This is a genomic window from Streptomyces sp. NPDC088354, assembly GCF_044753585.1.
Classification (GTDB): Bacteria; Actinomycetota; Actinomycetes; order Streptomycetales; family Streptomycetaceae; genus Actinacidiphila.
Map to the genome: position 1 here is coordinate 57,059 of NZ_JBIVNJ010000023.1, position 56,142 is coordinate 113,200.

Sequence of the window (56,142 nt, forward strand, 5' to 3'; positions counted from 1 at the left end):
TCGCACTCGTCGAGGTTGCCGACGGCCACGGTGGCGTGGGCGAGCGCCCGCGCGTAGTAGGGCCGTGCCTCGGCGGGTTCCCTCCAGAACATCGGGCGCCAGTCGAGGTCGAAGACGGTGCTGCCGTTCCCGGCGCGGGCCTCCAGCGCGGCGAACGTGGCGGCGCGGCTGGGCTCCTCGCACAGTCCCGTCCCGGTCATCCAGAAGATGCGGGTGGCGCGGATCGCGTCGAGGTCCAGTTCCTCGGGGCGGATCTCCAGGTCGGGGGCCTTGGGCAGCCGGTAGAAGTAGAGCGGGAAGTCGTCGGGCGGGAAGATCTCGCAGAACGTGACGGGGGTCGGCAGACCGGCGACCGGGGTCACGAAGCGGTCGTCGACACCGAACTCCTTCAGCGCCTTGTGGCAGTACGCGCCGAAGGGGTCGTCCCCGGTGCGGGTGATGACGGCGGTGGAGCGGCCGAGCCGGGCGGCGGCGACCGCCACGTTGGTCGCCGAGCCGCCGAGGAACTTGCCGAACGTCTCGACCTCGGGCAGCGGCACCCCCGTCTGCAGCGGGTAGATGTCCACCCCGATCCGGCCCATCGTGATCAGGTCGTACGGCTCGGTCATGGGCAGGGCTCCTCGTCGTCTCGCGAGCGGACCGCTCCGCGGCCCCCTCAGGTCTAACCGCGAGACCGGGGAGATGTCAACACTATGTCCTTACATACGAACGTTCAGACCGCGGCCTCGCACACGAGGCCGGTCAAGGTCGTTACGGTGTCGTTACGTCGAGATGAATGGATGTCTTAACAAAGCCTTGACAGCGCCTCCGGCGAGGGGTTTGCTCCCGTCAGCAACGCCACGGGAAACACAGGTCGGTCCCCTTCTCCCTCCCACCGCAGTGAGGTGCAGGAACATGGAACGCTCTCGTACCACCCGCAGGATCTCCGCCATCGCGGCCGTCTCCGCCGCGGCGGTCCTCCTCGCAGCCGGCTGTTCCAGCAGCTCGGGCGGCAAGAAGGCCGAGGAGTCCGCCGACAACGCCGCCGCCGGCAAGGCGGACACCCCCCGCATGAAGATCGCGATGGTCACCCACGCCGCGCCGGGCGACACCTTCTGGGACCTGATCCGCAAGGGCGCCCAGGCCGCGGCCGCCAAGGACAACGTCGAACTCGTCTACTCCGCCGATCCCAATGCCGCCACGCAGGCCAACCTCATCCAGAACGCCATCGACCAGAAGGTCGACGGCATCGCCGTCACCCTCGCCAAGCCGGACGCCATGAAGTCCGCGGTCGCCAAGGCGGAGCAGGCCGGCATACCCGTCGTCGGCTTCAACGCGGGCCTGGACGACTGGAAGGACCAGGGGCTGCTGGAGTTCTTCGGGCAGGACGAGAGCGTCGCCGGCGAGGCCCTCGGCAACAAGCTCAACGACCTCGGTGCCAAGCACAACGTCTGCGTCATCCACGAACAGGGCCACGTCGCCCTGGAGGCGCGCTGCGCCGGCGTGAAGAAGACCTTCAAGGGCACGACGGAGAACCTGTACGTCAACGGCACGGACATGCCGTCGGTCAAGGCCACCATCACCGCGAAGCTCAAGCAGGGCTCCGACATCGACTACGTGGTGGCCCTGGGCGCGCCGTTCGCGCTCACCGCCGTCCAGTCGGTCGCGGACGCCGGCAGCAAGGCCAAGGTCGCCACCTTCGACCTCAACAAGGACCTGGTCAAGGCCGTCCAGGACGGCGACGTGCAGTTCGCCGTCGACCAGCAGCCGTACCTGCAGGGCTACCTGTCGGTGGACTCGCTGTGGCTGTACAAGACCAACGGCAACTTCAGCGGCGGCGGCGTCTCCCCGGTCCTGACCGGCCCCGCGTTCGTCGACAAGGACAACGTCGAGTCGGTGGCGGGCTTCGCCGCGAAGGGCACCCGGTGATGCCGGTGTCCCCCGCGGCCGCCTCCGCCACATCCCCTTCCTCTGCGGACGGCCGGACCAGCGAGCGCTCCCTGCCGCGCAGGGCCCTGGCCCGGCCGGAGATCGGCGCGCTGATCGCCGCCGTCGGCGTCTACCTGTTCTTCTTCGCGGTCGCGCCGTCGTTCCGCGAGGCGAGCTCCCTGGCGACGGTGCTCTACCAGGCGTCGGTGATGGGCATCATGGCGCTCCCGGTGGCCCTGCTGATGATCGGCGGGGAGTTCGACCTGTCGGCCGGTGTCGCGGTCACCACCTCCGCGCTGACGGCGAGCATGTTCAGTTTCCAGCTGAGCATGAACGTGTGGACCGGGGTCGTCGTGGCGCTGGTGGTCTCACTGGCCGTCGGCGCGCTCAACGGCTACCTGCTGATCAAGACCGGCCTGCCCAGCTTCCTGATCACCCTTGCCACCTTCCTGATGCTCCAGGGCCTCAATTTGGCCGTCACGAAGATCTTCACGGGGAACGTCGCCACCGACTCCATCAGCGACATGGACGGGTTCGACCAGGCCAGGAAGCTCTTCGCCTCCGAGATCGGCATCGGCGGCGTGCAGGTGAAGGTCACCGTGCTGTGGTGGCTGGGCTTCGCGGCGCTGGCCACCTGGGTGCTGCTGCGGACGAAGTTCGGCAACTGGACGTTCGCGGTCGGCGGCAACGCGGACAGCGCGCGTGCGGTCGGCGTGCCGGTGAACCTCACCAAGATCGCCCTGTTCATGGCAGTCGGCTTCGGCGCCTGGTTCACCGGCATGCACCTGCTCTTCTCGTTCAACGCGGTGCAGTCGGGCGAGGGCGTCGGCAACGAGTTCCTGTACATCATCGCGGCGGTCATCGGAGGGTGTCTGCTGACCGGCGGCTACGGCTCCGCGATCGGCTCGGTGATCGGCGCCTTCATCTTCGGGATGGTCTCGCAGGGCATCGTGTACGCCAACTGGAACCCCGACTGGTTCAAGTTCTTCCTCGGCGTGATGCTCCTGATCGCGACCCTCGTCAATCTGTGGGTCCGCCGCACGGCGACCAGGAGGTGAGGACCCCATGACCACCGAAGCGACCACGAAGGAACACGCCACCGGCACGCCGGTCGTCGAGCTGACCGGCGTGGGCAAGAGCTACGGCAACGTCCGCGCCCTGCACGGGGTCGACCTGGCCGTCCGGCCAGGGCAGGTGACCTGTGTGCTCGGCGACAACGGGGCCGGCAAGTCCACTCTGATCAAGATCGTCTCCGGACTGCACCAGCACACCGAGGGCGAGTTCCGCATCGACGGCACGCCCGTACGGCTGAACACCCCCCGCGAGGCGCTGGACCGCGGGATCGCCACCGTCTACCAGGACCTGGCCACCGTCCCGCTGATGCCCGTGTGGCGGAACTTCTTCCTCGGCTCGGAACTGACCCGCGGCCCTTGGCCGGTGCGCCGCCTGGACATCTCCGCGATGAAGCGGACCGCGGACGAGGAACTGCGGGCGATGGGCATCGTCCTGGACGACCTCGACCAGTCCATCGGCACACTGTCGGGCGGGCAGCGGCAGTCCGTCGCCATCGCGCGCGCCGTCCACTTCGGCGCGCGGGTGCTGATCCTGGACGAGCCGACCGCGGCGCTCGGCGTGAAGCAGTCGGGCGTCGTCCTCAAGTACATCGCCGCCGCCCGCGACCGGGGCCTCGGTGTCATCTTCATCACGCACAACCCGCACCACGCCTACATGGTCGGGGACCACTTCACGGTGCTCCGGCTGGGCACCCTGGAGCTCAGCGCGAGCCGTTCCGAGGTCACCTTGGACGAGTTGACCCACCACATGGCCGGAGGCGCCGAGCTGGCCGCACTCAAGCACGAGCTGTCCCAGGTGCGCGGCGTCGACGTGGAGGAACTGCCGGGAGTGGAGTACCTGAAGACCGTGAAGGATCCGGAGGACGCCTGAGCCGGGTCCGGGAGAGCCCCACGAAGACCCTGGAAGGGCGGCCCACCGTGCGGGGGGCCGCCCTTCCGCCGCCGAGGGGTGGCCCGGCAGCACGCCCCCTGCCTGACATGACGTCCATATGTCAGGACTAACTCTTGACGGTAGCCCCGTCGGCCAGCGAAGCTGCCAGCGGGACCGCGGGCTTCGCGGGCATCCGCACCGTCGCCGCACCGAGCACCACTTCCGAACCACCCGACCGGTCACCGCCGACCGGTGAGAGGAGCCCTCCTCATGACCGCCGCCTCCCCCGCCCTGGACCGGATCCGCGTCGGGTCCGCGCCCGATTCGTGGGGCGTCTGGTTCCCCGACGACCCGCAGCAGGTGCCGTGGCAGCGCTTCCTCGACGAGGTCGCCCGGTCGGGGTACGAGTGGATCGAGCTCGGCCCGTACGGCTACCTGCCGACCGACCCCGCCCGGCTCACCGAGGAGACCTCCGCCCGCGGCCTGAAGGTCTCCGCCGGCACCGTCTTCACCTCCCTGCACCGCGGCCCGTCGGTCTGGGACGCCACCTGGGAGCACGTCGGCCAGGTCGCCGCCCTCACGCAGGCCATGGGCGCCCGGCACCTCGTGGTGATCCCGTCCTTCTGGCGGGACGACAAGACCGCCGAGATCATCGAGCCGCACGAGCTCACCGCAGAGCAGTGGGGGCACCTCGCCTCCGGCATGGAGCGGCTCGGGCGCCAGGTCCGGGACACCTACGGCCTCGACATCGTCGTGCACCCGCACGCCGACACCCACATCGACACCGAGGAGCACGTCGCCCGCTTCCTCGACTCGACCGACTCCGGCCTGGTCAACCTCTGCCTGGACACCGGCCACTACGCCTACTGCGGCGGAGACAGCGTCAAGCTGATCGAGACCTACGGCGAGCGCATCGGGTACCTGCACCTGAAGCAGGTGGACCCGGAGATCCTGGCCGACGTCATCAAGAACGAGGTGCCCTTCGGGCCTGCCGTCCAGCGCGGCGTCATGTGCGAGCCGCCGGCGGGCGTCCCCGCCCTGGAACCGGTGCTGGCCGCCGCGCAGGGTCTGGGCGTCGACCTGTTCGCCATCGTCGAGCAGGACATGTACCCCTGCGAGCCCGACCGGCCGCTGCCCATCGCCCAGCGCACCCGCGCGTTCCTCCGCTCCTGCGGCGCCTGACGCCCCGCGCACGAAAGGGATGACACGCATCATGACGCAGCACGCACCCCTCGGGATCGCGGTCGTCGGGACCGGCAAGATGGGCGCCGACCACGTACGCCGCATCAACGACGTGATCAGCGGGGCCCGGGTGACGGCCGTCGTGGACGTCGACGCCGAGCGGGTCAAGGCCATCGCCGCCGGCATCGAGGGCTGCACGGCCTACACCGACCCGGCCGCCGCCATGGCCGCCGACGACGTCGACGCCGTCCTCATCGCCTCCCCCGGCTTCGCCCACGAGGCGGCGCTGCTGGCCGCCTTCACGCACGACCTGCCCGTGCTGTGCGAGAAGCCGCTCACCCCGGACGCCGCCTCGGCACTGCGCGTCCTGGAGGCCGAGCAGAAGCTGGGGCACCGACGGGTGCAGGTCGGTTTCATGCGGCGCTACGACGCCGAGTACCTGAAGCTCAAGGCCCTTCTCGACAGCGGTGAACTGGGCCGCCCGCTGATGGTGCACAACCGGCACCGCAACGCGAGCGTCCCGCCCGGCTACGTGAACGCCAACCTCATCAACGACTCGGTCGTGCACGAGATGGACGTGACCCGCTGGCTGCTCGGCCAGGAGATCACCGCCGTCACCGTGCTGCGCCCCCGCCCGTCCTCGAACGCGCCCGAGGGCCTGGACGACCCGCAGTTCGTGGTCTTCGAGACCGACGGCGGCGCGATCGTCGACGTCGAGATCAACGTCAACTGCGGCTTCGGCTACCAGGTGCAGGCCGAGGCCGTGTGCGAGCGCGGCAGCGCGCGCATCGGCGAGGCCCACGACCTGCTCGTCAACACCGCGGGCCGCTGGGGCGGCAGCATCGCCCAGGACTTCGTGGAGCGTTTCGTCGACGCCTACGACCGCGAGGTGCAGGCCTGGGTGGACGCCACCCGGCGCGGCGAGGTCACCGGGCCGAGCGCCTGGGACGGCTACGCGGCCGCGGCGGTCTGCGAGGCCGGCGTGCGGTCGCAGAACGAGGGCGGCCGGGTCGAGGTCGAGTTGATCGAGCGCCCCGCTTTCTACCGCTGAGGGGCGGCGGCGCGTCCCGGCCGATCCGGATCGGGCGCGGGCGCGGCGGTTCTCCCTGGCCGCCGCACCCGCGCCGCACCTCCCGTCTGTCCCCCGGAAGAAAGGCTCCCCGCTCATGCGCGTCGTCCTCGTCGGTGTCGGGCGTCTCGGGTCCTTCCACGCCGCGACCCTGCACGGGCACCCCGACGTCACCGAACTCGTCGTCGCCGACGCCGACACGGCGCGCGCCGCGGCGACGGCCGACCGGCTCGGCCCCGGCGCCCGTGCCGCGTGCTCCGTGGACGAGGCGTTCGCCGCGGGCGCCGACGCCGTCGTCATCGCCTCCGCCACCGCCGCCCACGCGGAGCTCATCTCGCGCGCGGTGCGCGCCGGGCTCCCCACGTACTGCGAGAAGCCCATCGCCCTGGACCTGGCCTCGACGGTCGCCGCGCTGCGCGAGGTGGAGGAGGCGGGCACCGTCCTGCAGATGGGCTTCCAGCGCCGCTTCGACCCCGGCTACCGCGCCGCCCGCGAGGCCGTGCGGGCGGGCCGGCTCGGCCGGCTGCACACGGTGCGCGCCATGACCTCCGACATGGCGCCGCCTCCGCCGGAGTTCGTACCACTGTCCGGCGGCCTCTACCGTGACTGCCTCATCCACGACTTCGACGCCACCAGGTGGGTGACGGGACGTGAGGTCGACGAGGTGTACGCCGTGGGCGCCAACGGCGGGGCCGCCTTCTTCCGCGAGGCGGGCGACGTCGACACCGCCGCGGCACTGCTGACGCTCGACGACGGCACCTTGGTGACGGCGACGTCCACGCGCTACAACGGCGCCGGTTACGACATCCGCATGGAGCTCGCCGGGTCGCTGGACCAGATCGCGGTCGGTGTGGGCGCCCGTACGCCGGTCACCTCGGTCGAGCCGGGCGCCGCACCGGGCGTGCCGGAGCCGTGGACCGGATTCGTCGACCGCTTCGGGGACGCCTACCGGGCCGAGATCGACGCCTTTGTACGGGTCGTCGCCGGGAAGGCCGTGAATCCGTGCGACGGGCGGGAGGCGCTGGCGGCACTCCTGGTGGCGGAGGCCTGCGAGGTCTCGCGTGCCGAGCGGCGCCCCGTCGCGATCGCGGAGATCGCCGAACTGGCCGCCGCCGGCGGGCCGGCCGCCTGAGGCACCCCGGTCCCGTGTCACCCGCCCGGGCGGGCCGGGTGGCGTCATCGGCCGCGACGGTGCTTGCTGGTCGTAGGTCGTTGCCGGGGTGCGTGCGTGCATGAAGGGCTCAGATGTCAGATACGGTCCGGGCCCTTCGCACACCACGTGCCGCTGGAGCGGTGGGCATCGCGTTCGCGATCCTGCTCGGCGCGGCCATCGTCCTGGTCCGGGTCGGGATCCCGGAGGGGCAGCACTACGCGGCGGGCGGCGGGCCGCTGGACGGCACCTCACGCCGGACGGTGCGTACCGCGCTCGCTCTCATCCCCTTCGCCGGGATCTTCTTCCTGTGGTTCATCGGGGCGGTGCGCGCGCACGTGGGGGACGCCGAGGACAGGTTCCTCGCCACCGTGTTCCAGGGCAGCGGGCTGATCTTCGTGGCGACCCTCTTCGGCGCCGCGGCCTGCGCCGGCAGCCTGCTGGCGACGGCCGACGCCGGGACGATGGGCGGCCCGCGACAACCCCAGTTGTGGTACTTCGGCGGGCACTTCACGTACAGCCTGCTGACGACGTTCGCGATGCGGATGGCCGCCGTGTTCGTGCTGTCCGCCTCCACCGTCGCGCTGCGCCTGGGCACCTTCCCGCGCTGGCTGGCGCTGCTGGGCTACCTGGTCGGCCTGACGCTGCTCTTCGTGGTGCCCAGCGTGGCGTGGGCGGAACTGATCTTCCCCATCTGGGCGTTCGTGGTGAGCCTGCACATCCTGGTGGCCGGCTTCCGGCGGGAGGCGCGGGCGCGGCTCGACGGCCAGGGCGAGCGGGACGGCCGGGACGACATCAGAACGGCCCGCTGAGGACACGGGCGGGGCGCGGGCCGGGGCGGGGCAGGGCAGGGCGCGGCGCAGGCAGGGCGAGGCGCGGGCCGGACGGGTGCGTGGGCCGGGCTAACGGCTTGAGGCCCGCACACGGATGCGGGCAGCATGCGGTGCGTGGCTCCTGTGACGATTCCCGCGTCCCTGCCCTTCGTGCGCAGCGTGAACGGTCTGCCCGGCGGCGCGCAGTGGCTGGCGCGGCTGCCCGCCCTCATCGAAGACGTCCGCGAGCGCTGGGCGCTGCGGCTCGGGCAGCCCTTCGGCGGCGGAAGCTGCTCGTGGGCGGCCGAGGCCTGGCTGCCCGACGGGAAGCCGGCCGTCCTCAAGGTGGGCTGGCCCCATCCGGAGGCGGAGGGCGAGGCGGCCGCCCTGCGGCTGTGGGACGGGCGGGGTGCGGTACGGGTGCACCGGTACGACGCGGGGCGGCACGCCCTGCTGCTGGAGCGCTGCGTACCCGGCGGCGGGCTCGGGGAGGCGGACGCCCTCACGCCCGAGGAGCGCCTGCTGACCGGCGCCGGGGTCCTGGCCGAACTGTGGCGGGCGGCCGCGACGGTGGACAGCGGGTTCGACCGACTGGCGGACGTCACGGCGGGCTGGGCCGTCCTCGTCGAGGAGCGGATGACGCGGCATCGGCCGCCCTTCGACCCTGGCCTGGTCGCCCTCGGCGTCCGGCTGCTGCGCGAACTGCCCCGTACCGCGGCCCGGGAGGTGGTCGTCCACGGTGACTTCAACCCCGGCAATGTGCTGGCCGCGACACGCCGGCCCTGGCTCGCGATCGACCCGAAGCCGATGACCGGCGACCCCGCCTACGACCCGTGGCCGTTGCTGGAGCAGATCGACCACCCCTTCGCGCATCCCGCTCCGGGGCGGGTGCTGGCCAGGCGGTTCGCCCTGGTCGGCGACGCGCTCGGGGAGGACACGGCCCGGCTGGCGGCGTGGGCGGTGGCCCGGCGGGTGGAGACCGCGCTGTGGCTGACCGAGCACGGCCGCCCCGGGGACGGTGTCGGCGTGATGCGGGAGGCGAGGACGCTGGCGGACCTCGCGGGGCTGTGAGTCCGCCCGGTCATGCGGTGGTGCGCCGCAGCAGGAGGGTGACGAAGCCGAACGTGCCCCGGTAGCCGTGCAGCCACTCCGTGCGGTGCCGGGCGGCCGCGTCGAGCGCCTGGCCGCTGTCGGGGTCGGCGGGGTGGTCGAGCGCCCAGGCGGCCAGGGAGCCGGTCCAGGACCACTCGTACGCCTCCCACTCCTGCCGTGTGCTGATGTGGCCGTACACGGGGGTCCAGCCGTCGGCGACGACACGGTCGACGGTGGTGGGCAGGTCGTCGAAGTCGCCCAGCATCTCCACGAGGGCGGGCGTGGGTTCCTCCTCCCAGAAACCGTCGCCGACGAGGACGTGGCCACCGGGAGCCAGGTGCTCGCGGACGGCGGACAAGGTCGCGGCCAGGCCGCCGAAGGCGTGGGTGGCACCCACGCTGAGAACCAGGTCGAAGGGCGAGGCGGAGGTGTGGAGGCGGGCGTCCTGCTCGTGCAGGACCATACGGCCGGCGACGTCGAGGGCGGCCGCCGTCCGGGCCGCCGTGTCCAGGGCCGCCGCATCGATGTCAACACCCTCCGCCGTCACCTTCGGGTGGTCGGCCAGGGCGCGCAGCAGCCAGGCCCCTTCGCCGCAGCCGAGGTCCAGTACGCGTTCGTCGCCCCGGCGCAGCGCGCGGTCGAGCAGGCCGCGCACGGAGGCGTCGTCGAGCGGCGCGGCTACGGGATGGTCGCTGTGGGCGATGCGGGAAATCCGTCGGCGGTCCATCGGCGCAGCCTTCCAGGCCCACCGTGTCACCGCATCCGGTTAATTCCCGCCGCGCGGGCAACGCGACGGAGCGGAATCGTGGTGTGCCATTTCAGAAGGGGTCGGAGGACCCAGGAGGGAACGAACAGCCCGTAAGGATCAAAGGGGCAGAGGGACAAAGGGGGGACGACGGACATGGCGAACACGATCGATGCCGGGACGGACGCGTACCGCTCCGCGGGGCGGGAGTCCCGGAGCCACCGCGGACGCTCAGCCGAAGCGCACCGGCAGGCGGCGGACACCGCGGATGAGCATGCCCGGCAGCCACTGGAGGGCATCCGGTTCGATGTCCAGTGCGAGGCCGGGGCAGCGTTCGAGCAGGGAGCCGATGGCGATGCGGCCTTCGAGGCGGGCCAGGGGCGCGCCCAGGCAGTGGTGGAGGCCGTGGCCGAAGGCGACGTGGCCACGCGCGTCACGGCGGATGTCGAAGCGGTCGGGCTCGCTGAAGCGGTCCGGATCGCGATCGGCCGAGGCGAGGGCGACGAGCACGGGCTCCCGGGCCGGGAGGACGGTGCCGGCGATCTCCACGGGCTCGGTGGTGAAGCGGTAGGTGGCGGTCTCGACGGGGCCGTCCCAGCGGAGCATCTCCTCGACCGCGCCCTCCAGGAGCCCCTGGTCGGCACGGAGAAGGGCGAGTTGGTCCGGGTGGGTGAGCAGGGCGCGGACGCCGTTGGAGATGAGGTTGACCGTCGTCTCGTGGCCCGCCACGAGCAGCAGGAAGGCCATGCCGCTGAGCTCCGACCGGGACAACCGGTCCCCGTCCTCGGCGACGGTGCGGATCAGGGCGCTCATCAGGTCGTCGCCGGGCGCGCAGCGCTTGTCCTCGATCAGCTCGTCCAGATAGGACGCAAGTTGCTCGAACGCTGCTCGCTCGGCCTCGGGACCGGTCGGCGCGACCACTTCGTTCGACCAGGCGCGGAACGCCGCGCGGTCCAGGTCCGGGATGCCCAGCAGCTCGCAGATGACGGTGATCGGCAGCGGATAGGCCAGGGCCTCGACGAGATCCGCCCGGGTGCCGGGCCCGCTGAGCACGGCGTCCAGCAGGCCGTCGGTGATCTCCTGCACCCGGGGGGCCAGTTGATCGATCCGCCGGGCGGTGAACTCGCGGGCGACGAGCTTGCGCAGCCGTGTGTGCTCGGGTGGATCGGAGGCGAGCATGTGCCGCCCCATGAGCTCCTCGTCGTAGGAGAGCCAGCCGAGCGCGCGGGCGTCCTTGGCCAGGCGGGGGTCGGTCAGCGCCGCCCGTGCCTGGTCGTGGCCGACGATCAGCCACAGCTCGCCCTCGGGTGTGCGCACGCGGTGCACCGGGCCGAGCTCGCGGAGCCGGGCGTAGACCGGGTAGGGGTCGGCGGTGAATTCCGCGCCGAGGGCCGTCAGGTCAACCGTGTCCATCCCTGCACGGTAACCCGGGGGCCACCCGCTCCGGGCGGTGCCCGGCGGTCCGGCGCCGTTTCCCGGCCACGGCCGTCCGCGGCGGCTTCGGGGACCATCGCGCCGCGGGCACCTACGGGAGCGCTGCTTCGTTGGCCCCATTGCCCACGCCGACGCGTGAACAGAGAAACCGAGGAGTTACCCCGTGGCCTTCTGGGACCGGCTCAAAGACACCACTGCCACCCTGCAGACGCAGCTTGTCGCCAAGAAGAACGACCTCAAGAGCGGCGCTTTCCGCGACGCGAGCATGGCGATGTGCGCCCTGGTCGCCGCGGCCGACGGCACCATCGACCCGTCGGAACGGGCGCGGGTCGCCCAGCTCATCACCACCAACGAGGTGCTGCAGAACTTCCCGGCGGCCGACCTGCAGCGGCGCTTCGACGACTACCTGAACAAGCTCACCGCCGACTTCGAGTTCGGCAAGGTCAGCGTGCTCCAGGAAGTCGCCAAGGCCAAGAAGAAGCCGGCCGAGGCGCGTGCCGTCGTCCAGATCGGCATCGTCATCGGCGGCGCCGACGGCAACTTCGACAAGACCGAGCAGGGCGTCGTCCGCGAGGCCTGCTACGCGCTGGACCTGGCCCCCGCGGAGTTCGATCTGTAGCAGGCGGCTCCCAGGCCGTGCCCACCGCCGCCACGGCGGGCCGGCCGGGTGTCAGACGATCACGGCGAGGACTGCCCCGAGGGCGCCGAGCGCACCCAGCACCAGGAGGGTCAGCACGAAGCCCGTCCTGCCGAGCGCGTCCGTCATGCGCCTGACGGAACCCTCCAGGAACGACTGCCCGTTCTGCCGGTCCCACTTCGCGTGGACGGGCCGGCCGACCCGCGCGCCGAGCGCGTGCAGGGGACGTACCGCCAGCAGGGACTCACTGCCGAGCAGGGAGGTGACGATCAGGAGCGGCCGGGCGCCGGAACCGACCAGACGGGCCCCGTCCAGGCCGGACCCGGGCTGTGCGCAGCGGTGTTCGAGGTCCGCGAGCATGCCGGCGGCCGCCACGCGGCCGGCCGGGGAGTCGGGGAGGAGCCGGATCTCGTTCGGGCCCGGCAGCGGCACCGCCTCCGGCGCGCACGCGCGGGCGCGTTCCAGCAGGGCGTCCCAGCCGGAGGCGTCGACGGCGAAGCCCGCGGTGCCCGCCGGGTGGCCGTGGGCCACGGGCAGGTCCCGGTCCATGCCGCCGGTGAGGAACAGCCGGGCGACCGCGAGCAGTTCGGGCGGCGGCTGTCCCTTGTTCCCCACCCCGGGGCCGGTACCGAGCAGCAGCAGCCGGATGGGGCGGCGCATGTGGTCGCCGGAGTCGTCCCCGGTGCGCAGCCCGGTCAGCAGAAGGACCCACAGGGGCCGGCCGCCCGCGCCGTCCTTGAGGGCGTACAGGAGGAGGGACGACTTGGTGTCGTCGACGAGGTCGTTGACGGAGCGGCCGGCGCAGCCGCGCAGCAGCACCTCGGGGTCGGCGCCCGGGGCCCCGCCCGCGGGCAGCCAGGTGTAGCCCTGCTCGGGGAGCCGGCCGCGCGAGTGGAAGGACCAGGCGACGGTCACGCCCGGCCCCTGGCGGCCACGGCGGCCGAGCTCAGGTGCGGGTGGTCCTGGACCACGTGGACCCCGTCGCGTTCGGAGCCCGCCTTCGCGAACGCCGCGACGGCCTCCTGGAGAGCGAGGTCCGTGCCGAACACCTCGTCGACCGCCTCCCGCCAGAACCCGCGCCTGCGGCGGTACTCCCCGAGGACGAAGCGCAGCGCGTACCGCAGCGGCTGGTCGGTGTCCACGGGGCGGTACGGGGCGCCCGGAGTACGACTGCGGTAGTGGAACTGCACGCCGCCGCCCGGTGTTTCCTTGATCGTGGAGAAGACGATGGAGCCGGTGGTCTGCACGGGCGTGATGACGCAGCCCACGCGCGGGCGGACATCGGCGTGGGCGATGTAGTCCAGCAGCGGGCGGTAGCCCTCGCGCACCCGTTCCATCAGGGCCTCGGTCCCCTGGCGGGTGGCGACCCAGCGCTCGCACTTCAGCGGCACGATGATCAGCAGGCGCGGCCGCTGCTCGTCCTCGACGAGCAGTTCCTTGATCCGCTCGTACATCAGGTGCGGGAGGTTGATGCGCTGGTGGTACTCGCCGTCCAGAGCCATGAGCGCGGGCGTGTCGACGGCGAGGACCACGACGGGGCTGTCGTGGAGCGAGGCCCGCACCTTGCGCCCCACCGGGCTGCTGTCGAGGTCCCGCAGCACCTCGCCCGCGTAGTCGGTGAAGCACATCCGGAAACGCGGCTTGCGGCCCTTGCGGCCGACCGCGATCTCGTAGCGGTGGACGTCGGTGGTCGTGGTCTGCTCGATGCCGCCGCGGACCTGCACGGAGCGGGAGAGCGACTCCAGCACCGAGACCGCGTCGGTGAGCTTGGCGGCGGTCTCCCCCACCGGGGTGAGGTCGAGGTCCGTGGCCCCGGTGACCGAGGGGTACTGGACGTACATGGAGGCCAGCAGGGACGTCTTGCCCGCTCCTGAGGGGCCGAGCATGCCGACGTCGAGTACGTGGCGGCCGGACTCGATCATGCCGCGGCCTCCTTCCCGGCGGCCGCGCCGCCCCCGGTACCGGCGGTGGTGCGGGACCCCAGCGACCGGACGGCCTCGGACCAGCGCCGCAGGTGCGCCGCGTCCTCGGCGAGGGCCGCGAACCGGCCGGGCCAGATCTCGGCCCGTACGTCCTGGTAGAACACCCGCCACTCCTCCTTGGTCCCGGCCGCCGAGATCACCCGGTCGTGGAACTCCTCCACCAGGGAGAAGACCGCCGCGCTCGGTTCGGCGAGCACCTTGTTCAGCTCGCCGCGGCAGGCGAACAGTGCCTCGTCGTAGGCGACTTCCAGCATCTCCCGTACTTCCTGACCGCTGGGCGCCCGGTCGTGCGGGAAGGGCATGGTGGGGCTGTCGGCGTGCAGCCCGTCCAGGCAGGTGCGCACCCGGTGCTGGAGCATGCCGCGGTACGACAGCTCGAAGCCGGCCAGCAGTTCCAGCGCGTAGCGGATCTCGCTGCCGCCTTCCTGCCGCACGCGGGGGATGCGCTCGGCGGTGCGCAGCAGGAACTCCCGGCCCTCCGCCCCGCCGAGTCCGGCCAGACCGCCCAGGCTGCCCGGACCGCGCAGCACACCGGCGACCTCCTCCTGCATGCGGCCGGTGCGGGCGTGCAGGGCGACGTCGCACTCCAGGAAGCGCCGGGAGAGCCGGGCGCGGGACTCGTTGAGGTACTTGGCGTAGGCGACGCTGAGGCCGCCCTCGGCGTCGGCGCGCGCGGTCAGCTGGGCGACCGTGGGGTGGCCGGGGTCGTTCTGCGCGGCGTCGAGGATCTCCTCGACGGCGTCGGCGAGCAGGCCGTCGGTCAGGTCGCGGTCCTCGCGCAGGCTCCGTACGAGAGCGGCCAGGGCGTTGGCCATCTGCTCGTAGGTCTGCTCGAACAGGCCGTTGAAGGGCAGGAACCAGATCTCCGATGGCTGGGCCAGGTCGGCGAGCCGGCCCGCCCGGTCGGCCAGCCGTGCGGTGCGCTCACGCAGTTCGGCCAGTTTCTCCGCGCGTTCGGCCAGGTGCTGCTCGTCCAGCTCGTCGAGGTGGGCCACGAGGTGGTCGAGCACGCCGTCGGTCATGGCGGCGACCTCCTCCGGCCGGGTGCAGTCCACGATGTGCGCCGCGGCGACCTGGAAGCGGGAGGCCGGCAGCCACTCGTCGACCATCTTGCGGGCGTTGGCCGTGTTGTCGCCCGCGGGTCCGGTGACCCGGTTGACCACCAGGAAGGAGCAGCGCGCGAGTTCGGCGCCGGGCAGCCCGTCGCGGACGTGGTCGTAGAGCTGGTGGTCGTAGGTGTCGACGCCGTCGCCGAGCGGGTCGGGGCGGCGGACGAAGACCACCACGTCGATCTCGTCCCGCAGCGCGCCCACGATGCGCTGCGCGTCCTGAAGATTGGTGTCGCCGAGGCCCGGGAGGTCGATCAGCGACAAACCGGTCCAGTCCTGCTGCGCGAAGTGCGTGGTGATGCGGACGTGCCGGACCGCGCGGAAGGCGTGGTAGCGCTGCTCGTCCTGCTCGTCGGACTGGGCGACGAACTCGCGGATGCGCTCCGGGCCGATGGGATGGGGCGAGCTCGTCGTCAGGTAGTGGCGGTACTCCGGCAGCGCGGTGTGGAAGGCCGCCAGGTGCCCGTAGCGGCTGCCCTCGACGGCGCTGTCGCCCTCGGGCGCCGGGGGGAGGGGGCGGGCGAACTCCGTCAGGGTGGTGGGGGCGGGGCCCAGGCCGAGTTCGGCGTAGTAGGGCGCGATCACCTCGTGGAGGAAGGAGCGTTCGGTGTGCAGGAAGACCTGTGCCCGGGTGGGCGCGCCGTCCTCGTGGCGCAGCACGCTGGTCACGCCGGTGCAGAAGCCGCCGTCACCCGTGGGCACTTCCCGGTCCGACAGTCCGGTCAGGCTCCTGATCATGCGGCTCTTGCCCTGCCGGGCCCGCCCGATGACGCCCACGTTGAGGGTGGCGCGGCGGAAGCGCGACGCCGCGGCCTCCATCACGGCCGCCTCGGTGGGCAGTTCCTCCAGGAGGTCGCCCAGTTCGGCGCCGAGGGCCAGCAACCGGTCCTGTGCCTCGTCGGGCACCAGGGCCAGCATCTCGGTGCGGAGCGCGTCGAGTTCGCGCAGCCGGTCGAGCGTGTCCGTCGCCCACGCGTGGGCGCCGTCCAGCGACTCGGCCCGCCGGGCCCGCCGGAGCCGGATCTCCTCGATCCGTTCGGCACGTGACATCGTCTCCCCCGTCCCTGGACGCCTGCTCCCCTGCTCCCCCGGACGCTGCCGATGATGTCACCGAGGCAGCGGAAGCGTCCGGTGTTTGCCGGAGCCGATCGCGCGGGGCGACGGGAGCGGCGCCACCACTGGACGGTTTCCCGGCGCACACCGCGTGGACCGGACGTGCGTGGCCGCGGGGTGAGGGCCGACCGGTGGACAACGGCCTTCAGACGTCCGGACCAGGGAGGAGACCGGGACGGCGCGACGAACGCCGCCGGATCATGACCACGCCCGCCGCATGACGGCCGCCCCGGCGGGAATTGCCCCCCACGGCTGCTACAACCCTGGGCGAACACCGCGTGTCTTCTGGGTGACAGAACACCGGGCGTTTCCGGCAGGACACCACCGACCGCGGGCGATCGACGCGGACGCGAGAAACGCCGGGGCAATCCGGGAGACCAAGGAGGTTCTTCGGTGCGTCACATCAAGAGCGCGGCCCTCATGGCCGCAGGACTCCTCGCCCTCGGCGGCGGCGCCCTGTTCACGGCACCCGCCGCACAGGCGGACGTGCCCTTCCCGTCGATCGGATGGCAGCAGCACAACTGCGACTTCGACGGCAACGGACACGACGACGTGCTGATCGGCGCGCCCGGCGCCACCGTGTCCGGGGCCAAGGGCGCCGGGTACGTCACCGTGCAGTACAGCGGGTCGGGTGGCCTCAGCACCACCAGGAGATCCGTCCTCAGCCAGAACACCTCGGGCGTCGCGGGCGCCGCCGAGGCCGGTGACGGCTTCGGACGGGCCGTGGCCACCGGCGACCTGGACAACGACGGCTACGACGACGCGATCGTCGGCATCCCCGGCGAGGACGTCGGCACGCTCACCGACGCCGGCGGCGCCGTCGTCTTCTGGGGGTCCTCGACCGGACTGCACGGCGGCGACAGCACCTGGCTGCAGGACCCCGCACAGCCTCGGGCCGGCGCGAACTTCGCGCGGGCCGTCGAAGCCGCCCGGTACTTCGCCCCGGATCCCTCGGACCCCGACGCCGACCCGCGGGACAGCATCGCCGTCCTGGAGAACGACTCCCTGCTGTTCTTCACCGTCGAGCCGGGGACGGCCGCCGCGCCGCGCCTGCAGCGGGCGGGGAGGGGGGTCCGTGCCCTCGACCGGACGGCGCAGGACACCGGCGTCGCCCTGCGAAGCCTCAGCCACGGCAACTACAACGAGGACTCGTGGGCGGACCTGGCGATCTCCGGGGTGACCACCGGCGACCAGCCCGGAATCGGCGTCACGCAGGTGCTGCACGGCGCGCCCGCTGTCGAGAATCTCGGCGACGGCGGGACCTTCCGGGGCGGGCCCGCGGTCGTCTCCAGCGACTTCAACCACGACGGTCAGGACGACCTGGCCATCGGCGACACTGGCGCGGGCTCGGCGCTCGGCGGCTCCGTCTCCGTCTACCTGGGCAGGGGGGACTTGTCGGGCCTCGACCCCGTCCCGGCGCAGACGTGGACCCAGGACTCGGCCGGTGTCCCCGGCGTCGCCGAGGCCGGCGACCGCTGGGGCGCCGAGTTGTCCTCCGGCGACACCAACGGTGACGGCCGCCCCGACCTCGCCATCGGTGCCCCCGGTGAGGACATCGGTTCCGTCGCCGACGCCGGCGCGGTCTGGACCCTGCGCGGCGCACCGGGCGGACTCACCGCCACGGGAGCGCGCAGCTTCGACCAGAACAGCGCCGGTATCCCGGGCACGGCGGAGACCTCCGACCGCTGGGGCGCCCAGATCCGGCTGATCGACGCCGACAAGGACGGCCGCTTCGGCCTCTTGGCGGCGGCCCCGGGCGAGAACACGAACGACGGTTTCGTCTGGGTCCTCCCCGCGTCGGCGTCCGGGCTGGTCGCCAAGGGCTCGTGGACGTACGACGGTGCGGCCCTCGGCGCGTCGTCGGCCAACGCGCAGTTCGGCACGGCGGTCGACGAATAGCCCGAGGCCGGAGGCAGGGTGTGACGCGGCTCGCGGGAGGACCGGGTGCCGCGTCCGCCGGCCGCGCCACGTGCGGGATGCTCACGTCGTGGACGGATCGTCCCGGTGTCCGGCCCGACGGTCGCCGCGATGCCCGTCCGGGAATCCGGTGGACGTCTCGTGGACGTCCGCCGCGGCGGCTCGCCGCATGTCGGCACACGCAAGCAGGAGTCGGCGGACACCGGCACCCACCCCGCGGGACAGCGGCCCGGAGCGGCCGCTCGAAGCTCGGGCAGGTGTTTCCGCGGGGCTTGCGCCTGCTGTTCGTCGAGGACCACCTACCGCCCTTGCTCCGGACGGGTACGTCGCGGCCCAGGTCTTCCGGCGGTGCGACGGGCCCGTCCATGCGGCGGCGAGCCGCTGCGTGCTCAGTGCCGGCGCGGCTGTCGAGCTCGCCTTGGCCGACGCCGGCGGACACGAACCGGACCTGGGTACGGAAGCGGGGGCGCCTGCGGCTCCCGGGCCCTCGGCGTCGGCGAAGAGGCCGGTGCCGAACGGACACTGCCGGTGGCCGTGCTCACGGCCACGGGCCAGGTCAACCACCCGAAGGATCAGGGGCACCGGTCCTGTGCGACCGCCACCGGGCTCCGGTCACCGGGCAGGGCGCGCTCCACGGTCCGCAGGGGATCACGCCGCGCCGCCGGCCGCCCCGGCTAGGCCGCGCCCTCCGCGGCGGCGCGCAGGGCGTCCAGGACGGGGCACAGCAGCGGGTGGTCCTCGGCGCCGCGACGGACGGCGGCGAAGACCCGGCGGGTGGCGACGACGTCGTGGACGGGACGGACGGCGACCCCGGACAGGTCCATGTCGCGCAGCGCCGTGCGCGGGACGAGGGCGACGCCCGCACCCGCCGCGGCGAGGGCGACGACGGCGCGGAAGTCGTCGGAGGAGTGCTCCAGGCGCGGCTGGAAGCCGGCGTACTCGCAGGCGAGGACGACCACGTCGTGGCAGGGGTTGCCTGGGTAGGGCCCGATCCATGTCTCGTCGGCGAGATCGGCGACGCGGACGGTCGCGGTCGCGGCGTCCGCGAGCGGGTGGCCGGCCGGCACCACCGCGTCGAAGGGCTCGGCGTACAGCGGGACGCGCGCGAGCCGCTGGTCGTCGGCGCTCGGGGCGCCGCGGTACTCGACCGCGACGGCTATCTCGGCGCGGCCGTCGAGCACCATCGGCAGCGACTCGTCGCCCTCGGCGTCGCGGACCCGTACCCGGATGCCCGGCGCCGTGCCGCGGAGCGCCGTGATCGCGGGGGCGAGCACGAGCGCGATGCCGGTGGCGAAGGAGGCGACGGTGACCTCTCCGGCCGCGCCGGAGGTGTACGCGGCCAGCTCGGCCTCGGCCCGCTCCAGCTGGGCCAGGACGGCGTTGGCGTGCGTGAGCAGGATCTCACCGACGGGGGTGAGCCGGACGCCCCGGCCGCCGCGTTCCAGCAGCCGGTGACCGGTCTCGTTCTCCAGCGCGGCGAGCTGCTGGGAGACCGCGGACGGCGTCAGGTACAGCGCGGCGGCCGCGGCGGTCACCGTCCGGTGGTCCGCCACGGCCCGCAGGGTCCGCAGCCGTCGTGCGTCAATCACCCATTCATCCTGCCAGGGCCTCGCGCGAGGCGATGAACGCGGCCACCGCCTTCTCGACGTCCGCGGTGGAGTGCGCGGCCGACAGCTGCACGCGGATGCGGGCCTTGCCGTGCGGCACGACGGGGTACGAGAAGCCGATCACGTAGACGCCGCGCTCCAGCAGCAGGTCGGCCATCCGGCCCGCCTCCGCGGCGTCGCCGATCATGACCGGCGCGATGGGGTGGTCGCCGGGCAGGATCTCGAAACCGGCCTCGGTCATGCGGGTGCGGAACAGCGCGGTGTTCTCCGCGAGGCGGGCGCGCAGCTCCTCGGAGTCCTCGATCAGGTCCAGGACCTTCAGCGAGGCGGCGGCGATCACCGGAGCGAGCGAGTTGGAGAACAGGTACGGGCGCGAGCGCTGGCGCAGCAGCGCGACGATCTCCGCGCGGGCGGCGACGTAGCCGCCGGAGGCACCGCCGAGCGCCTTGCCGAGGGTGCCGGTGAGGATGTCGACCCGGTCCATCACGCCGTGCAGCTCGTGGGTGCCGCGGCCGCCGGGGCCGGTGAAGCCGACGGCGTGCGAGTCGTCGACCATGACCATGGCGTCGTAGCGGTCGGCGAGGTCGCAGATCTCGCGCAGCGGGGCCACGTAGCCGTCCATCGAGAAGACGCCGTCGGTGACGATCAGGCGGCGGCGGGCGTCGCCGGCCTCCTTCAGACGGGCCTCCAGCTCGGCCATGTCGCGGTTGGCGTAGCGCAGGCGGCGGGCCTTGGACAGCCGGATGCCGTCGATGATGCTGGCGTGGTTCAGGGCGTCGGAGATGACCGCGTCGCGCTCGTCGAGCAGGGTCTCGAAGACGCCGCCGTTGGCGTCGAAGCAGGAGCTGTACAGGATCGTGTCCTCGGTGCCGAGGAAGGCCGACAGCCGCGCCTCCAGCTCCTTGTGGACCTCCTGCGTGCCGCAGATGAAGCGCACGGACGCCATGCCGTAGCCCCAGCGGTCCAGCGCCTCCTTGGCGGCGGCGGTGACCTCGGGGTGGTCGGCCAGGCCCAGGTAGTTGTTGGCGCAGAAGTTGAGCACGTCACCGGGGCGGCCGCCGGACGTGACGCCGACCGTCGCGCTCTGCGGTGTGCCGATCACGCGCTCGGGCTTGAACAGGCCCGCCTCGCGGATCTCGTCGAGGGTGCCGCGCAGGTCGTCGCGGACGGAGTCGAACATGGGGGTCTCCCGTGGGGTTTCCGGGCCGATCGGAGTGTTGGGGCGGGGCGGCACAGCCGGTCGCCGCGGAGGTTCGAGATCCTCCGCGGCGCGCACCGAGCCACAAGGAATCAAGCAGTCCAGTCGAGGACGATCTTGCCGCAGCGGCCGCCGGCGGCCTCGTCGAAGGCGGCGTCGAAGTCGCGGTGGGAGTAGCGGCCGGTGACCACGGGCGCGAGGTCGAGGCCGCCCTCCAGCAGGACGGACATCGCGTACCAGGTCTCGAACATCTCGCGGCCGTAGATGCCCTTGATGGTGATCATCGAGGTCACGATCTTGGCGAAGTCGACCGCGAACTCCTGCGACGGCAGGCCCAGCATCGCGATGCGCCCGCCGTGCGTCATGTTGTCGATCATGTCGCGCATGGCCTCGGGACGGCCGGACATCTCCAGCCCGATGTCGAAGCCCTCGCGCAGGCCGAGTTCGCGCTGTCCCTCGGCGATGGTGGACTCCGCGACGTTCAGGGCGAGGCTGACGCCGATCTTGCGGGCGAGGTCGAGACGGTAGTCGCTGACGTCGGTGATGACGACGTGGCGCGCGCCGGCGTGCTTGGCCACGGCGGCGGCCATGATGCCGATCGGGCCGGCGCCGGTGATCAGTACGTCCTCGCCGACCAGCGGGAAGGACAGCGCGGTGTGGACGGCGTTGCCGAAGGGGTCGAAGATCGCGGCGATGTCGAGGTCCACGGGGACGCGGTGCACCCAGACGTTGGACGCGGGCAGCGCCACGTACTCGGCGAAGGCGCCGTTGCGGCCGACGCCGAGGCCGATGGTGTTGCGGCACAGGTGGCGGCGGCCCGCGAGGCAGTTGCGGCACTTGCCGCACACCAGATGACCCTCTCCGCTGACGAGGTCGCCGGTCGTGATGTCGGCGACGTCGGAGCCGACGGCCGCGACCTCGCCGACGAACTCGTGGCCGAGGACCAGCGGGGTGCTCACGGCCTGCTGGGCCCAGCCGTCCCAGGAACGGATGTGCAGGTCGGTGCCGCAGATGCCGGTCCGCAGCACCTTGATGAGGACGTCACCGGGGCCCATCTCGGGCTCGGGGACGTCCCGCAGCCACAGGCCGGGCTCGGCCTTCTCCTTCACCAGTGCCTTCACTCTTGCGACTCCTGCCGGCAGACGATGTGGCCCGGTCCGCACGGGGAACGCGGACCGGGCACGGAAGGGACCCGGGGCGGAGCGGCGGTGCCCGTCGGCGCCTGCTCGCGCGGTGCGCCGGGCACACAGCAATCTGCCCGGCTTCGGGCGTTCAGTCCATCGATCTTTTCTTAAGCTCGGCAACAGCGCAGCTTCACGCTCGCCCGTCAGGGGGGCGCGGGGCGGCTCAGCGGGGGGCGAGCGCCGCCAGTTGAGCGACGATGGCGTCGGTGTCCTGGAAGGTCAGCCCGATGCGGGCGACGTGCTTCCAGCGCACGATCCCCTCCGCGTCGACGATGAAGACCGAGCGCTTGAGGCCGAGTCCGGGCATCGAGATGCCGTAGGCCTTGACCACCGAACGGTCGGTGTCGGCGAGCAGCGGGAAGCGCAGGTCGCGCTTGCGGGCGAAGTGCTCGTGGCTGTCGAGGTCGCTGAGGTTGATCCCCCACACCGTGGCGCCGAGGTCGCGGAAGCGGTCCAGGTCGGAGGTGTAGGAACACAGCTGCTTGGTGCAGACGGCCGAGTCGTCGCCGGGGTAGAAGGCGAGCACGACCGGGGCCCCGCGCTGTGCGGACAGGGAGTACTCGCCGCGCTCGGCGCCGGCGTCGGTGAGCAGCACCCCGGAGAGGGTGAAGTCGGGGGCGGGGGCGCCGATCTCGGGCACGGCCATGGGTGGGGGTCCTCTCGTACGGCGGGGCGGGCACGGTGCGCGGCCGGGGGCGGCGGCGCCCGGACGGCTCCGGGTGACACGGAAGTACAGGCAGAGACAGAACGTTCGTTCTTGCCGGGACACTACGCGCGCCCGTCCGCTACCGTCAAGGACATGAGCGCCCCGCCCGTCGCCCCACTCGCCCCCTCCGAGGCCACCGTGCCCGCCGGCGCCCCGCCCCGCGAGCGCATCCTGGCCACCGCGTCCCGGCTGTTCTACGCCGAGGGCATTCACGCGGTGGGCATGGACCGGATCGTCACCGAGGCGGCGACCACCAGGGCCACGCTCTACCGGCACTTCACCGGCAAGGAACAGCTCGTCCTGAGCTACATCCAGACCACGGACCGGCAGATCCGCGCCTACACCGAGGGCGCCCTGCACGGACTCGGCGCACGGGAGGCGCTGCTCGGCGTGGCCGGCGCGCTGGGCGACCAGCTGTGCGCGCCGGGGTTTCGCGGCTGCCCCTTCCTCAACGCCGCCGCCGAGTACCCGGACCCCGCCGACCCCGTGACGCGCGCCATCGTCGCCCACCGCACCTGGCTGCGCGAACTGGTCGAGCGCCTGCTGGCCGAGGCGGGCGCGCCGGAGCCGGCCGAGGACGCCGCGACGCTCATGATGCTGCGGGACGGCGCGGCGATGACGGCCGCGCTGAGCGACCCGCAGACCGTGCGGGCCGCCCTGGACCGGGCCCTGCGCAAGGTCCTGGAGGCCGCCGGGGTGGTGTGAGCGGCACCCCGCACCGGCAGCAGGCACGGCAGTGCCGGCGGGCGATTCAGCCCGCGTGGGTGGAGAACAGACCGCCCGTCGGGCCCTGCTTGTCGCCGCCCTGGGCCTTCTTCAGGGCGTTGGCCAGGCCCTCGATGGTCATGGACTGCAGGATGACGCGGCCGTTGCCCTCCAGCGTGGCCAGGGACAGGCCCTCGCCACCGAGGACGGCGTTCATGATCCCCTGGCGGTTGAGGCCGCCGATGCGCTGCACGCCGTAGCGGATGCCCTCCTCGAAGGCGACGATGCAGCCGGTGTCGACCTCGATGCGGCCGCCGAAGTCGGCGGGGTTGAGGTCGATGAAGTTGCCCGCGCCCGCGATGATCACCGTGCCGCGGCCGGTGAACTTCTCCAGGATGAAGCCCTCGCCGCCGCTCATTCCGCTGCGGCCGCCCTGGAAGGCGATGCCGAAGTCGACGGTGGACTCGGCCGCCACGAAGGCGTCCTTCTCGGCGAACCAGGCGCGCGAGCCGTCCAGCTCCAGGGCCCGCATCTCGCCGGGCAGGACCCCGGCGAAGCCGACGGTGCCCTCGCCGCCGCTCGCGCTGAAGTACTGGAAGGCGATGCTCTCGCCGGCGAGTACGCGCTGGCCGACCTGCATCGCGGTGCCCATGGCCTGGCGGAGCATGCCGCCCATGCCGCCCCCGCCGCCCTGGGCCTGCTGCTGTCCGCCGCCTCCGGGCCCGGCGAGCCGCGTGTCCATGCTCACGTTCGCGGTCTTGAAGAGGAACTTGCCGGCCTCGCAGTAGACGGTCTGGCCGGGCTGGAGGGTGCACACGGCCATCTGCATGGCGTTGCCGACGATCTGCTGCTTGAGGGTCACCGCGGTCTCCGGGTCTTTCTGGGGGTGTGCTGCTCAGTGTGCTGCTTCAGGCGGACGTCCCTGACAACGACCGACCCGGACGATTCGGTTCCGCCTGCTCCTCGGACCGCGCCGCGGGGGCGGGCAGCCGGCCCCCGGCGTCCAGGAAGCGGGCGAGCGGCAGGGTGGCGGCGCCGACCGTGACCGCGTCGGGGCCGAGCAGTCCGAGCTCGATCGAGGTCTGGGCGCACGGGTGGTGCAGCGCGTACGCGGCCGTGGCCTCCCGGACGGCGGGCAGCAGCCGGGGACCGATCATCAGACCGGTCCAGCCGGCGAGCACGATCCGCTCGGGGTTGAAGAGGTTGACCAGGTCGGCGATGCCCGCGCCGAGGTACTCCGCGGTCTCGTCGAGCAGTTCCACGGCCGTGCGGTCGCCGGACTCGGCCGCGGCGACGAGCGCGGCGATCGCCGCCTCCTCGCTGACCCCGGCCGGGGCGGCCGCGCCCCAGCGGTCGATGAGCGCCTCGGCGCCGACGTAGGCCTCCAGGCAGCCGCGGGCCCCGCAGCGGCACAGCCGCCCGCCGACCTGGAGGGTGGTGTGGCCCCACTCGCCGGCGCTGCTGCTCGCGCCGCGGTACGGCTTGCCGTCGGCGACGACGCAGGCGCCGACCCCGGAACCGAGCAGGGCGATCACCGCGTTGCGCGCGCCGCGGCCGGCCCCGAACCACAGCTCGGCCTGGCCGAGGGTCTTGGCGCCGTTGTCGATGTGGAGGGGCAGGTCGGTGCCCTCGGCCAGCAGCGCGCCGAGCGGGACGGCGTCCCAGCCGATGGTCTGCCCGTGCACGACGGCGCCGGCTCCGCCCGCGTTCTGCTCGACGATGCCGGGCACACCGACCCCGACGCCGAGGACGTGCGCGGGGTCGACGCGGGAGTCCTCCAGGACCGCCGAGAGCCCCTCGAGCATCAACTGCACGACCAGGGCCACATCGTGGCCGCTGTCGGCCAGCGGCCGTTCGGTGGAGGACAGTTCGGTCAGCGCGAGGTCGAACAGGGTGACCCGCACCCCGGTCTCCCCGACGTCGACCCCGATGACGAAGCCGTGCCGGGGTGCCACCTTCAGCATCACCCGGGGGCGGCCGCCGTCGGACTCGACCGAGCCGGCCTCCTCCACGACGCCGTCCCCGATGAGCTCCGCGACCACGTTGCTGATCGACCCCGTGCTGAGACCGGTGTCCCTGGCCAACTCTTGACGGCTGAGGGGGCCTTCGAAGTAGAGATGGCGCAGGATCGCCGAACGGTTGCCCCGCCGCAGGTCACGGACGGTGCGCTTGCTTCGGTCTGCCATGGTGACTCCCTCCCCGGTGAATCTATCGCTGCGCCAAGTCTTGACGCCAGGTTTTCTCAGACGTTAAATCACGCCTTGAATTAAGGCGTGACGCTCTTCACATCCCGAAGCCATCACCCCCTGAGAGGGTCCCCGGTCATGCACATCACCCGTACGACGGCCGCCGCCGCAGTCGCGGCCGCGCTCATCGCATCCGCCACCGCCTGCGGCGGCGGCTCCTCGACCGACGGCAGCGGCGACGGCGGCTCCAAGACGCTCACCTACTGGGCCAGCAACCAGGGCAGCAGCCTGGAGAACGACAAGGAAGTCCTGGAGCCCGAGCTCAAGAAGTTCGAGAAGCAGACCGGCATCAAGGTCAAGCTCGAGGTCGTCCCCTGGTCCGACCTCCTCAACCGGATCCTCGCCGCCGCCACCTCCGGGCAGGGCCCCGACGTGCTCAACATAGGCAACACCTGGTCCGCGTCGCTGCAGGCCACCGGCGCGCTGCGGCCCTTCGACGCCAAGGCGTTCGACGCCATCGGCGGCAAGGACCGCTTCGTCGGCGCGGCGCTCGGCGCGACCGGCGCCGAGGGCAAGGACCCCGCCGCCGTCCCGCTGTACTCGCTCGCGTACGGGCTGTACTACAACAAGAAGATGTTCGCCGACGCGGGTATCGCCGCGCCGCCGGCCACCTGGGACGAGCTCGTCGCGGACGGCAAGAAGCTGACCAAGGGCGGCAAGTACGGCCTCGCGGTCGAGGGCGGCAACCTCTCGGAGAACGTCCACCACGCCTTCGTCTTCGGCAAGCAGCACGGCGCCGACTTCTTCGACGCCTCCGGCAAGCCGACCTTCACCACCCCCGAGGCGGTCGCGGCGGTCAAGCAGTACATCGACTTCATCGCCAAGGACAAGATCGCGGCCCCCGGCAACGCCGAGTACGCCGCCAACCAGTCGGTCGCCGACTTCGCCACCGGCAAGGCGGCCATGCTGCTGTGGCAGGCCGCGGGCTCCTCGCTGAAGTCCCACGGGATGAAGCCCGAGGACTACGGCGTCGCCCAGGTGCCGTTCCAGACCAAGGGCGCCACCGGTGACACCGCCGTCAACTCGATGGTCGCCGGCATCAACCTGGCCGTCTTCAAGAAGACCAAGAACGTCGACGGCGCCCTGAAGTTCGTGAAGTTCATGACCAGCGACGACGAGCAGAAGATCCTCAACGGGACCTACGGCTCGCTGCCGCCGGTCAAGGCCGCCCAGTCCGACCCCGCCTTCTCCACCCCGGACCTGAAGGTGCTCGCCGACGCCCTCGCCAACAGCGCGGCGCCGCTCCCGCAGGTCGCGAACGAGAGCCAGTTCGAGACCACCGTCGGCACCGCGATGAAGGACCTCTTCGCCGAGGCCGCCGCCGGGCACCCGGTCACCGACGACACCGTCAAGGCCGCCCTCGAGAAGGCCCAGCAGCAGATGCCGGCCTCGTGAGCGTGAAGCAACCCATGACCACCACCGTGCCGCCCGTACGGCACAGCTCGAAGTCTCCTTCCTCCGGCGGCCGGCGGGCCGCCGGGGGAAGGCCCCGCAGGCGCCTGCTCTCCGCGCGGGTGCGTCGCGGCTCACTGCCGTACGTGCTGCTGCTGCCCGCGCTCGCGCTGGAGCTGCTGATCCACCTGGTGCCGATGGTCGTCGGCGTCGTGATGAGCTTCAAGGAGCTCACGCAGTTCTACATCGGCGACTGGTCGGCGGCGCCCTGGAAGGGCCTGGACAACTACCGCGTGGCGGTGGACTTCAACGCGCCCGTCGGCAAGGACCTGCTCAACTCCTTCGTCGTCACGTGCGAGTTCACCCTGCTGGCGGTGGCCCTGTCCTGGCTGCTCGGCACCGCCGCCGCGATCCTCATGCAGGACACGTTCCGGGGCCGGGGACTGCTGCGCGCGGTCTTCCTCGTCCCGTACGCACTGCCGGTCTACGCGGCGGTGATCACCTGGTCGTTCATGTTCCAGCGGGACACCGGCATGATCAACCACGTCCTGCACGACCAGCTGCACCTCACCGACGGCAAGCCCTTCTGGCTGATCGGCGACAACAGCTTCTGGGCGCTGGTGACCGTCTCCGTGTGGCGCCAGTGGCCGTTCGCCTTCCTGTGCCTGATGGCCGGACTGCAGAACATCCCGCGCGAGCTGTACGAGGCGGCGGCGATGGACGGCGCCGGCATCTGGCAGCAGATCCGCCGGATCACCCTGCCCTCGCTGCGGCCGGTGAACCTGGTGCTGGTGCTGGTGCTGTTCCTGTGGACGTTCAACGACTTCAACACGCCCTATGTGCTGTTCGGACGGGCCGCGCCGGACGCCGCGGACCTGATCTCGATCCACATCTACCAGTCGTCCTTCGTGACCTGGAACTTCGGCTCCGGCTCGGCGATGTCCGTGCTCCTGCTGCTCTTCCTGCTCGTCGTGACGGCGCTCTACCTGCTCGTCACCTCCCTGAGGAGGCAGGATGACTGACCACCGCAGCCCCATGGCCTCGCCGCGCTCCTTCGTGTGGACCCGGCGGATCGTGCTGACGCTGCTGGCGGCCTTCGCGCTGGCCCCCGTCTTCGTGATGGTGGTCTCGTCGCTGAAGCCGCTCCAGGACGTGCAGGGTCCGTTCCGCTGGTTCCCGAGCGGCTTCACACTGCGGCCCTACGCGGACATCTGGCACACGGTGCCGCTGGCCCGCTACTTCCTGAACTCGCTGATCGTGGCGGGCGGCGCGACCGTCGCCTCGGTCACGGTGGCGGTCTTCGCGGCGTACGCGGTCAGCCGCTACCGCTTCGCGGGCCGGAAATTCTTCACGGTGACGATCCTGTCCACCCAGATGTTCCCCGGCATCCTCTTCCTGCTGCCGCTGTTCCTGATCTTCGTCAACCTCGGGAACGCCACCGGCATCGCGCTGTACGGCAGCCGGGGCGGCCTGATCCTGACCTATCTCACCTTCTCGCTCCCGTTCTCCATCTGGATGCTGGCGGGCTACTTCGACTCGATCCCCCGTGACCTGGACGAGGCCGCCCTCGTCGACGGCAACGGCCCGCTCGGCGCGCTGTTCCGGGTCGTCGTCCCGGCCGCCGTGCCGGGCATCGTCGCGGTGTGCGTCTACGCCTTCATGACCGCGTGGGGCGAGGTCCTCTTCGCCTCGGTCATGACCAACGACGCCACCCGCACCCTCGCCGTCGGCCTGCAGGGCTACGCCACGCAGACCGACGTGTACTGGAACCAGGTGATGGCCGCCTCGCTCGTGGTGAGCGTGCCCGTGGTCGCCGGTTTCCTGCTGCTGCAGCGCTACCTCGTCGCCGGCCTGACGGCCGGCGCCGTCAAGTGAGCGCCGGCCCCCCGTTCCCCCCTCCGAAAGGCAGTCCGTGACCTCCGACCTCAGTGCGCTCCCCGCCGGCTTCGTGTGGGGCGCCGCGACGGCCTCGTACCAGATCGAAGGCGCCGTGGCCGAGGACGGCCGCGCGCCCTCCATCTGGGACACCTTCTCCCGCACCCCCGGCAAGGTCGCCGGCGGCGACACCGGCGACACCGCCTGCGACCACTACCACCGCTGGCCCGAGGACATCGGCCTGATGCGGCGCCTGGGCCTCGACGCGTACCGCTTCTCCATCGCGTGGCCGCGGGTGATGCCGCAGGGCGGCGGCCCGGTCAACCCGGAGGGCCTCGCCTTCTACGACCGGCTCGTCGACGGGCTGCTGGAAGCCGGGATCACCCCCTTCCCCACGCTCTACCACTGGGACCTCCCGCAGGCGCAGCAGGACCGCGGCGGCTGGCCGGAGCGCGACACCGCGCTGCGCTTCGCCGAGTACGCCTCCGTGGTGGCCGAGCGCCTCGGCGACCGCGTCACCCACTGGGCGACCCTCAACGAGCCGCTGTGCTCGGCCTGGATCGGCCACCTGCAGGGCGTGATGGCCCCGGGCCTCACCGATCTGACCGCCGCCGTGCGCGCCTCGTACCACCTGCACCTGGGTCACGGCCTGGCCGTGCAGGCGCTGCGTGCCGCCGTCCCGCAGGCCCAGATCGGCATCGTCAACAACCTCAGCCCCAGCGAGCCCGCCTCCGACCGGCCCGAGGACGTCGCCGCCGCGCTGCGCGCCGACGGCCACACCAACCGCTGGTGGCTGGACCCGATCCACGGCCGCGGCTACCCCGAGGACATGCTGAAGCTCTACGGGGTGGAACTGCCGGTCCACGACGGTGACATGGAGACCATCGCCGCCCCACTGGACTGGCTGGGCCTCAACTACTACTTCCGTGACATCGTTGCCGACGACCCCTCGGGGCCGGTCCCGCACACCCGCGCCCTGCGCATCCCGGACGTCCGCCGCACCGCGATGGACTGGGAGGTGCACGCCGAGGGCCTGGAGCGGCTGCTGATGCGGCTGACCGAGGAGTACGGCGCGCAGAAGATCTACGTCACGGAGAACGGTTCGGCCTACGAGGACCACGTCGGCCCCGACGGTCAGGTCCACGACCCCGAGCGCACGACCTACCTGGAGGAGCACCTGGCGGCCTGCGCCCGCGCGGTGCGCGCCGGCGCCCCGCTGGCCGGCTACTTCGCCTGGTCGCTGCTGGACAACTTCGAGTGGGCGTACGGCTACGCCAAGCGCTTCGGGCTCGTCCACGTCGACTACGAGACCCAGCAGCGCACCGTCAAGGGCAGCGGCCGCCGCTACGCCGACATCATCGCCGCCCACCGCCGCCGCGCCCGCAGCGCGGCCTGACCCCGGGCGCACCGGCGCCCGTCGATCTCCCTCGCACGCACCTCATGTCCTTCCCCACAAGGAGCACGCGATGCGACAACACCCCCACATCAGACGGATGATCGCCGTTCTGGCGGCGGTCGCCGCGGCCTTCGCCGCGTTGACCGCCGCCGGCCCGAGTGCGGCCGCCGCCACCGCCGTCCAGGTCACCATGACCACGACCTCGGACGGCAAGACGGTCGTCAAGGGCCTGCAGGCCCAGACCCCGACCGCCTTCGAGGCGGGTGACGGCAGCGGCGGGACGGTCGTCACGGTCGATCCCGCCGCCCGTTACCAGCCCTTCGAGGGCGGCGGGGCGTCCTTCACCGACAGCGCCGCCTGGCTGATGAACTCCTCCGGCGCCCTGTCGGCGACCACCCGCGACGCCACCATGCGCAAGCTGTTCTCCCCCACCGACGGCATCGGGCTGGGCTTCCTGCGCAACCCCATGGGCGCCTCGGACATCGCGCGCAGCCACTACACGTACGACGACACCTGCTGCGACCTGGCCGACTTCTCGATCTCCCGGGACCTCGCCGACGTCCTGCCGCTGACCCAGCAGGCGCGTCAGCTCAACCCGGACCTGAAGATCATGGCGGTGCCGTGGTCGGCCCCTGCGTGGATGAAGGACAACGGCAAGCTGACCCAGATGGGCAAGCTGAAGCCGGAGTTCTACGACACGTACGCACAGTACTTCGTGAAGTACCTCCAGGCGTACGAGCAGCGCGGGGTCCACATCGACTACGTGTCCGTGCAGAACGAGCCCCAGTGCTGCGGCGCCGACAGCTCGTACCCCACGATGGAGTGGACGGCGGCCACGCTGCTGGACTTCACCAAGAACCATCTCTTCCCCGCCTTCCGGTCGGCCGGGATCACCACCAAGGCGCTGATCCACGACTGGAACCACGGCGACTGGAACACCACCGGCGCGGGACAGCTCGCCGACGCCGCGCTGCGCGGTGACCCGTTGTTCGGCGGTGTCGCCTGGCACGGCTACGCGCCGACGCCGCCGAACTACGCGCTCGGCAGCACCGTCCAGAGCCAGTACCCGGGCGTGCCGCAGTACGAGACCGAGCACTCCGGCGGCACCTGGGTGGGCGACCAGCAGCTGGAGGACCTGCGCGACATCACCGGCTTTACGCGCAACTGGGCCCGCTCCTACGTGAAGTGGTCGCTGGCGCTGGACCAGGCGATGGGCCCGCACGCGGGCGGCTGCGGCACCTGCACCGGGCTGATCACGGTGCACAACGGTGACGCGCGCAGCGGCCAGGTCGACTACACCGTCGAGTACTACACGATGGGGCAGCTGACGAAGTTCGTCCGCGCGGGCGCCGTGCGGATCGGCAGCAACGCCACCGACCCGGTGTGGAACACCGCCTTCGTCAACAGCGACGGGCAGCGGGTGCTGGTCACCCACAACTCCTCGTCGTCCACCCAGCAGGTCACGGTCCGCGAGGCCGGGCAGCACTTCTCGTACAGCCTGCCGTCCCGCGCGACGACCACCTTCACCTGGTCCGGCGCGCCGACCGGCGGGACGGGGGACGGCATCAGCACCTCCGCCTGGTACCAGGTGACCGGCGCCGGGTCGGGCAAGTGCGTGGACGCCAAGGACCGCGGCACCGCCAACGGCACGGTCGTACAGCAGTGGAGCTGCGTCGCCGGGCAGACCAACCAGCAGTGGCAGTTCCGTGCGACCGACAGCGGCTACTACCGGGTGGTGAACCGCAACGCGGCCGCCACCGAGCAGGTCTGGGACGTCACCGGCGGCTCCACGGCGACGGGCGACTCCGTCCCCGTGCAGACCTGGCAGTGGTCCTCGGGCACCAACCAGCAGTGGAAACCGGTGCTCCAGCCGGACGGCTCCTACGTGTTCACCGCCCGGCACAGCGCCAAGTGCCTGGACGTCGCCGCCGCCTCCGCGGCCGACGGGGCCCGGCTGCAGCAGTACACCTGCAACGGCACCGCCGCCCAGTCCTTCCGGCTCGCGCCGGCGGGCTGACCCGACCCGCGCGGCGCCGGCGTACGAGGGAGACGCCGGCGCCGCGCGGCACCATGCCCTGAGCGGGCGGCCGAGCGGTACGTCACCCCGGCGCCCGCACCGGCCGCAGCGGACGGCGGGTACCAGCCGCACCAGGGTGAGGGAGGTGCGGCCGCCGACGTCCGCCTCGACGGCGTGAACCGTCCAACGTCCCGGAGGCAGCGGGACGGAGGCCCGTTCGGGCAGGCCGCCGCCGGCGTGTTCGACGCCGAGCAGGCTGCCCGCCTCCGCTGAGTCCATGAGCACCGCGGGCCCGTCGGTGTCCCATGTCCCGCACTGCTCCCCCGTGATGGCCGGATTCACGAGTGCCGCCTCGGCCGCCCCGGTCGACTCGGCCTCGGAGTCGGAGTCGGCAGCGAGCCACCGCAGGAAGGCCCGGCGCGCGGGGAGGTGACGCGTGGTGGCGGGCTGGTCCCCCAGGACCAGCGCCAGGGCGCCGTCCCGGCCGACGGGTATCACCCCCGCCAGGTCGTCCACGGCGCAGGCCCGATCGTAGTCGTCGGGGACGTCTCGGTCGCCCACGACCATCCCGGCTTCGGTGCAGCCGCCCCAGGCGGGCGGCGCGGAGACGGGCACGACGATCAGCGGACCGCCCATCGACGCGACCCACTCGGGCGCGCGGCGGGTCCCGGTGGCGGGGCCGGACGGGAACGCGTTCATGGCCAGTGTGCCGCCGGGCACCGACAGCGCCGCTGTGAGCCGGTGACGTCGCCGGCGGCGCGGGGAGGAGGGCGGTCGGGGCAGGGCCGTACGCCGTGCGGGACGGGGCCCCTCAGGCCAGCGCCTCCCAGCGCCGCGTGAGGCGGGCCGCGCCCGCGTCCGTCAGCGAGCCCCACAGGCGCAGCCGCGCGACGCCGCCGTCGGGATAGGTCTCGATCCGCACGTGGGTCGCGGCGGGCGCGACCACCACGAACCGGTGGACGGTGTCGGGCTGCAACGGTGTGCGGGGCAGGATCGTGAACCACTCGCCGCTCCGGCCGTCGCGCCCCAGCAACGCCGCCCAGCCCGCGGCGTTGCCCTTGTAGTAGCCGGTGTCGATCTCGACGGCGCGGACCACGCCCTGTTCCGCGAGCCGGTAGCGGGCCCAGTCGTGGCCCTTGTCGCGGCGCCGGCGGGTCTCCCAGCCGTCGCCCATGCGACGGGACCTCCCGGGCAGGATCGGGTTGACCGGCGAGGAGTAGAAGCGGTCGGAGACGTCCTCGGCGGAGCCGCCGTTCTCGAGGGCGACGAGGTCGAAGGTGCCGAGCGCCGCCAGCCACGCGGGATCGGGGACGACCTCGCCGTGGACCCGCAACCGCGCGATGCCCCCGTCGGGGAACTGCCGCAGCCGCAGATGGGTGAAGCGGCGTTCCACGGTCACCTCGAAGCCGTTGGCGGCGTGGCCGCCGACGGCCGTGCGCGGCACCAGTTCGGTCCACTCCACCCCGCCCGCGAGCAGGTGCCCGGGAGCGGCGGACAACGGCGCGGAGGTGGCCTCGACCGCGACCTGCTGGGGGTGGTTGCCGCGGAAGTGGGCCGTGTCCACGACCAGGCCGCGGACGACGCCGGGGGCGGCGAGGCGGATCAGCGCCCAGTCGTGGTCGGCCTCGGCGGGGTGCGGGTCGTCGGGACCCGCGCCGCGCCGCCGCCGGGTCTCCCAGCCGTCCATGACCTGTCCCTTGTGACCGAAGTGCTCGGGCCGGAACTCGGGGCGCCCGGGGACGAGCAGGTTCTCGCGCTCGGCGAAGAACTCGTCGTTGGCGGCGATCACCCCGGCGCCCAGGCGCCGGTCGGCGAGGTCGGTGAGCGTCGTGAACGGCAGGTCGGCACCGCGGTAGTCGGCCCAGGGGTCGCCTCCGGGGTACGGCTGGGCGTCGCCGGTGTACCGGGGTGGGGCGGTCACGCGTCCTCCCTCTCGATGAGGCGGCCTGAGGGGTGTGCCGGGGTGCCCTGGTCGGCGATGCGCTCGCCGCGCAGCCAGGTGCCGCGGACGACCCCCTGGAGGGTGCGGCCGGCGTAGGCGGTGACCTGGTTGCGGTGGTGGAGTGCTGCGGGGTCCACGGTGAAGCTCTCGTCGGGCGCCAGGACGGCGAAGTCGGCGTCGTACCCGGGCGCGATCGCGCCCTTCGTGCGCAGGCCCGCCAGGCGCGCCGGGCCCTGCGCCATCCAGCGCACCACGTCGGTGAGCGAGGCGCCACGCCGGCGGGCCTCGGTCCAGATCGCGGGCAGTCCGAGCTGGAGGGAGGAGATGCCGCCCCAGGCGGCGCCGAAGTCGCCGGTGTCGAAGTGCTTGAGGTCGGCCGTGGAGGGCGAGTGGTCGGAGACGACGCAGTCGATCGTGCCGTCGAGCAGGCCCTGCCAGAGGGCGTCCCGGTTGGCGGCCTCACGGATCGGCGGGCAGCACTTGAACTGGGTGGCGCCGTCCGGCACCTCCTCGGCGGTCAGCGTCAGGTAGTGCGGGCAGCTCTCGGCCGACAGGCGTACGCCCTCGCGGCGCGCGGCGGCGATCAGGGGCAGCGCCTCGGCGGAGGACAGGTGCAGGACGTGCACCCGGCAGTCGAGGCGGCGGGCGAGGGCGATCAGGCCCTCGATCGCGGTGTTCTCCGCTGCGCGCGGGCGGGAGGCGAGGAAGTCGGCGTACTTCCGGCCGGAGGGCCGCGGGGCGCCGTCGATGAGCCCGGGGTCCTCGGCGTGCACGATCAGCAGCCCGTCGAAGCGGGCGATCTCGCGCATCGCCTCCTCCAGCTCCGCGGGACCGAGCTGCGGGAACTCCTCGACGCCGGAGTGCAGGAGGAAGCACTTGAAGCCGAAGACGCCGGCCTCGTGGAGCGGGCGCAGCTCCTTGGCGTTGCCGGGGACGGCTCCGCCCCAGAAGCCGACGTCGGTGTGGACCCTGCCGCGCGCGGTGTCCCGCTTGAGGTCCAGGTGCGCGGTCGTGGTGGTCGGCGGGATGCTGTTGAGCGGCATGTCGATCAGCGTGGTCACGCCCCCGGCGGCGGCCGCGCGGGTGGCGGTCGCGAAGCCCTCCCACTCGGTGCGGCCGGGGTCGTTGATGTGGACGTGGGTGTCGACCAGGCCGGGCAGCAGCGCGTCCTGCCCCAGGTCGACCAGGCGGGCTCCGGACGGCGGCGGGCTCCCGTACGGCAGGACGGCGGCGATCCGGCCGCCGACGACGGCGACGTCGGCGGCGCGTTCGCCCTCGGGCGCGACGACCCGCGTCGAGCGCAGCACCAGCCCGGTCGCGGCGGCGACCTCTGACACGCGTTCCCCTTCCACCGGCGGTGCCCGGAATTCAACGTTCTGTTGAAGCAAATCCTCCGCCGCGCCGTACGACCCGTCAAGACCCGGCCGGGCGCGCGGCACCGGCGGCCGACGGGGCGCGGGCCGGGAGCTTCCGGAGTAGGGTTTGGTGGATTCCGCCGAACGGAATCCGGCTTCCGCCACAGCCGTTCGTGGCTCCGCACAGGGACGCGACCGACGCCGGTCACCCCTGCGTGACCGCCGGTAGGCTGCACCACCACAACGTCCGCCTGGGGAGGAACCGTGGCGTCAGACCGCGCCGGGGGCGTCCAGTCCCTCGAACGCGCCTTCGACCTGCTGGAGCGGATGGCCGACGCGGGGGGCGAGGTCGGCCTCAGCGAGCTGTCCACCAGCAGCGGGCTGCCGCTGCCCACCATCCACCGCCTCATGCGGACCCTGGTCGACTGCGGCTACGTACGCCAGCAGCCCAACCGGCGCTACGCGCTCGGCCCCCGGCTGATCCGCCTCGGCGAGACCGCCTCCCGCCTGCTGGGCACGTGGGCCCGCCCCTACCTCGCCGAACTCGTGGACGCGACCGGGGAGACCGCCAACATGGCCCTCCTCGACGGCGACGAGGTCGTCTACGTCGCCCAGGTCCCCTCGCGCCACTCCATGCGGATGTTCACCGAGGTCGGACGCCGGGTCCTGCCCCACTCCACCGGGGTCGGCAAGGCGCTGCTCGCCCAGGTTCCGCCGGAGGAGGTGCGCGCGTTGCTGGCCCGCACCGGCATGCCGGCCGCCACGGAGCGGACCATCACCGAGCCGGACGCCTTCCTCGCCGAGCTCGCGCACATCCGCGCGCAGGGCTACGCCGTGGACGACAACGAGCAGGAGATGGGGGTCCGCTGCCTCGCCGTCACCGTCCCCGGCTCCCCCTCCGCCGCCGCGATCTCGGTCTCCGGGCCGGCCGGCCGCGTCACCGACGCCGCCACCGAGAAGATCGTCCCCGTCCTCCAGGCCGCGGCCCGTGAGCTGTCCGCGGCCCTCGCGGGTGCCGCCGGGACCGGAGCCTGACCCCCTCCCCGCACGGCCCCCGCGGACCCGCGCGGGGAGGGGCTTGACCTGGAGCGCACTCCAAAGCCTAGCGTCGTACGGGACCGCGACAACGACCCGAGGCGGGGAGTGACCGTGCAACTGGGCCTGCATCTCACGAAGTTCGACCACCCGGACGGATCCGCCGGGCTGGGCCCCGCGCTGGCGCAGGCCGGGGCCGCCGCGGAGGCGGCCGGGGTGGGCTGGCTGTCGGTGATGGACCACTACTTCCAGATGGAGCACAACGGCGGCGCCGAGGCGGCGATGCTGGAGTGCTACACGACGCTGGGCTACCTCGCGGCCCGCACGTCCTCCGTACGGCTCGGGGTGCTGGTCACGGGGACGACGTACCGCCATCCCGGGCTGCTGGCCAAGATCGCCACGACGCTCGACGTGCTGTCCGGCGGCCGGGCGACCCTGGGGCTGGGCGCCGCGTGGTACGAGCGCGAGCACCTCGGCCTGGGCGTGCCGTTCCCGCCGCTGGCGGAGCGCTTCGAGCGGCTGGAGGAGACGCTGCGCATCTGCCTGCAGATGTGGGACCAGGAGGACAACGGCCCGTTCGAGGGCAGGCACTACCGGCTCGCGGAGACCCGCTGCACCCCGGCGCCCGTGAGCGCGCCGCATCCCGAGGTCATGGTCGGCGGCGGCGGTGAGCGCAAGACCCTGAGGCTCGTGGCCCGTTACGCGGACGCCTGCAATCTGTTCGGCTCCTCGCAGGCCGAGGTCGCGCACAAGCTGGACGTGCTCCGCAGGCACTGCGACGAGGCGGGCCGGGACTACGACGCGATCCGCAAGACCATGCTGTACCGGGGGACCGCGCTGGGCGACGGGGATCTGGACACCTTCAGCAAGGAGCTGTCCGGGTATGCCGCGCTCGGCGTGCAGACCGCGATCGTGATGCCCCCGGAGGCCGCCTCCGCGGGGTGGATCGAGAGCCGCTGCGCTCCGGCGGTGCGCCGCCTGGCCGAACTCGGCTGACCGGCGTCAGTCGGCGGAGGACGGCGCGCCGAACAGCTCGATCGCACGCCGGACCTCCGTCAGGGCCGCGGACAGCGCGCTGACGGAGCCGAGGGCGCCCGTGAGGACCAGCAGGCCGCGCCGCAGCCGCGGGACGTCAGGGACACCGGCGGTGGCCGCGGACGCCAGCGCCACGAGTTCGTCCTCGGCGATGTGACGGTCCGGTAAGTTCGAGCGGTACCCGGCGAGCACGCGGCGGCAGTGGGAGACCGCCGCGTGCAGCGCGGCCACTCTCGGGTCCCCGGCCCCGTCCCCGTCCAGCGCAGCACTGGCCGCCATGTCCTTGACCACTGATACGTCCCCCATTGTTCGACCCCCGCTGACCTCACCCGTGCGGGACCGGCCCCACCCGGGCCGCATCGGGGAGGACAGTAAACGCGACGGAGCGCTCCGCCCGCTATACGGAGAGCGAAATCGGCCGTAAGTTCCTCTCGCGCAAGGCGGCTTGCCGACATTCAACGCACGACGGGCGGCGTTCGGTTCCAGTCGGCGAGCTGCCATCCCGAGGCACTGTTCCGCCAGCGGGCGAACGAGCCGTTGGCGACGAAGGCCCCCTCCGGCAGGGGCGGCCCGAGCAGATGACGCAGTGCCAGTACGACGGCGTCGTGGGCCACCAGCAACCACGGCCCGCCGGCGGCGCCGTCCCCGCCCTCCCCGACGATGCCGAAACCGTCCAGCACGGACCGCACGCGCCGCACGACGTCCTCCAGCGACTCCCCGCCGCCGGGCGGCCGGTACGCGCACTCGCCCTCGCGTTCACGGCGGGCCGACTCCTGCGGGAAGCGCTCCCGGACCGCCTGCGGCGTGAGCAGTTCGAGGTCGCCGGTGCCGCGGTCGCGCAACCCGGGCTCGTACCACGCCGGGGGCAGCGGGTACCCGGCGGCGGCATGCACGTCCACGAGCACGTCGAGGGTCTGCCGGGCGCGCTCGTAGGGCGAGCAGAGCACCGTGCGGGGAGGGTTCCCGCCGAGCGCGAGCAGCGCACCGGCGAGCCGCGCCGCCTGGCGACGGCCGCGGTCGGTGAGACCGACGTCTGCGTCGCGGACGCCCTCCATGGAGTCACCGCGCGCGAAGGCCGCGTTCGCGGTGCTTTCGCCGTGCCGCACGGCGATGAGCCAGTTCGCCATGGCGGGTCCTTTCCCTCGCCCGCCATCCACGGTATCCAGGGAGCGTGGAACGGGACGGTTCGAGCGGGACGCGCCCGGCCGTCGCCGGGCTCCTGCTGGCCGCCGGGGCCGGCCGACGGCTCGGCGGGCGGCCGAAGGCGCTGCTGGAGTACGGCGGGCGCCCGCTGGTGGAGCATGCCGCGCGGGCGCTGCGCGAGGGCGTGCGCGGGCCGGTGCACATCGTGCTGGGCGCGGCGGCCGGCGAGGTCCGCGCGCGGGCGGCGCTCGACGGCTGCGCGGTGACCGTGAACCCGGACTGGGAGCAGGGCATGGGGTCCTCGCTGCGGGCCGGCCTGGCGTCGCTGGCGGCCACGGGAGCGGCGGCGGCGGTCGTGGCGCTCGTGGACCAGCCCGGCGTGGGCGCCGCGGCCGTGGCGCGGGTGGCGGCGGCGTACGCCTCACCGGAGACGCTGGCCTCCGCCGCGTACGACGGGAGACGGGGGCATCCGATCCTGCTGGGCGCCGGGCACTGGCCCGCGATCGCGGCGAGTGCCGTCGGCGACCAGGGGGCACGCTCGTACCTGAGGCGGCACGAGGCGGCCGTCGTCCTCGTGGAGTGCGCGGACATCGCGCTCCCCGGCGACATCGACACCCCGGACGACCTGTGGCGGCTCGGCAGCGGTCCGCCACGGCCGCCCGCGCCCGGTGCCACAAAACGTTGAAGTTCCGCAATGCAAAAACTATGCTCCACGCAGCAGAAACGCCCGTCCGGCCAGGACGCCCCGCGGCCGCCCGGCACCCTCCGCCGCGCCGCGTCAGCCGCGTCCACCCGCAGTGAGAGCAGCCGCAGCCAGAGGAGATCAGCTTCATGTCCGCAGCAGGAGCAGGGCCTTCCCCGCACGCCGTCGTCGCCGGCACCGCGCCCCACGTCGAACGCGCGGAGGAGGTGCTGACCGACGCGGCGCTGGCCTTCCTCGGCGAACTGCACCGCCGGTTCGCCCCGCGCCGCGCCGAACTCCTCGCCCGCCGCAAGGAGCGCCGCGAGGAGATCGCCCGCACCGGCACCCTGGACTTCCTCCCGGACACCGCGCACATCCGCGACGGCGACTGGCGGGTCGCGGACGCCCCCGCCGCACTGAACGACCGCCGGGTGGAGATCACCGGCCCCACCGACCGCAAGATGACGATCAACGCGCTCAACTCCGGCGCGAAGATCTGGCTCGCCGACTTCGAGGACGCCTCCGCGCCCACCTGGGAGAATGTCGTCGGCGGCCAGATCAACCTGATCGACGCCTACGAGCGCCGCATCGACTTCACCTCCCCCGAGGGCAAGTCGTACGCGCTGAAGGACGAGGCCGAACTCGCCACCGTCGTCACCCGCCCCCGCGGGTGGCACCTCGACGAGCGGCACCTCACCGTCGACGGCGAGCCCGTGCCCGGCGCGCTGGTCGACTTCGGGCTCTACTTCTTCCACAACGCGCACCGGCTGCTCGCCAAGGGCAAGGGACCGTACTTCTACCTCCCCAAGACCGAGTCGCACCTCGAAGCCCGCCTGTGGAACGACGTGTTCGTCTTCGCGCAGGACCACGTCGGTGTGGCGCAGGGCACCGTCCGCGCCACCGTGCTCATCGAGACGATCACCGCGGCCTTCGAGATGGAGGAGATCCTCCACGAACTCCGCGACCACGCCGCCGGTTTGAACGCCGGCCGCTGGGACTACCTGTTCTCCATCGTGAAGAACTTCCGCGACGCGGGCGAGCGCTTCGTGCTGCCCGACCGCAACGCCGTGACGATGACCGCGCCCTTCATGCGCGCGTACACCGAACTGCTGGTGCGCACCTGCCACAAGCGCGGCGCCCACGCCATCGGCGGCATGGCCGCCTTCATCCCCTCCCGGCGGGACGCCGAGGTCAACAAGGTCGCCTTCGAGAAGGTCAAGGCCGACAAGGACCGCGAGGCCGGCGACGGTTTCGACGGCTCCTGGGTCGCCCACCCGGACCTGGTGCCGATCGCCCGCGCCTCCTTCGACGCGGTCCTCGGCGACCGGCCGCACCAGAAGGAGCGGCTGCGCGAGGACGTCCACGTCACGGCCGCCGATCTGCTGGCCGTCGACTCGCTGGAGGCGAAGCCCACGTTCGAAGGGCTGCGGAACGCCGTCCAGGTCGGCACCCGCTACATCGAGGCCTGGCTGCGCGGCCTCGGCGCGGTCGCCATCTTCAACCTCATGGAGGACGCCGCCACCGCCGAGATCTCCCGCTCGCAGATCTGGCAGTGGGTCAACGCGGGCGTGGTCTTCGCCGACAACGGCGAGAAGGCCACCGCCGAACTGGTGCGCGTCGTGGCGGGCCGGGAACTGGCCGCGATCCGCGCCGAGGTGGGCGAGGAGGCCTTCGCCGCGGGCCGCTGGCAGCAGGCCCACGACCTGCTGCTGAGGACGGCGCTCGACGAGACCTACGTCGACTTCCTCACGCTGCCCGCCTACGAGTTGCTCGGCTGACCGGCCCGGCGACCCGGACCCCGGGGCCCCGGCGACGGAAGCCGGGGCCCTGCCGTTCGGCGAGCCGACTGCGTGGGAAGGGTCCGGGCATGCCTTTCGACCACAACGACCACTACCACCGGCTGCTGCTGCGCCGCGTGCCGCCCGGCGCGCTCACCGCGCTGGACGTGGGATGCGGCACCGGCCGCTTCGCGCGCAAGCTTGCGGAACGAGGGCTGCGGGTGGAGGCGGTGGACGCCTCCGAGCAGGCCGTCGCGGCGGCCGGCACCGCGCCGGGTGTGGTCTTCCGGGTGGCCGACGTGACGGCCGTCCGCCTGCCCGAGGGCCGCTACGACGTGATCACCTGCCTGGCGAGCCTGCACCACGTCCCGTTCTCCACCGTCACCACCCTGCGGGCCTCGCTCGCGCCGGACGGGGTGCTCCTCGTCCTCGGCTGCTATCCCGAACGCACCGCCGCCGACTGGGCGGTGAGCCTGCTCGCCGTTCCGGTCAACGCCGTCGCCCGGCTCGCCTGCGCCGTCCGGGACCGGCTGCGCGGCCGCACCCGCCCGGCCGTGAACGCGCCGGTACGGCCGCCCACGATGCCCCTGCCGGAGATCCGCGCCGAGGCGGAGCGCCTCCTGCCGGGCAGCCGGGTGCGCCGGCTGCTGTTCTGGCGCTACCTCCTGGTCTTCCACGAGGACGCCGCGCGCTGACCCGCTCCGGTCAGGCCTGGCCGGTGTCGAAGCGGCTGATCTTCCCGTCGTCGACGGTGAAGTGCCACTTGGTGCGCATCTCGCCCCAGGTGTCGTTGCGGTAGTCGGCGATCAGGGTGCGGCCCGCGGCGTCCTGCGACTGGACGTCCATGTGGCCGTGCGAGTCGAAGATCTCCCGGTCGGCCCACTCGTCGAGGCTGCGGTCGGAGCCGTCGTCCGACATGGTCGCGTTCTCGGTGAGCGCCCGGTGGAAGGCCTCGCGGTCACCGGCGTTGACCGCCGAGACGAAGGCGCGGACGGCCGGCTCGTTGAGGGCGTCGGTGCGGATCATCGTCGGACTCCCTGTTCGGTGCGGTGACCACCAGCCTGGTCGGCCGCCGTGTCCTGCGCCACCCGGCGGACCGCGGTTCACCCAGGGGGCGGCCACCGCTGGCCGGGTGGCGCGGACGCGGGGAGTCTGGGACGACAGCCCGGCGGGCCGGGACGGACGGCAGGAGCGCGCGCGTGGCAAGTGTCGACGAGGACGGCACCGACGACCGCAGGGACGTGGCGCGCTACGTCCGGCTGCTGCCCGTCGTGCTGCTCCTCGGCGGCTTCCTCGTGGACTACCTGACTCCCGCCGAGTTCAGCGGCACGGCCTTCTACTCCGTCGCCCCGATGATCGCCGCGCCGCTGATGTCACTGGGCGGCACGTGCCTGATCGGCCTCGGGGCCGTCGCGGCGGACGCGGGCATCCTCAACCACTTCGGCTACATCGACGGGGCGGGCGGCGTCAGCGAGCTGCTGTCGATCACGGCGGTGGCGGCGGTCGCGGTCTTCATCAACCGGGTACTGCACGTCCGCGAGATGCGGCTGCGCTCCGCCCGGGGCATCGCGGCGGCGGTGCAGCGGGCGGTGCTGCCCGAGCCGCCGCAGCAGGTCGGGCCGTTCCGGATCGCGGCCCGCTACGAGGCCGCCGAGCAGGACGCGGACATCGGCGGCGACCTCTACGCGGTCCAGAACACCCCCTTCGGGCTGCGCTGCGTCATCGGCGACGTCCGCGGCAAGGGCATGGAGGCGGTCGAGGCGGCCACGGTCGTGCTGGGCGCCTTCCGCATGGCGGCCGACGAGGAGCCGACGCTCGCCGGGCTGGCCGCCCGCATGGACCGCGCCCTGTGGCGGGAGTCCGAACGGCGCGAGGGCCTGGACCGGCTGGAGGGCTTCACCACCGCCGTCCTGGTGGAGATCGCTCTCGGCGGCGGGGAGCTCCGCCTGGTCAACCGTGGCCACCCCTCACCGCTCGTGCTCCGCGAGGGCGGGGTCCACTACGCCGAGCCCTCCCAGCACGCCCTGCCCCTCGGCATGGGCCTGGAGACCGCAGTGGCCGCGGTGGACGCCCTGGCCTTCCCACCCGGCGCCTGCCTGCTGATGCACACGGACGGCGTCACCGAGGCGCGCAATGCCGACGGCACCTTCTACGACCCGGTCACCCGGCTCACCGGCGTGCGCTTCGACGGGCCCGCCGAACTGCTGCAGGCCCTGCTGGACGACGTCCACCTGCACACCGGCGGCCCCCGCAACGACGACATGGCCCTGCTGGCCGTCACGCACGACCCGCGGCCCTGAGGACCGCCCCGCACGAGGCCCGTACCCGCAGAGCGGGCAGCAGCTCGACGTGCCGTCGCGGCCCGCGGTCCCCGCGGCGGTCCTCGGCGAGCCGCTCCAGCAGCAGCGCCACGGCGGCCTCGCCGACCGCGCGATTCGGCGGCGCGACCGCTGTGAGCGGGGGGTCGGCCAGGCTCGCCACCTGGTCGCCGTGGACGACGATCGCCAGGTCCTCGGGGACGAGCACGCCGAGCGCCCGCAGCCGGGGGAGGAGCACGACCGCGAACTCGTCGCCGTGCAGCAGCACCGCACGCACGCCGTGCTCCTCGGCCAGCGCCCGCAGGTGTTCGGCCGTCCGCTCGATCCGCTCGGCCTCGGGCAGCCGCGCGGACGCGACGTAGGGCGAGCCGGGCGCCGGCGTCAGCTCCAGCGCCTTGACGGCGGCGGCGTGGCCGGCCCGCAACTGTTCCGCGGACGCGGCCTCCCGCAGCACCAGAGCGACCGAGTGGTGGCCGAGCGAGACCAGGTGGCGCACGGCCGTCGCCGCGCCGTGCGCGGCGTCGGAGCGGACGTGGTCCAGATCGGCCCAGCGGCTGCCCGGCGGGCCGGCCCGCTCCACGAGCACCACGGGCACCCCGGTCCCGGGGATCCAGCCGCCGGAGTCGGGGCCGGGCGCCGGGGCGCAGGTGAGCAGCAGTCCGTCCGCACCGGCGGCGACCAGCCGCCCGGCCTGCTCGGCGTCGCCCTCGGCGTGTCCGCACAGGCCGAGCACCAGCCGCCCGCCGCGGGCTTCCAGGGCGTCGCGGGCACCCTCGACGATCTCGCCGAAGGGGCAGTCGAGTGTGGGGACGACCATGCCGGCGACCACGCCCTCGGCGTCCCGGACCCCGGCGGGAGCGGGAGCGGTGTCCGGAGCGGCGCCGGCCGTCGCGCCCGGCCACACGACCGAGCCGTGCACGCGGCGCAGCCTCCCCTGGGTCGCCAGCGTCTCGACGTCCCGGCGCAGCGTGACGGCGGAGACGCCCAGTTCCCCGGCCAGGTCCGCGACTCGTAGGCTGCCGCGTTCACGGACCAGTGCGAGGACCCGTTCGTGGCGCTGGTCGACATGGAACCGCACGGCCTTCTCCCTGATCAGGACCGTCGGGACGGTGATCCGCACTCCCTTGTCACTGTACGCCGCGCCGCGGCCCCGCCCGCTTGCGGTAGCCGTCCAGCACGTCCTGCCGCAGCAGGAACCCGAGACCGGCAGACTCCAGGCGCAGGCCGAGGGCCGCCTCGTCGATGCCGAGGCCGGCCGCCGTGTCCGCCAGGTGCCAGTCGTGGGCGGCCAGGCGGCCGAGGAGGTGGCCGCGGCGGACCTGGCTCTCCGAGAGCCGGAAGGACTTGAGGTACACCGTCCGCCCCGCGCGGTCCGTGATGGCCTCGCCGATGTGGTTCTCCTGCTTGGGCCGGAACTCCGGCAGGAAGCGGGCGAGGGCGAAGGGCCCCATCCGGTACACCGTCCGCCAGGTCCCGTCCTGTTCCGTCGCGCCCGCGGCCATCGTCGTGTCGTGGAAGTCGGCCCAGGCGCGTTCCTGTTCCCCGGCCGCCGCGCGCAGCCGGGCCAGGGAGTCGACGCCCTCGTCGGCCACGCGGGCCCGGAACTCCGGCACCGGCGGCATCAGGAGCGCGTAGTGGTGGACGAGTTCGCCGTACAGGTCCTGCACGAGGGTGGGATGGAGCACGCGGTAGTCGTCCGGGTGCGGCACGACGAACACCGCCGCCAGGGCGTCGGCGACGTAGAGCAGCACACCGCACTGCCCGGGGTGGATCTCGAAGACCCGCAGCGCGTCCGCGATTCCGGTGACCTGGGCGCCGGTGTACGCCTGCTCCACGCGCGGCGACAGACCGCGGCGCAGCGCCCGCCTCGACCACTCCTCCCAGGCGACCGAGGGGCCGCCGAAGTGCAGCGCCAGGTAGCCCTCCAGGGCGAGGTGCAGCGGGAGGAAGCGCAGCCGGTGCTTCTCCTCGCGGCGGGCCATTCTGCGGTGGAAGCGCAGGCCGGCGGAGGCGGGCGGTGCCGCGTCCGCCGCGGTGGCCAACTGGGTGCCGTAGGCGGCCGCCGGGGTGCCGTCGCCGTTCCAGTCGGCGACGAAGGCGTGCGGGATGTAGGAGAAGTAGTCGGTGCGCGGGCCGACGTTCACCACCGCGGGGCCGTCGCCCAGGATCCGCGGGTGCAGGCGCAGGTCCTCGACGGGTGCGGGGCGCACCAGCGGCACCAGGCGCACGGCGCCCCACACCTGGGAGGGGCGGGTGTCGAGGCCGGTCAGGTCCATCGCGGTCACCGGGCAGGCTCCTTGGGCGGCACGGTCTGCGCGGCCGTCATGCGGGCGGCGCGGGCGTCCAGGTAGGCGACGAGTCCGGCCAGTTCGGTGCGGCCCTCGGCGAACTGGGCGATCTCCACGAGCGCGGGCAGGTCCTCGGCGTCGCGGATCCCGGCCGTGGCGACGGCCGCGGACAGCCGGCGCACGTCGAACGCGTCCGCGTCGTACACGGGGTTGAGGTGGACGACGCTGGTCCGCCCGGCGGGATCGAGGCGGGCACGCCAGACCCGCAGCACCTCGGCGGCCAGGCCCGGGGGCGCGTTGTCCCAGCCGTCGGAGACGATCACCAGTCGGGACGGCGCGGCCTCCAGGGCATCGAGCACGCGCCGGCCGAGCGGTGTCGGACCGTACGGGTGGACCAGCAGCGCGTCGTCCCGGCCGGAGGTCCACAGCCCGGTGTACTCGCCTGCCAGGGCCGCGAGCAGATGGTGGCAGGCCAGGGCGACGGCCAGCGGGCGGCGGCGCTTGGTGCCCGATCCGGAGGCGGAGAAGCTGTCGTCCAGGACGGCGGCCACCTTGCCCCAGCTTCCGCGGTGCCGGCCCGCCACCCGCGCCGCGGCCGCCTCCAGGGCGCCGGTCAGCTCACCGCGCCGGCGCCGGCGCTCGTCGAGCGGCAGCGCCACCACGTAGGAGGCCAGCCGGGTCAGCGGCATGCGGTCCAGCTCACCGGGCACGGGCGCCGTGCCGCGTTCCCTGGCGGCCTCCCGCAGACGCAGCGTCTCCAGGCGCGTCATGCGCGGGGCGATGCGCTCCAGGAACACGTCCCGGGGAACGCCGTGCTTGGCGGCGAATCCCTCGGCGACGGTGTAGGGCAGCTCGTACAGGGCCTCCTGCTCGTAGTGCGCGCGGCGCCAGGCCTCCAGCAGGGGCGTCGCGTAGCGGGTCCGGGTCAGCGGCCGGAAGACGAACGTGCCCAGTTCGCCGCCGGCGGGTATCAGATGGGTGTGCCGCAGGGTCTCCCGCAGCCCGCCGCGGTACTTGACGGCGTCGAACGCGAGGTCCGGGCGCGCGGCCAGCCAGTCGCGGACGATGGCACGGGTGCGCCGGTTGTTCACCCCGGCCCGGCGCAGCGCGCCGAAGAGCCCGTACACCCGCTGCGGCGGCAGCATCGCCAGCCGGGCGGCGATCAGCCGGCCCTCCGCGCGCCGCTGTTCGGGGGTCGCCTCGGCCGCGGTCTCCAGCAGCCGACGGACGATCAGGACCGCGTTGTGGTCGTTGATGTCCAGCGCGAGCACCCCGGCGTACAGGTCGCGGTAGTTGCCCAGCATGTACGCGTGGAGGAAGTCCAGCGACAGCCGCTGCTGCCCGGCGCTGTCGCGGAACTCGCGCTGCCCTGTGGCCGTGATCGCCGCGTTGACGAACAGGAGCACGTCCTCCGCCGCGACGGCCGCCCCCCGCTCACCCATGCCTCGTCCGCTCCCCCGGTTGTGGACGCCGGCCGGGGAATGGGGGCGCGAGCAGCGAATCATTGCTTCAGAGGCAGGTTCCGGAAGTCGCACCGAAGTCCCGCGGCCGGCACCGGGACCGTAACAGAGCGCCTGCCGGCGGCTCCACCGCATTCCCCGCCGCACGCCCCGAGTGGCGGGCACTGCCCTTGGTGGCTCCGCGCCTGCCACCCGTCCTGGCGGCCCACCCGCGGGGCACCCTTCCGGGCCCCCTCGCGGAGCCGGCCACGGGCCGGACCGGGCCGGAAGCCTGGCCGGTGTCCCCGGCCCGCACGGACCGGCACTTCTCCCGTTGTCCCGTTCCGGGCTCCCGCGGGCGGGACCACGGCCTCGGGCGCCGGCCCCGCGAACACCGTCGCACCCGCGCAGGACCCGGCCTGCAGGTCAGCGGTGACCGTGGCCGATCAGCCCGTCAGGCCCGCGATCCGCGCGAGGCGCCGGGCCTCGGCGCGGGTGGCGCGGGCGATGGCGTCCTCGTCGGCGGTGACCAGGCGACCCTCCTCCACCACCGGCCGGCCGTTCACCAGCGACAGGGTGACGGGGGCCGCGGCTCCGAGGACCAGGGCGGTGACCGGGTCGGCGATCGAGGCGTGGGCGAGGGTGTCCATCCGCCACAGGACGAGGTCGGCGAGCTTGCCCGGCTCCAGGGAGCCGATCTGCTCGGCCCGGCCGAGTACCTGGGCCCCTCCGTACGTGCCCAGCCGCAGCGCCTGACGGGCGGTCAGCGCAGCCTCGCGGTGCGGGCCGAGGCGGTTGACGAGCAGCGTGTTGCGCAACTCGGTGTGCAGCTCGCCCGATTCGTTGGAGGCGGTGCCGTCCACGCCGAGGCCGACGGGGACCCCGGCCGCGAGCATGTCGGGGACGCGGGCGATGCCGGCGGCGAGGCGGGCGTTGGAGGAGGGGCAGTGGGCGACGCCGGTCCGCGTGCGGGCGAAGGCGGCGATGTCGGCGTCGTTCATGTGGACGCAGTGCGCCATCCACACGTCCGCGCCGAGCCAGCCGGTGGACTCGAAGTAGTCCGTCGGCCCCATGCCGAACAGTTCCTTGCAGAACTGCTCCTCCTCGACGGTCTCGCTGCCGTGGGTGTGCAGGCGCACGCCCCTGCGCCGGGCCAGCTCGGCGCCCTGGCGCAGCAGTTCGGTGGAGACCGAGAACGGCGAGCAGGGCGCGACGGCGATCTGCGTCATGGCGTCGAAGGAGGCGTCGTGGTGCCGGTCGATCGTCTCCTCGGTCGCGGCGAGCGCGCCGTCCAGCGTCTCGACGGCGAAGTCCGGCGGCAGGCCGCCGTCCGACGCGCCGCGGTCCATGGAGCCGCGGGCGAGGGTGAAGCGCACGCCCATGCCGGCGGCGGCCCGGATGATCGAGCCGGACAGGTCGCCGGTGCCGCGCGGGAAGACGTAGTGGTGGTCCATGGCGGTGGTGACCCCGCCCCGGGCCATCATCGCCAGGGAGCCCTGGGCGGCCGCGTGGGTCATCGGTTCGTCGATGCGCGCCCAGGTGGGGTAGAGGGCGACGAGCCAGTCGAAGAGGTTGTGGTCGGTGGCCAGGCCCCGGGTGATCCACTGGTAGAAGTGGTGGTGGGTGTTGACCAGGCCCGGGGTGAGCAGATGGCCGGTCCCGTCCAGCCTGCGCACAACGTCCGCCAGTCCCGCGGGGGCCGGGCCGGCGCCGACGGACTCGATGCGGTTGCCGGCGACGACGACATGGCCGTCCGCGTACTCCGTGCCGTGCGCGTCGACGGTGGCGACGGCGCAGTTCTCGATGACGATGCGCGCTGCTGCGGCGGTCATGGCGGGCCTCTCAGTCCGTTCGGTCCGGTCGGTCCAGTCAGTCCGTCACCGGGATGCGGGGCTCGGCGCCTTCGCGCAGGACCGTGCCCTCGATGAGTCCGTAGGGACGGTCGGCCGCGAAGTACACCGCGCTGTCGGGGGTGTCGTTGACCAGGCCGAAGGGTTCGAGGTCGACGAGGAAGTGGTGCTTGTTGGGAAGCGAGAGCCGCACCTCGTCGATCTCCGGGCGGTGCTCGACGACCCGTTCCCCCATCGCGTACAGCGTCTGCTGGAGCGAGAGCGAGTAGGTACCGGCGAAGGCCTCCAGGAGGTGGCGGCGGACCTCGGCGTACGACTCCTCCCAGCGGGGGGCCGGGTCCTCCTCGCGGGTCCAGCCGAACCGCCACCGGGCGGCGACCTCGGTGGCGAGGACGCGGTCGCGGGTCTCCGGCAGCGTCGTGTAGGGGTCCTTGACGAAGCCCCAGAACTCGGAGTCGGTGGAGTTCATGACGACGAGGTCCTTCAGGCCGGACACGACGTGCCAGTGCGTGCCGTCGTAGGCGACCTCGGCGGTGCGGGTCTCCCGGCCGCCGCGGACGAAGGAGTGCTCGTCGGTGATGCGGTCCCAGGCGTACTCCTCGATGCGGATCCTGGCCCGCTCGATCGCGTCCTGGCTGGTGACGAAGTGCCGGGCGAGCCGGATGCCGAACTGCTCGGCGGAGTCGATCCCGTACTGCTTGGCGAACGCGAACACCGTGTTCTTGGTGGTGTCGGTGGGCAGGACGTTGGCGTTGCTGCCGGAGTAGTGGACCTCGTCCATGGCGCCGGACAGCGCGACGGAGACGTTGAGGTCCCTGACGTGGTGCGTACGGCCCTCGCGGGTGACGTGGACGACGCGGGTCTCCGCTTTGCCGTACTGGTTCTGGCCGAGACGGGTGGGCGACATGACGGTGCTAGCTCCCTCGGTATACGGAGTAGCCGAACGGGTTGAGCAGCAGCGGTACGTGGTAGTGCTCGCCCGGCTCGACGGCGAGGACGACCGCCACTTCGGGGAAGAAGGCCCCGCTGTCCCCGGCGCGGGCGGCGTCCTGCCGGCCCACGGCCCGGGTGCGGGTGAGGTACGGCCCGGTGGCGAACTGCAGGCGGGCGTGGGTCGCGGTGCCTGGCAGTGCCGGCAGGTCCTTGCAGCGGCCGTCGGCGTCCGTCGCCGAGGCGCCGTGCGGCACCCAGGGGGCATCGCCCCCGGCGCGCACCTCCAGCAGGACGGCGACGTCCGCGGCGGGGCGGCCGATGCTGGTGTCCAGGACGTGGGTGGACACGGACGTCATGCGGGGTCCTCCTCGGCGGGCGCGACGAGCCGGGTGAGCCGGATGCGGTTGATCTTCCCCAGTTCGGTGCGGACGATCCCGCGTTCGGTGGCGGGGTCGTTCCCGATCCGCTCGCCCAGGGCTGCCAGCATCTCGTCGCCGGTCCGGCCGGTGGCGCAGATGAGGAAGACGTGGCCGTGCCGCTCCTGGTACGCGAGGTTCAGCTCCAGCAGCCGCGCGCGCAGGGAGTCCTGGACGCCGCTCTGCTCGCGGGCGGAGGCCGGGTCGCCGGGCTTCGGCCGGCCGATCGGCGGGTGCGCCGCCATCGCCTCGGCCAGGTCGTCGGCCGTGAGTCCCGAGGTCGCCGCGTCGCTCGCGGCGAGCAGGGTCTCGACGCTGCCGTAGGGGCGGCCTGCGGCCACCTCCGCGCCCCAGGAACGGCTCGCGCACACCTCGCGCAGCAGGGCGGCCGCCTCCGCCGCTCCGGCGCTGTTGAACCGGGCCAGGCCCGGGGAGGGACGGGAAGTCACATCAGCACGCTAGGAGCGCCTGCCGCGTGACGTCAACACTTTGTTGAAAGATGCCCCTGTGCGGCGGCCTCGCACCGACCGGACGGGCGACGCGAGCGGCTACTCGCGCTCCTTCGCCGCGTTCTCCCGGTTCAGGTAGTTGTAGACGGTGAAGCGGCTCACCCCGAGGGCCGAGGCGACCGTCTCCACCCCGTGCCGCACCGAGAACGCACCGCGTTCCTCCAGGATGCGCACGACCGTCTGCTTCTCCTTGCGGCCGAGTTCGGCCAGCGCCCTGCCGTGCCGGCGCTCCAGGTCCGCCAGGAGGTGATCGAGGGAGTCGGCCAGGTGCGGCAGGCGGACGGCGACCACCGCCCGACCCTCCCAGCTCAGCACGACGTCGTCGCCGCGCGCCTCGCCGGGCGGCACCATCTCCGCGCCCATCGCGGCGACCAGCGGCGTGATGGCCGCGCTGAACGGGTGCTCGCCGGCCGCGGTCATCGATCCGCCTCCCCGATGACACTGATCTGCAGCGACACCCGCGTGGCCCCGGCGTCCAGGGTGCGCCGCAGCAGGTCGCCGACCGCGTCCACCACCTGGTCGGCGGCGCCTTCCGCCGTGTTGCCGAACGGCCCGACGTCGACCTTCTCCAGCGCGGCCGAGCCGACGACGTCCCGGGCCACGGCGGCGTGCTCCGGAAGCACGTCGAGATCGAAGGGCTCGGTGGTGAATTCCAGTCTCAGGCGCACGCCTTCAACCTAGCTGGTCAGCGGCTTTCGAGGACATCCCCCTTGACAGTCCCCGGCCAGGTGATCCAGTCTTCCGTTAGACAGAATTCAGTTTCCGCAATACGGAATCAATGGGGACCGACACACCGGACGGAAGGGGCGCACGAGATGGGCTTCGACTCCACGCGCTGCGATGTGAACCTCTCGATCCTCTTCACCGAACTCCCGCTCCTGGAACGCCCGGCCGCCGCCGCGGCCGCGGGCTTCGACGCGGTGGAGCTGTGGTGGCCGTGGCCGGACGCCCCCACCCCGCCGAAGGCGCGGCTCGACGAACTGCGCTCCGCCCTGGAGGACGCGGGCACCCGGCTGGTGGGACTGAACTTCTACGCGGGGCAACTGCCGGGACCCGACCGCGGCGCGCTGTCCGTGCCCGGCGAGGAGTCCGCCCGCTTCCGCGCCAACATCGACATCGCCGCGGACTTCGCGCGCTCGGTCGGCTGCACCGCCCTCAACGCCCTGTACGGCAACCGGGTCGACGGCTCGAGCGCCGAGGCGCAGGACGAACTCGCCCTGGAGAACCTGGTCCGGGCCGCGCACGCCGCCCACCGGGTCGGCGCCACCTTGCTCGTCGAGGCCCTCAACGCGGCGGAGTCGCCGCGCTGTCCGCTGGTCAGCGCGCCCGCCGCCGTCGAGGTCGTCGACAAGGTCAACGCGGAGACCGGTCTCGGCAACGCCGCCTTCCTGCTCGACCTCTACCACCTGTCGATGAACGGCGAGGACCTGCCCGCCGTGATCGACGCCTACGCCGACCGCACCGGCCACGTCCAGATCGCCGACAACCCCGGCCGCGGCGCCCCGGGAACGGGCTCGCTGCCGCTGGCCGGCCTCGTCGACCGGCTGCGCACCGCGGGCTACGACGGCTGGATCGGCCTGGAGTACAAGCCGGGACCGGAGGGGAGCGCCGCCTCCTTCGGCTGGCTCACCGGCGCCGCCCAGCACCCCGAGAGGACATCATGACCACCACGCCCCCGGCATCCTCCGGCTCCGCCCGCCCCTCCCTTCCGAAGGTGGCCTGGATCGGCCTCGGCATCATGGGCTCGCCCATGGCGGAGAACCTGATCAAGGCCGGGTACTCCGTCACCGGCTACACCCTGGAGCAGGACAAGCTCGACCGCCTCGCGGCCGCCGGCGGGACCGCCGCGGGCTCGGTCGCCGAGGCGGTCAAGGACGCCGACGTCGTCGTCACGATGGTCCCGGCCTCCCCGCAGGTCGAGGCGGTCGCGTACGGGGACGACGGCATCCTCGCCCACGCGAGGGCGGGCGCCCTGCTGGTCGACATGTCGTCGATCACGCCGCAGACCTCCGTCGACCTGGCCGACGCCGCGGCGGCCAGGGGCATCCGGGTCCTGGACGCCCCGGTCTCCGGCGGCGAGGCGGGGGCGATCGAGGCGGTGCTGTCCATCATGGTGGGCGGCGCCCAGGCCGACTTCGACGAGGCCCGCCCGCTGTTCGAGGCACTCGGCAGGACCATCGTCCTGTGCGGCCCGCACGGCGCGGGCCAGACGGTGAAGGCCGCCAACCAGCTGATCGTCGCCGTCAACATCCAGGCCTGTGCCGAGGCCGTGGTCTTCCTGGAGAAGTCGGGCGTCGACCTCGGCGCCGCGCTGGAGGTACTGGGCGGCGGTCTGGCCGGCTCCACGGTGCTGGACCGCAAGAAGCGCAACTTCCTGGACCGCGAGTTCGCCCCCGGCTTCCGCGTCGACCTCCACCACAAGGACATGGGCATCGTCACCGACGCCGCGCGCTCCGTCGGCGCCGCGCTGCCGGTCGGCTCCGTCGTCGCGGGCCTGGTGGCCTCGCTGCGCGCCCAGGGCGACGGCGGCCTGGACCACTCCGCCCTGCTGCGCGGCGTGGAGCGCCTGTCCGGCCTGCCGGCCTCCGGCTGACCCCGTCTTCCGGGCGGTGGCGTCCGCACGTCCTGTCGCGCCCGGCGGACGCCGCCGCCCGGAACTCCTCCCGACTGCCCGGGAGAACCACGCACCGTCCGCGCCGCCATGAACTTCCGAGGGGTTGGTCCTGGCGGCGCGGACCCCTGCCCGCGCGCCAACCGGCGCGCGCGGGACGGCAGGAGAGCTGCGGGAGCGGCGTACCGTGGGGGAACATGAAGGGTACGTCCGCCGCCCGGTAAGCACCCGCCCTGGAGTCTCGAACCATGGCAGAGAGCGTGCCCGTGCGCTGCCCGGCCTGCCGCCGGGAGCACACGTACACCGCCCCCGTCTTCCCCTGTGCCTGCGGCACGCCCCTGGCACTGCCGCTGCTGCGCGGCGGCATCCCGCTGCTGATCCGCCACCGGTCCTGGTCCGACTCGTGGGTGGGCATGCGCTGCCCCGACTGCCACCGCGAGGACCAGTGGCCGCAACCCGAACTGGGCTGCGAGTGCGGGGCGGTGATCCGGCTGCCGGTGGACACGCGGGCGCTGCGGATGCCGCCGTCCCGGCCCGCCGCCGTCGAGCACCCCGCAGGGACGGCGCCCACGACGCCGGGGCAGCGGGCCCCCTTCCGGCCGGTGACGATCCGCACCGCGCGGGACGCACTCACCGCGGCCGCGCAGTATCTGAAGTGGCTCGGCTTCGGCGGTGTACGGATCGCCTCGGAGCGTGCGGCGAACGGGATCGACCTGCGCGGCGACGGTCTCGTCGCCCAGGTGGACCCGACCACCCGGCCGAGCGTGCTGCGGGATGTGGAGACCCTCTGGCTGAACTGCCTCAACGAGGACGCCTCCGGCGCCTTCTTCTCGCTGGCCGGCTACGCGCACGACGCCCGGCTGCGGGCCGACCAGCTCGGGGTGCCGCTCTTCGTCATGGACCTCACCGGCACCCCGCAGCCGGTGAACGACGCCGCGGACGCCCTCATCCGCACCGGTCCGCGCGCCCGGCCCTGAGGGCCGCCGCCCGAGGGCCCGGGCGCGTCGGCCCTGCCCCCGGCCTCACCCTGCGTGCTCACTCGGGTCGCGCGAGCGGCGCTCCCGGGGGAACATCGAGAGGTTCCCCTCTCCCGACTCCAGGAGACCCCAGGACTACGTCAGGACGCAGCGATGTCTACCGCCCTCTTGAAGCGCAAACTCGACATATCCTTCCGCCGTCTGGACACGGACGGCAACGGGTATGCCGAGCGCGCCGACTTGCAGGACGTCGGCGCGCGGCTGATTCACGGTTTCGGCCAGTCCCCCACCTCGCCGAAGGGCAGGTCGGTCGTGGTGCGCCTCGACGCCGTCTGGGCGGAGCTCGCGGCCTATGCCGACGGCGACCGCGACGGGCGGCTGTCCTCCGAGGAGTACCGCCACGGCATGACCCGGGCCTTCATCGAGGGCCCGGCCTTCGACCCCGTCTTCCATCCCGCCGCCGAGGCGGTCGTCCAGCTCTGCGACACCGACGGTGACGGGCGGGTCCAGCGCGGGGAGTTCGAGATCCTGCAGCGTGCGTTCAACACCCCGGCCTCCGCGGTCGTCGCGGCCTTCGACCGTCTCGACACCGACGGCGACGGCCTGGTGAGCACGTCCGACCTCGTGACGGCGATCCGCGCCTACTACATCGGCACCGATCCCGCGGCCCCCGGCAACTGGCTCTTCGGACCGCTGTAGGCGGAGCGGCCGCACGCTCCGGGTGAGGCCGGCCGCCGCACCCGCCGGAATCGGGCCGGGATGCGGCGGCCGGACACCACGCCGGCGGTCAGGTGCCGGCGAGCGGGAGGATCTCGGTGGGAGCGTGGCCCGGCTCGGTGGCCAGTTCCTCGAACTCCACCACGTTGCCGATGTCGTTGGTGACGCTCATCGCGATGTTGGTGACGCGCTCCAGGATCGCCTCGACCACCACCGGCACCCGGTGCTCGGCGGCGAGCTTCTTCGCCAGTTCGAAGGCGGCGCCCAGTTCCGCCGGGTCGGTGACCCGCAGCGCCTTGCAGCCCAGGCCCTCCGCGACCTTGACGTGGTCGACGCCGTAGCCGCCCAGTTCGGGCGAGTTGACGTTCTCGAACTCCAGGTTGACCTCGAAGTCGATGTCGAAGGCGCGCTGTGCCTGGCGGATCAGGCCCAGGTAGGCGTTGTTCACCAGGACGTGCACGTACGGGATGCGGTGCTGCGCGCCGACCGCCAGTTCCTCGATCATGAACTGGAAGTCGTAGTCGCCGGACAGGGCCACCACGGACGCCTCCGGGTCCGCCTTCGCCACCCCCAGGGCCGCCGGGACCGTCCAGCCCAGCGGCCCGGCCTGACCGCAGTTGATCCAGTGCCGCGGCCGGTAGACGTGCAGCATCTGGGCCCCGGCGATCTGGGAGAGCCCGATGGTGGAGACGTA

Annotated in this window: 54 protein-coding genes and 1 pseudogene (2 of these 55 only partly in view); 27 read left to right on the forward strand and 28 right to left on the reverse strand. The window is 73.0% G+C overall.

Annotated elements, in window-relative coordinates:
- Positions 1–608, reverse strand: partial view of a 5-dehydro-2-deoxygluconokinase gene (iolC, locus tag ACIP98_RS27875; protein ID WP_319658857.1) — the 5' portion only. Its footprint begins 340 nt before the window's first position; 608 of the gene's 948 nt are visible here — the first part of the coding sequence; the start codon lies at positions 606–608; its stop codon lies off the left edge, out of view.
- A gap of 286 nt (positions 609–894) precedes the next feature.
- On the opposite strand from iolC, the gene ACIP98_RS27880 reads away from it, so the two are divergent.
- From ACIP98_RS27880 to ACIP98_RS27915, 8 genes are all read left to right on the forward strand, one after another.
- Positions 895–1,908 (forward strand): sugar ABC transporter substrate-binding protein, encoded by a 1,014-nt coding sequence (locus ACIP98_RS27880; RefSeq protein ID WP_401978526.1) that lies wholly within the window; start codon positions 895–897, stop codon positions 1,906–1,908.
- Positions 1,908–2,966, forward strand: coding sequence for an ABC transporter permease (locus ACIP98_RS27885; RefSeq protein WP_401978527.1), 1,059 nt, complete (start codon positions 1,908–1,910; stop codon positions 2,964–2,966). Before ACIP98_RS27880 ends, ACIP98_RS27885 begins: the two co-directional genes overlap by 1 nt.
- 7 nt (positions 2,967–2,973) lie before the next feature.
- Positions 2,974–3,852, forward strand: coding sequence for an ATP-binding cassette domain-containing protein (locus tag ACIP98_RS27890; RefSeq protein WP_401978529.1), 879 nt, complete (start codon positions 2,974–2,976; stop codon positions 3,850–3,852).
- 270 nt (positions 3,853–4,122) lie between these two features.
- Positions 4,123–5,034, forward strand: coding sequence for a sugar phosphate isomerase/epimerase (locus tag ACIP98_RS27895; protein WP_319658861.1), 912 nt, complete (start codon positions 4,123–4,125; stop codon positions 5,032–5,034).
- A 31-nt stretch (positions 5,035–5,065) separates the two neighbouring features.
- Positions 5,066–6,085, forward strand: coding sequence for a Gfo/Idh/MocA family protein (locus ACIP98_RS27900; protein ID WP_401978531.1), 1,020 nt, complete (start codon positions 5,066–5,068; stop codon positions 6,083–6,085).
- Positions 6,086–6,200: 115 nt separating this feature from the next.
- A complete protein-coding gene (locus ACIP98_RS27905) occupies positions 6,201–7,235 on the forward strand; it encodes a Gfo/Idh/MocA family oxidoreductase (RefSeq protein ID WP_319658863.1) in 1,035 nt (344 codons plus the stop codon).
- A gap of 161 nt (positions 7,236–7,396) precedes the next feature.
- Positions 7,397–8,065, forward strand: a complete 669-nt coding sequence (locus ACIP98_RS27910) for a hypothetical protein (protein ID WP_401978533.1) — start codon at positions 7,397–7,399, stop codon at positions 8,063–8,065.
- A gap of 135 nt (positions 8,066–8,200) precedes the next feature.
- Positions 8,201–9,136 (forward strand): aminoglycoside phosphotransferase family protein, encoded by a 936-nt coding sequence (locus ACIP98_RS27915; protein WP_401978535.1) that lies wholly within the window; start codon positions 8,201–8,203, stop codon positions 9,134–9,136.
- 10 nt (positions 9,137–9,146) lie between these two features.
- Here the strand turns inward: ACIP98_RS27915 and ACIP98_RS27920 are convergent, their stop codons facing one another.
- Positions 9,147–9,884: an SAM-dependent methyltransferase gene (locus ACIP98_RS27920; RefSeq protein ID WP_401978536.1), complete on the reverse strand. Its 738-nt coding sequence runs from the start codon at positions 9,882–9,884 to the stop codon at positions 9,147–9,149.
- A 249-nt stretch (positions 9,885–10,133) separates the two neighbouring features.
- Complete coding sequence (locus tag ACIP98_RS27925) at positions 10,134–11,315, reverse strand: cytochrome P450 (RefSeq protein ID WP_319658867.1); 1,182 nt, start codon at positions 11,313–11,315, stop codon at positions 10,134–10,136.
- Between the two features lie 184 nt (positions 11,316–11,499).
- Here ACIP98_RS27925 and ACIP98_RS27930 point away from each other — a divergent pair, with 184 nt between their 5' ends.
- On the forward strand, positions 11,500–11,955 hold the full coding sequence (locus tag ACIP98_RS27930) for a tellurite resistance TerB family protein (protein ID WP_319658868.1): 456 nt from the start codon (positions 11,500–11,502) through the stop codon (positions 11,953–11,955).
- A 51-nt stretch (positions 11,956–12,006) separates the two neighbouring features.
- Here ACIP98_RS27930 and ACIP98_RS27935 read toward each other — a convergent pair whose 3' ends face one another.
- From ACIP98_RS27935 to ACIP98_RS27945, 3 genes are read right to left on the reverse strand one after another with little or no spacing between them, the layout of a single operon-like run.
- A complete protein-coding gene (locus ACIP98_RS27935) occupies positions 12,007–12,888 on the reverse strand; it encodes a hypothetical protein (RefSeq protein ID WP_401978538.1) in 882 nt (293 codons plus the stop codon).
- The gene (locus ACIP98_RS27940) at positions 12,885–13,895 is read right to left on the reverse strand and encodes a hypothetical protein (protein ID WP_401978539.1); all 1,011 of its coding nucleotides are present in this window, start codon (positions 13,893–13,895) and stop codon (positions 12,885–12,887) included. Before ACIP98_RS27940 ends, ACIP98_RS27935 begins: the two co-directional genes overlap by 4 nt.
- Positions 13,892–16,114, reverse strand: coding sequence for a hypothetical protein (locus tag ACIP98_RS27945; protein WP_401978540.1), 2,223 nt, complete (start codon positions 16,112–16,114; stop codon positions 13,892–13,894). Before ACIP98_RS27945 ends, ACIP98_RS27940 begins: the two co-directional genes overlap by 4 nt.
- Positions 16,115–16,570: 456 nt before the next feature.
- Here ACIP98_RS27945 and ACIP98_RS27950 point away from each other — a divergent pair, with 456 nt between their 5' ends.
- Positions 16,571–18,076: an FG-GAP repeat protein gene (locus ACIP98_RS27950; protein ID WP_401978541.1), complete on the forward strand. Its 1,506-nt coding sequence runs from the start codon at positions 16,571–16,573 to the stop codon at positions 18,074–18,076.
- Positions 18,077–18,768: 692 nt separating this feature from the next.
- Here the strand turns inward: ACIP98_RS27950 and ACIP98_RS27955 are convergent.
- The 4 genes from ACIP98_RS27955 to ACIP98_RS27970 all read right to left on the reverse strand — a co-directional run bounded on the left by ACIP98_RS27955 (position 18,769) and on the right by ACIP98_RS27970 (position 22,729).
- On the reverse strand, positions 18,769–19,683 hold the full coding sequence (locus tag ACIP98_RS27955; RefSeq protein WP_319658874.1) for a LysR family transcriptional regulator: 915 nt from the start codon (positions 19,681–19,683) through the stop codon (positions 18,769–18,771).
- 4 nt (positions 19,684–19,687) lie between these two features.
- The gene (locus tag ACIP98_RS27960) at positions 19,688–20,881 is read right to left on the reverse strand and encodes a glycine C-acetyltransferase (protein ID WP_319658875.1); all 1,194 of its coding nucleotides are present in this window, start codon (positions 20,879–20,881) and stop codon (positions 19,688–19,690) included.
- A 110-nt stretch (positions 20,882–20,991) separates the two neighbouring features.
- Entirely contained in the window at positions 20,992–22,020 is a 1,029-nt protein-coding gene (gene tdh / locus ACIP98_RS27965) for an L-threonine 3-dehydrogenase (RefSeq protein WP_401978543.1), read from the reverse strand.
- A gap of 226 nt (positions 22,021–22,246) precedes the next feature.
- Positions 22,247–22,729, reverse strand: a complete 483-nt coding sequence (locus tag ACIP98_RS27970; protein ID WP_319658877.1) for a peroxiredoxin — start codon at positions 22,727–22,729, stop codon at positions 22,247–22,249.
- 153 nt (positions 22,730–22,882) lie between these two features.
- Here ACIP98_RS27970 and ACIP98_RS27975 point away from each other — a divergent pair, with 153 nt between their 5' ends.
- On the forward strand, positions 22,883–23,494 hold the full coding sequence (locus tag ACIP98_RS27975; RefSeq protein ID WP_401978545.1) for a TetR/AcrR family transcriptional regulator: 612 nt from the start codon (positions 22,883–22,885) through the stop codon (positions 23,492–23,494).
- Positions 23,495–23,540: 46 nt separating this feature from the next.
- Here ACIP98_RS27975 and ACIP98_RS27980 read toward each other — a convergent pair whose 3' ends face one another.
- Entirely contained in the window at positions 23,541–24,356 is an 816-nt protein-coding gene (locus ACIP98_RS27980) for an AIM24 family protein (RefSeq protein ID WP_319658879.1), read from the reverse strand.
- Positions 24,357–24,402: 46 nt separating this feature from the next.
- Entirely contained in the window at positions 24,403–25,680 is a 1,278-nt protein-coding gene (locus ACIP98_RS27985; protein WP_319658880.1) for an ROK family transcriptional regulator, read from the reverse strand.
- Between the two features lie 138 nt (positions 25,681–25,818).
- On the opposite strand from ACIP98_RS27985, the gene ACIP98_RS27990 reads away from it, so the two are divergent.
- From ACIP98_RS27990 to ACIP98_RS28010, 5 genes are all read left to right on the forward strand, one after another.
- Complete coding sequence (locus ACIP98_RS27990; protein WP_319658881.1) at positions 25,819–27,135, forward strand: sugar ABC transporter substrate-binding protein; 1,317 nt, start codon at positions 25,819–25,821, stop codon at positions 27,133–27,135.
- Positions 27,136–27,149: 14 nt separating this feature from the next.
- Positions 27,150–28,154, forward strand: a complete 1,005-nt coding sequence (locus ACIP98_RS27995; RefSeq protein WP_319658882.1) for a sugar ABC transporter permease — start codon at positions 27,150–27,152, stop codon at positions 28,152–28,154.
- Complete coding sequence (locus ACIP98_RS28000; RefSeq protein ID WP_319658883.1) at positions 28,147–29,007, forward strand: carbohydrate ABC transporter permease; 861 nt, start codon at positions 28,147–28,149, stop codon at positions 29,005–29,007. Before ACIP98_RS27995 ends, ACIP98_RS28000 begins: the two co-directional genes overlap by 8 nt.
- 37 nt (positions 29,008–29,044) lie before the next feature.
- Positions 29,045–30,403 (forward strand): GH1 family beta-glucosidase, encoded by a 1,359-nt coding sequence (locus ACIP98_RS28005; RefSeq protein ID WP_319658884.1) that lies wholly within the window; start codon positions 29,045–29,047, stop codon positions 30,401–30,403.
- 70 nt (positions 30,404–30,473) lie between these two features.
- Positions 30,474–32,420, forward strand: coding sequence for an RICIN domain-containing protein (locus ACIP98_RS28010; RefSeq protein ID WP_401978547.1), 1,947 nt, complete (start codon positions 30,474–30,476; stop codon positions 32,418–32,420).
- A 213-nt stretch (positions 32,421–32,633) separates the two neighbouring features.
- On the opposite strand, the pseudogene ACIP98_RS28015 reads toward ACIP98_RS28010, so the two are convergent.
- A pseudogene (locus ACIP98_RS28015) lies at positions 32,634–33,056 on the reverse strand (Imm21 family immunity protein); the annotation flags it as partial.
- Between ACIP98_RS28015 and ACIP98_RS28020 the strand changes: the two are divergent.
- Entirely contained in the window at positions 32,998–33,165 is a 168-nt protein-coding gene (locus tag ACIP98_RS28020) for a hypothetical protein (RefSeq protein WP_401978548.1), read from the forward strand. The pseudogene ACIP98_RS28015 and the gene ACIP98_RS28020 overlap by 59 nt on opposite strands.
- 66 nt (positions 33,166–33,231) lie before the next feature.
- On the opposite strand, the gene alc is transcribed toward ACIP98_RS28020, so the two are convergent.
- Positions 33,232–34,341 (reverse strand): allantoicase, encoded by a 1,110-nt coding sequence (alc, locus tag ACIP98_RS28025; RefSeq protein WP_319658887.1) that lies wholly within the window; start codon positions 34,339–34,341, stop codon positions 33,232–33,234.
- Complete coding sequence (gene allB, locus ACIP98_RS28030) at positions 34,338–35,699, reverse strand: allantoinase AllB (protein WP_319658888.1); 1,362 nt, start codon at positions 35,697–35,699, stop codon at positions 34,338–34,340. Before allB ends, alc begins: the two co-directional genes overlap by 4 nt.
- Before the next feature lie 282 nt (positions 35,700–35,981).
- Between allB and ACIP98_RS28035 the strand changes: the two genes are divergently transcribed.
- On the forward strand, positions 35,982–36,752 hold the full coding sequence (locus ACIP98_RS28035; protein WP_401978550.1) for an IclR family transcriptional regulator: 771 nt from the start codon (positions 35,982–35,984) through the stop codon (positions 36,750–36,752).
- Positions 36,753–36,866: 114 nt separating this feature from the next.
- Complete coding sequence (locus ACIP98_RS28040; protein WP_319658890.1) at positions 36,867–37,748, forward strand: LLM class F420-dependent oxidoreductase; 882 nt, start codon at positions 36,867–36,869, stop codon at positions 37,746–37,748.
- A 6-nt stretch (positions 37,749–37,754) separates the two neighbouring features.
- Here ACIP98_RS28040 and ACIP98_RS28045 read toward each other — a convergent pair whose 3' ends face one another.
- Positions 37,755–38,093, reverse strand: a complete 339-nt coding sequence (locus ACIP98_RS28045; protein ID WP_401978552.1) for a DUF5955 family protein — start codon at positions 38,091–38,093, stop codon at positions 37,755–37,757.
- A gap of 149 nt (positions 38,094–38,242) precedes the next feature.
- On the reverse strand, positions 38,243–38,914 hold the full coding sequence (locus tag ACIP98_RS28050) for a histidine phosphatase family protein (RefSeq protein WP_401978553.1): 672 nt from the start codon (positions 38,912–38,914) through the stop codon (positions 38,243–38,245).
- Positions 38,915–38,958: 44 nt separating this feature from the next.
- Between ACIP98_RS28050 and ACIP98_RS28055 the strand changes: the two genes are divergently transcribed.
- The 3 genes from ACIP98_RS28055 to ACIP98_RS28065 all read left to right on the forward strand — a co-directional run bounded on the left by ACIP98_RS28055 (position 38,959) and on the right by ACIP98_RS28065 (position 42,085).
- Positions 38,959–39,615, forward strand: coding sequence for an NTP transferase domain-containing protein (locus ACIP98_RS28055; protein ID WP_401978555.1), 657 nt, complete (start codon positions 38,959–38,961; stop codon positions 39,613–39,615).
- Between the two features lie 146 nt (positions 39,616–39,761).
- Positions 39,762–41,390 (forward strand): malate synthase A, encoded by a 1,629-nt coding sequence (gene aceB, locus ACIP98_RS28060; RefSeq protein ID WP_319658894.1) that lies wholly within the window; start codon positions 39,762–39,764, stop codon positions 41,388–41,390.
- Positions 41,391–41,479: 89 nt separating this feature from the next.
- Entirely contained in the window at positions 41,480–42,085 is a 606-nt protein-coding gene (locus ACIP98_RS28065) for a class I SAM-dependent methyltransferase (protein ID WP_319658895.1), read from the forward strand.
- Between the two features lie 10 nt (positions 42,086–42,095).
- On the opposite strand, the gene ACIP98_RS28070 is transcribed toward ACIP98_RS28065, so the two are convergent.
- Entirely contained in the window at positions 42,096–42,416 is a 321-nt protein-coding gene (locus ACIP98_RS28070) for a nuclear transport factor 2 family protein (RefSeq protein WP_319658896.1), read from the reverse strand.
- Positions 42,417–42,589: 173 nt separating this feature from the next.
- Between ACIP98_RS28070 and ACIP98_RS28075 the strand changes: the two genes are divergently transcribed.
- Positions 42,590–43,690, forward strand: coding sequence for a PP2C family protein-serine/threonine phosphatase (locus tag ACIP98_RS28075; protein ID WP_401978556.1), 1,101 nt, complete (start codon positions 42,590–42,592; stop codon positions 43,688–43,690).
- On the opposite strand, the gene ACIP98_RS28080 is transcribed toward ACIP98_RS28075, so the two are convergent.
- From ACIP98_RS28080 to ACIP98_RS28120, 9 genes are all read right to left on the reverse strand, one after another.
- Positions 43,668–44,786 carry a substrate-binding domain-containing protein gene (locus ACIP98_RS28080; RefSeq protein WP_401978572.1) on the reverse strand — a complete coding sequence of 373 codons (1,119 nt, stop codon included), beginning with the start codon at positions 44,784–44,786 and terminating at the stop codon, positions 43,668–43,670. The genes ACIP98_RS28075 and ACIP98_RS28080 overlap by 23 nt on opposite strands.
- Positions 44,787–44,835: 49 nt before the next feature.
- Positions 44,836–45,993: an ARPP-2 domain-containing protein gene (locus tag ACIP98_RS28085; RefSeq protein WP_401978557.1), complete on the reverse strand. Its 1,158-nt coding sequence runs from the start codon at positions 45,991–45,993 to the stop codon at positions 44,836–44,838.
- Positions 45,990–47,438 carry a hypothetical protein gene (locus ACIP98_RS28090; protein WP_401978559.1) on the reverse strand — a complete coding sequence of 483 codons (1,449 nt, stop codon included), beginning with the start codon at positions 47,436–47,438 and terminating at the stop codon, positions 45,990–45,992. Before ACIP98_RS28090 ends, ACIP98_RS28085 begins: the two co-directional genes overlap by 4 nt.
- 443 nt (positions 47,439–47,881) lie before the next feature.
- On the reverse strand, positions 47,882–49,267 hold the full coding sequence (locus ACIP98_RS28095) for an 8-oxoguanine deaminase (RefSeq protein ID WP_401978560.1): 1,386 nt from the start codon (positions 49,265–49,267) through the stop codon (positions 47,882–47,884).
- A gap of 37 nt (positions 49,268–49,304) precedes the next feature.
- A complete protein-coding gene (gene pucL, locus ACIP98_RS28100) occupies positions 49,305–50,192 on the reverse strand; it encodes a factor-independent urate hydroxylase (protein WP_401978561.1) in 888 nt (295 codons plus the stop codon).
- A gap of 7 nt (positions 50,193–50,199) precedes the next feature.
- Complete coding sequence (gene uraH, locus ACIP98_RS28105) at positions 50,200–50,574, reverse strand: hydroxyisourate hydrolase (RefSeq protein WP_319658902.1); 375 nt, start codon at positions 50,572–50,574, stop codon at positions 50,200–50,202.
- Positions 50,571–51,083 carry a 2-oxo-4-hydroxy-4-carboxy-5-ureidoimidazoline decarboxylase gene (gene uraD / locus ACIP98_RS28110; RefSeq protein ID WP_401978562.1) on the reverse strand — a complete coding sequence of 171 codons (513 nt, stop codon included), beginning with the start codon at positions 51,081–51,083 and terminating at the stop codon, positions 50,571–50,573. Before uraD ends, uraH begins: the two co-directional genes overlap by 4 nt.
- 99 nt (positions 51,084–51,182) lie before the next feature.
- Positions 51,183–51,563: a helix-turn-helix domain-containing protein gene (locus ACIP98_RS28115; RefSeq protein WP_319658904.1), complete on the reverse strand. Its 381-nt coding sequence runs from the start codon at positions 51,561–51,563 to the stop codon at positions 51,183–51,185.
- Positions 51,560–51,811: a hypothetical protein gene (locus tag ACIP98_RS28120; RefSeq protein WP_319658905.1), complete on the reverse strand. Its 252-nt coding sequence runs from the start codon at positions 51,809–51,811 to the stop codon at positions 51,560–51,562. The genes ACIP98_RS28115 and ACIP98_RS28120 overlap by 4 nt, the downstream gene beginning before the upstream one ends.
- Positions 51,812–51,958: 147 nt before the next feature.
- On the opposite strand from ACIP98_RS28120, the gene ACIP98_RS28125 reads away from it, so the two are divergent.
- From ACIP98_RS28125 to ACIP98_RS28140, 4 genes are all read left to right on the forward strand, one after another.
- Positions 51,959–52,807, forward strand: a complete 849-nt coding sequence (locus ACIP98_RS28125) for a TIM barrel protein (RefSeq protein WP_319658906.1) — start codon at positions 51,959–51,961, stop codon at positions 52,805–52,807.
- Positions 52,804–53,736 (forward strand): 2-hydroxy-3-oxopropionate reductase, encoded by a 933-nt coding sequence (locus ACIP98_RS28130; protein WP_319658907.1) that lies wholly within the window; start codon positions 52,804–52,806, stop codon positions 53,734–53,736. Before ACIP98_RS28125 ends, ACIP98_RS28130 begins: the two co-directional genes overlap by 4 nt.
- Before the next feature lie 266 nt (positions 53,737–54,002).
- Positions 54,003–54,731, forward strand: a complete 729-nt coding sequence (locus ACIP98_RS28135) for a hypothetical protein (RefSeq protein WP_401978565.1) — start codon at positions 54,003–54,005, stop codon at positions 54,729–54,731.
- Between the two features lie 153 nt (positions 54,732–54,884).
- Entirely contained in the window at positions 54,885–55,430 is a 546-nt protein-coding gene (locus ACIP98_RS28140) for an EF-hand domain-containing protein (RefSeq protein ID WP_319658909.1), read from the forward strand.
- Between the two features lie 88 nt (positions 55,431–55,518).
- Here ACIP98_RS28140 and gcl read toward each other — a convergent pair whose 3' ends face one another.
- Positions 55,519–56,142: the 3' end of a glyoxylate carboligase gene (gene gcl, locus ACIP98_RS28145; protein WP_319658910.1), read on the reverse strand. 1,164 nt of this gene lie beyond the right edge of the window; 624 of the gene's 1,788 nt are visible here — the last part of the coding sequence; its start codon lies beyond the right edge, outside the window; the stop codon is at positions 55,519–55,521.

Excerpts from the sequence above, each read along its gene's own strand:
- ACIP98_RS27880 (WP_401978526.1), top strand. The coding sequence starts at position 895 with ATGGAACGCTCTCGTACCACCCGCAGGATCTCCGCCATCGCGGCCGTC.
- ACIP98_RS27885 (WP_401978527.1), top strand. The coding sequence starts at position 1,908 with ATGCCGGTGTCCCCCGCGGCCGCCTCCGCCACATCCCCTTCCTCTGCG.
- ACIP98_RS27890 (WP_401978529.1), top strand. The coding sequence starts at position 2,974 with ATGACCACCGAAGCGACCACGAAGGAACACGCCACCGGCACGCCGGTC.
- ACIP98_RS27895 (WP_319658861.1), top strand. The coding sequence starts at position 4,123 with ATGACCGCCGCCTCCCCCGCCCTGGACCGGATCCGCGTCGGGTCCGCG.
- ACIP98_RS27900 (WP_401978531.1), top strand. The coding sequence starts at position 5,066 with ATGACGCAGCACGCACCCCTCGGGATCGCGGTCGTCGGGACCGGCAAG.
- ACIP98_RS27905 (WP_319658863.1), top strand. The coding sequence starts at position 6,201 with ATGCGCGTCGTCCTCGTCGGTGTCGGGCGTCTCGGGTCCTTCCACGCC.
- ACIP98_RS27920 (WP_401978536.1), bottom strand. The coding sequence starts at position 9,884 with ATGGACCGCCGACGGATTTCCCGCATCGCCCACAGCGACCATCCCGTA.
- ACIP98_RS27925 (WP_319658867.1), bottom strand. The coding sequence starts at position 11,315 with ATGGACACGGTTGACCTGACGGCCCTCGGCGCGGAATTCACCGCCGAC.
- ACIP98_RS27940 (WP_401978539.1), bottom strand. The coding sequence starts at position 13,895 with ATGATCGAGTCCGGCCGCCACGTACTCGACGTCGGCATGCTCGGCCCC.
- ACIP98_RS27945 (WP_401978540.1), bottom strand. The coding sequence starts at position 16,114 with ATGTCACGTGCCGAACGGATCGAGGAGATCCGGCTCCGGCGGGCCCGG.
- ACIP98_RS27960 (WP_319658875.1), bottom strand. The coding sequence starts at position 20,881 with ATGTTCGACTCCGTCCGCGACGACCTGCGCGGCACCCTCGACGAGATC.
- ACIP98_RS27970 (WP_319658877.1), bottom strand. The coding sequence starts at position 22,729 with ATGGCCGTGCCCGAGATCGGCGCCCCCGCCCCCGACTTCACCCTCTCC.
- ACIP98_RS27975 (WP_401978545.1), top strand. The coding sequence starts at position 22,883 with ATGAGCGCCCCGCCCGTCGCCCCACTCGCCCCCTCCGAGGCCACCGTG.
- ACIP98_RS27985 (WP_319658880.1), bottom strand. The coding sequence starts at position 25,680 with ATGGCAGACCGAAGCAAGCGCACCGTCCGTGACCTGCGGCGGGGCAAC.
- ACIP98_RS27990 (WP_319658881.1), top strand. The coding sequence starts at position 25,819 with ATGCACATCACCCGTACGACGGCCGCCGCCGCAGTCGCGGCCGCGCTC.
- ACIP98_RS27995 (WP_319658882.1), top strand. The coding sequence starts at position 27,150 with ATGACCACCACCGTGCCGCCCGTACGGCACAGCTCGAAGTCTCCTTCC.
- ACIP98_RS28000 (WP_319658883.1), top strand. The coding sequence starts at position 28,147 with ATGACTGACCACCGCAGCCCCATGGCCTCGCCGCGCTCCTTCGTGTGG.
- ACIP98_RS28010 (WP_401978547.1), top strand. The coding sequence starts at position 30,474 with ATGCGACAACACCCCCACATCAGACGGATGATCGCCGTTCTGGCGGCG.
- ACIP98_RS28045 (WP_401978552.1), bottom strand. The coding sequence starts at position 38,093 with ATGGGGGACGTATCAGTGGTCAAGGACATGGCGGCCAGTGCTGCGCTG.
- ACIP98_RS28050 (WP_401978553.1), bottom strand. The coding sequence starts at position 38,914 with ATGGCGAACTGGCTCATCGCCGTGCGGCACGGCGAAAGCACCGCGAAC.
- aceB (WP_319658894.1), top strand. The coding sequence starts at position 39,762 with ATGTCCGCAGCAGGAGCAGGGCCTTCCCCGCACGCCGTCGTCGCCGGC.
- ACIP98_RS28065 (WP_319658895.1), top strand. The coding sequence starts at position 41,480 with ATGCCTTTCGACCACAACGACCACTACCACCGGCTGCTGCTGCGCCGC.
- ACIP98_RS28070 (WP_319658896.1), bottom strand. The coding sequence starts at position 42,416 with ATGATCCGCACCGACGCCCTCAACGAGCCGGCCGTCCGCGCCTTCGTC.
- ACIP98_RS28090 (WP_401978559.1), bottom strand. The coding sequence starts at position 47,438 with ATGGGTGAGCGGGGGGCGGCCGTCGCGGCGGAGGACGTGCTCCTGTTC.
- ACIP98_RS28095 (WP_401978560.1), bottom strand. The coding sequence starts at position 49,267 with ATGACCGCCGCAGCAGCGCGCATCGTCATCGAGAACTGCGCCGTCGCC.
- pucL (WP_401978561.1), bottom strand. The coding sequence starts at position 50,192 with ATGTCGCCCACCCGTCTCGGCCAGAACCAGTACGGCAAAGCGGAGACC.
- uraH (WP_319658902.1), bottom strand. The coding sequence starts at position 50,574 with ATGACGTCCGTGTCCACCCACGTCCTGGACACCAGCATCGGCCGCCCC.
- ACIP98_RS28115 (WP_319658904.1), bottom strand. The coding sequence starts at position 51,563 with ATGACCGCGGCCGGCGAGCACCCGTTCAGCGCGGCCATCACGCCGCTG.
- ACIP98_RS28125 (WP_319658906.1), top strand. The coding sequence starts at position 51,959 with ATGGGCTTCGACTCCACGCGCTGCGATGTGAACCTCTCGATCCTCTTC.
- ACIP98_RS28130 (WP_319658907.1), top strand. The coding sequence starts at position 52,804 with ATGACCACCACGCCCCCGGCATCCTCCGGCTCCGCCCGCCCCTCCCTT.
- ACIP98_RS28135 (WP_401978565.1), top strand. The coding sequence starts at position 54,003 with ATGGCAGAGAGCGTGCCCGTGCGCTGCCCGGCCTGCCGCCGGGAGCAC.
- ACIP98_RS28140 (WP_319658909.1), top strand. The coding sequence starts at position 54,885 with ATGTCTACCGCCCTCTTGAAGCGCAAACTCGACATATCCTTCCGCCGT.